Source organism: Serratia sp. NCCP-200 (assembly GCF_059697885.1).
This window is the reverse complement of the sequence record NZ_BAAKUJ010000012.1, coordinates 535-40932: the sequence shown is the minus strand read 5'-3', so window position 1 is coordinate 40932 and position 40398 is coordinate 535. Positions and strand designations below refer to the sequence as shown.

The window sequence follows — 40398 nt, the reverse complement described above, 5'->3', positions numbered from 1 at the left end:
GTCAAATGATGGGGTTATGGAAAAATATCGCGATCGCGACCTGCGGTCGCTAAAAAAGACTAACCCCACCTGAAAAAGTGGGGTTAGTCAGCAATCTGAGAGGAATGCCTAGGCATTCCTCTTTTGTTTTATACGGGTGCTTATGCCAGCGTTATGGGCACTTATACACCTGGCCGATCATTTTGCTGTCCAGCGGTGCAAAACTTGAAAGCAGGTTCTGGCTTGGGCTGGTCGCACCGTAAATCACGTTGCCGCCCATTGCTGCTGCCTTGTTGCGCAGATCGTTAGCCGCGCCGCGCATAGAGCTGCCCTCACCACCACTCCCCGACAGCCAGTTGCTCTGAGTGCCGGTGACTTCGCCTACCAACTGGCATTCTGCTGCAGGCTTGGTGTCGGTAAATTTGACCTGTTGACCTGCGGCGGTCAGTTCATTGGTGCTGCTGCACCCTGCCAGCAGCAGCGCTGCCGATAGACCCAGTAAGGCTTTAATCCGCATCTTGTTCCCCATATGATGTTGAGAATTACGCAAAAGCTTATCAGAAAGCGTTGCCATCTCTTAAGCATCCGTTGCCACCGGCCACAAGTGCCTGGTCAACGTCTTGAGCGACAGCTGATGAACTATCAGTTTACACGCTTAATAGATACGGTCTGCAAAAATATCATCAAATTCAGCACTGACGCATCGGTAGCCGCTGACGTTGAAAAAAACGGGCACCACAATCAGCCCCACACAGAAGAAAGGAATAAAAAAACCCGGCCGAAGCCGGGTTTTGTGGTTAGCTCACAGAGGTGAGGGGAATTACATCATTCCGCCCATACCACCCATGCCGCCCATACCACCAGCGCCACCCATGTCTAACTTGTCTTCTTTCGGCAAGTCAGTGACCATGCACTCGGTGGTGATCATCAGGCCAGCTACAGAGGCCGCGTACTGCAGAGCAGAACGGGTCACTTTAGTTGGATCCAGGATACCCATCGCGATCATGTCGCCGTATTCTTCGGTGTAAGCGTTGTAGCCGAAGCTGCCTTCGCCTGCTTTCACCTTGTTGGCAATCACAGAAGCTTCTTCACCGGCGTTGATCACGATCTGACGCAGTGGAGATTCCATAGCACGCAGGGCAACTTTGATACCCACGTTCTGGTCTTCGTTATCGCCTTTCAGGCCAGCAATTTTGTCTGCTACACGGATCAGCGCTACGCCACCGCCAGCAACCACGCCTTCTTCTACCGCAGCACGGGTAGCGTGCAGGGCATCTTCAACGCGGGCTTTCTTCTCTTTCATTTCAACTTCAGTTGCGGCGCCAACTTTGATAACGGCAACGCCGCCAGCCAGTTTAGCAACACGCTCTTGCAGTTTTTCACGATCGTAGTCAGAGGTCGCTTCTTCGATCTGCTGACGGATCTGGGAGACGCGACCCTGAATGGTGGTTTCGTCGCCCACGCCATCGATGATGATGGTGGTGTCTTTGTTGATGACGATGCGTTTTGCCTGACCCAGATCTTCCAGGGTAGCTTTTTCCAGCTCCAGACCGATCTCTTCAGAGATCACGGTACCGGCAGTCAGGGTAGCGATGTCTTGCAGCATGGCTTTACGACGGTCGCCGAAGCCAGGTGCTTTAACCGCAGCCACTTTCACGATGCCACGCATGGTGTTAACCACCAGGGTCGCCAACGCTTCGCCTTCAACATCTTCAGCAATGATCAGCAGTGGTTTGCCCGCTTTCGCAACGGCTTCCAGCACTGGCAGCATTTCACGGATGTTGGAGATTTTCTTGTCAGCCAGCAGGATGAACGGGCTTTCCAGCTCGATAGAACCGGTTTCTGGCTTGTTGATGAAGTACGGAGACAGGTAGCCGCGATCGAACTGCATACCTTCAACCACGTCCAGCTCGTCTTGCAGGCCGGTGCCTTCTTCAACGGTGATCACGCCTTCTTTGCCCACTTTCTCCATCGCTTCTGCAATCAGTTTACCCACGGTTTCGTCGGAGTTTGCAGAGATGGTGCCTACCTGAGCGATAGCTTTAGAGTCAGAGCAAGGTACAGATAATTTTTTAAGCTCTTCAACCGCAGCGATAACCGCTTTGTCGATACCGCGCTTCAGGTCCATCGGGTTCATGCCGGCAGCCACAGCTTTCAGGCCTTCGGTGATGATGGATTGAGCCAGTACGGTTGCAGTGGTGGTACCGTCGCCCGCAGCGTCGTTCGCTTTAGAGGCAACTTCTTTCACCATTTGTGCACCCATGTTCTCGAACTTGTCTTCCAGTTCGATTTCACGAGCAACAGATACGCCATCTTTGGTGATGGTAGGAGCGCCGAAGGATTTATCCAGCACTACGTTGCGGCCTTTCGGGCCCAGAGTTACTTTTACTGCATCAGCGAGAACATTCACACCGCGGAGCATCTTCACGCGAGCGTCATTGCCGAATTTTACGTCTTTAGCTGCCATTGGTATTTCCCTTCAACTCGTTCAGTTCAGAAGATTTATAAAGCGTTATTACGCTTCAACAATTGCCAGAATGTCGCTTTCGGACATGATCAACACTTCTTCATTGTCGATCTTCTCTGCTTTCACGCCGTAACCGTCGTTGAAAATCACGATGTCGCCTACTTTCACATCCAGCGGCTGGATGTTGCCGCTTTCCAGAACACGTCCTTTACCAACGGCTACCACTTCACCACGAGTAGATTTACCCGCTGCAGAGCCAGTCAGAACGATGCCGCCAGCAGATTTTGATTCAACTTCTTTGCGCTTGACGATAACGCGGTCATGCAATGGACGAATACTCATTGAACGCTCTCCTGTAAGAAGGTTTCTATCAGATTTAGGGTTGTGCGCCAGATTATTGATACCGGCTCCGTGGGATTTGAAATGGGGGCGTTCCATCCCCCTTCAAGGGGCAGCAGCAAAAAAATTTTCGATTTGATGGCCTGCGGTGAACGCCATTAGCAAAAACGCGGCTAATCTCCCCTCACCCCGACCCTCTCCCACTATACGGACCGGATAACACATGGGCACTTGTTTAGGGAGAGGGGGTAGTCCAGAGTCGCGGTCAGGTACCGGGGGCAAATGTAGCACGTTCAGTCCCCTCTCCCTTTGGGAGAGGGTTAGGGTGAGGGGAAATTATCAGCGATCGTCACGCTTGTCGCGATCGTCGGGTTGATGATCCAAGGTGTAGCGGTCGTCTTGCTTGCGCTGGAATTCACCGTCGAAGGTATTGCCATTGGCGGCTCCGCCATTCTGGCCCCAACCGCCTGGGCGATAAACGGCGAGATGCGGCATCAGCTTCAGCGTCAACGATTTCTGCACCGGCGGCAACAGCAGCAACAGGCCAAGGAAATCGGTGAAGAAGCCCGGTATCACCAGCAGGAAGCCCGCCAGCACCAGTGAAACGCTTTTCACCATCTCCGCTGCCGGGCTTTCGCCCGCCGCCAGCTTCTGTTGCATCTGCACAAAGGTCTTCATGCCCTGATTACGCACCAGGGAAACGCCGACGCAGGAGGTAAACACCACCAGCAGCAGCGTCATTGCCACGCCGAACACGGCGGCAACTTTGATAAACAAGGATATCTCTATGTAAGCCAGTAGAAATATCAGCAGTAACGGTAACCAGCGCACCTGGTTCTCTCCTCTAGGTAGAGTCGGCGTACCCGCCCGATGGCGCATACGTGATAAATGGGGCCACTAATCGGCCAACCTTCTTACAATGGGGGCTTCCCGCCGCCATTTCAACCGGGCGATCTTTTTTATTCTCTATGTTACAAACGTGAAGCTCTTCACAGAAATCAAAAGCTGTCATTTGCTGAAGCACCAGATAGTGATCTACGTTCATTCATTTATTACCAACCAGCATATGATCTGGGCAGCGACAATAGCTGCGGTCAATACTTCCGCAGTTGGCCCGCTCGGCAACATTATTTTGTTATCCTGCACATAATTATATTCGGCAGCAACATAGAGAAGGTTCTCATGTCAAACAACATTCGTATCGAAGAAGACCTATTAGGAACACGTGAAGTCCCTGCAGAAGCCTACTACGGTGTTCATACTCTGCGTGCGATTGAAAACTTCTATATCAGCAACAGTAAAATCAGCGACGTTCCTGAGTTTGTGCGCGGCATGGTGATGGTGAAAAAAGCCGCCGCCATGGCAAACAAAGAGCTGCAAACCATCCCACGTAAAATTGCCGACGTCATCATCCAGGCATGTGATGAAGTACTGGATAAAGGCAAATGCATGGATCAATTCCCGGTGGATGTGTTCCAGGGCGGTGCTGGCACCTCGCTGAACATGAACACCAACGAAGTACTGGCAAACATCGGCCTGGAGCTGATGGGCCACCAGAAGGGTGAATACCAATACCTGAACCCTAACGATCACCTCAACAAGTGTCAGTCTACCAACGACGCTTACCCAACCGGGTTCCGCATCGCGGTTTACGCCTCCAACCAGAAACTGATCGATGCTATCAACCAACTGCGTGAAGGGTTTGACCGTAAGGCCAAAGAGTTCGAAACCATCCTGAAAATGGGCCGTACCCAGTTGCAGGACGCGGTGCCAATGACCCTGGGCCAGGAATTCCACGCCTTCAGCGTGTTGCTGAATGAAGAAACCCGTAACCTGCACCGTACCGCAGAGTTGCTGCTGGAAGTGAACCTGGGCGCGACGGCGATCGGTACCGCGCTGAACACCCCGGAAGGTTACCAACATCTGGCGGTTAAGAAACTGGCGGAAGTCAGTGGCCTGCCGGTGGTCCCTGCCGAAGACCTGATCGAGGCCACCTCCGACTGTGGCGCCTACGTGATGGTGCACAGTGCGCACAAGCGCCTGGCGGTCAAACTGTCCAAGATCTGTAACGACCTGCGTCTGCTGTCTTCCGGCCCACGCGCTGGCCTGAACGAAATCAATCTGCCTGAACTGCAGGCCGGTTCTTCCATCATGCCAGCCAAAGTGAACCCGGTGATCCCAGAAGTGGTTAACCAGGTTTGCTTTAAGGTGATCGGCAACGACACTTGCGTTACCATGGCCGCCGAAGCAGGCCAGCTGCAGTTGAACGTGATGGAACCGGTAATTGGCCAGGCGATGTTTGAATCCATTCACATCCTGACCAATGCCTGCTATAACCTGCTGGAAAAATGCATTAACGGTATTACCGCCAACAAAGAAGTGTGCGAGTACTACGTATTTAACTCTATCGGTATCGTTACCTATCTGAACCCGTTCATTGGCCACCACAACGGTGACATTGTCGGCAAGATCTGTGCTGAAACCGGCAAGAGCGTACGTGAAGTCGTGCTGGAACGCGGTTTACTGACCGAAGCTGAGCTGGATGATATCTTCTCCGTAGAGAACCTGATGCACCCGGCATATAAGGCGAAACGCTATACAGATGAAAATGAACAATAATAGACTCATCCGGTAGCCTGAAAGGCACGCTAATCCTCTGGATAGCGTGCCTTTTTTCTTTCTGTGAATACAAGCTCGTAACGTTTGGTTTTCATAAAAATCCATTTTAAGGGGTAAACACTATGCTAGTAGTAGAATTGGTGATCGTTCTACTGGCCATCTTTTTGGGGGCCAGGCTGGGCGGTATCGGAATAGGCTTTGCAGGCGGTCTTGGGGTATTGGTGCTGGCGATGATTGGCGTTAAGCCAGGCAGCATTCCCTTCGACGTTATTTCAATCATTATGGCGGTTATCGCCGCTATCGCCGCCATGCAGGTCGCTGGCGGGATGGACTATCTGGTGCAGCAAACCGAAAAACTGCTGCGTAAAAACCCAAAATACATCACCATTCTGGCCCCAATCGTCACCTACTTCCTGACCATTTTCGCCGGTACCGGTAATATCTCCCTCTCGGCCCTGCCGGTGATTGCAGAAGTGGCAAAAGAGCAAGGCATCAAACCTTGCCGCCCACTGTCTACTGCCGTGGTTTCTGCGCAGATTGCCATTACCGCCTCGCCGATCTCGGCAGCGGTAGTGTACATGTCTTCCGTTATGGAAGGTCATGGTGTGAGTTACCTGCATTTGCTGATGGTGGTGATCCCTTCCACTTTCCTGGCCGTGATACTGATGTCGCTGCTGGTTACCTGGCTGTTTGACTCCAAGCTGTCTGACGATCCGGTGTATCAAAAACGCTTCGAAGAAGGTCTGGTAGCCCTGCGTGGTGAGAACGTAATCGTGATCAAACCGCGTGCGAAAACCTCCGTGATGCTGTTCCTAGCTGGCGTACTGAGCGTAGTGGCTTATGCCATCATCAACAGCCCAAGCATGGGTCTGGTGACGACGCCGCTGATGAACACCACCAATGCCATCCTGATCATCATGCTGAGCGTGGCCACCCTGACCACCATCCTGTGCCGTGTCGAGACCGACCTGATTTTGAACTCCAGCACCTTCAAGGCCGGGATGAGCGCCTGTATCTGTATCCTGGGCGTGGCCTGGTTGGGTGACACCTTTGTGCAGGCCAACCTTGACTGGATTAAAGAGACTGCGGGTACCGTGATCCAATCCCATCCTTGGTTGCTGGCGGTGATCTTCTTCTTCTGTTCGGCGCTGCTGTACTCTCAGGCCGCCACTGCCAAGGCGTTGATGCCGATGGCGCTGGCCCTGAACGTCACCCCGCTGACGGCGATCGCCTCCTTTGCTGCCGTTTCTGGCCTGTTCATTCTGCCAACCTACCCTACCCTAGTGGCGGCGGTACAGATGGACGATACCGGAACGACGCGCATCGGCCGCTTCGTGTTTAACCACCCGTTCCTGATCCCTGGCACCTTGGGCGTGGCGTTTGCCGTCATCTTCGGCTTCCTGATTGGTAGCGTTATTCTGTGATCCTCAAGCGGGGCTTCGGCCCCGCTTTCTCCTCCTCATTCCCCTGCTGCTGATAATCTAACCTTCTAGCCAACACCGCTTCAGGGTATAGTGCCCTGTTACCAAACCTGGTTGAGAGGGCCGAAGATGTCTGATTGCGAAGCTATCGTCATACTCTGTACCGCACCCGATGAAGCCTCAGCGCAAGAGCTGGCGGCACGCGTCCTGGGGGAGAAACTGGCGGCCTGCGCCACGCTGCTGCCTGGGGCAACGTCGCTGTATTACTGGGAAGGGAAACTGCAACAGGAATACGAAGTGCAGATGCTGTTTAAAAGCGATCGTCAGCATCAACAAGCGTTACTCACCTACCTGAAACAACATCACCCGTACCAGACACCCGAACTGTTGGTGCTGCCGGTGATGGCTGGAGATAAAGATTACCTGTCATGGATCAACGCCTCATTAAACTGATATTGCTGCTTTGCAGCCTGTTCTTTCTGCCCACTGCGGCCCAGGCTTCACTGTTCGGCCAAAACGCGGGCAACCAGTTCGTCCCCGTCGATCAGGCATTTGCCTTTGATTTTAAACAACAGGGCCCCCAGTTGACGCTAAGCTGGCAAATCCGCCCTGGTTACTACCTGTACCGCCAGCAAATCAAGCTGGTGCCACAGCAGGCAACACTAGGCCAGTTCGAGCTGCCCGCCGGGCTGAAGCATAAAGATGAATTCTTTGGTGAGGTGGCGATATTCAAGGAGCCATTGGCCCTGAGCATTCCCCTGTTGCAGGCGGGTGACAATGCCAGCCTGAGCGTCACCTACCAAGGGTGTGCTGAGGCCGGTTTCTGCTATCCACCTGAAACCCGAGTGATCCCGCTGAGCGCAGTGGCACTTGCCGCAGAGCCCGCAGCACCGGTAGCCATAGCACCAGCAGAAACAGCACCGGCCAATCTGCCCTTCTCCCCCCTGTGGGCCTTGTTGATTGGTATCGGTATTGCGTTTACTCCTTGCGTGTTGCCGATGTATCCGCTGATTTCCGGTATTATTCTGGGCCGTGAGCGGCCACACAGCAGCGGACGCATTCTGGTGCTGGCCGTGGTATATGTGCAAGGCATGGCGCTGACCTATACCCTGCTCGGCCTGGTGGTTGCCGCCGCCGGGTTGCAGTTCCAGGCCGCGCTGCAACACCCTTACGTGCTGATCGGTCTGTCGGTGCTGTTTGTCGCCTTGGCTCTGCCCATGTTCGGCTGCTACTCTTTGCAGCTCCCCTCTTCACTGCAAACGCGGCTGGCCAACTGGAGCAACACCCAGCAGGGTGGCTCACTGGTGGGCGTGTTTGTGATGGGCGCTCTGGCAGGCCTGATCTGCTCACCATGCACCACCGCCCCTCTCAGCGCCATCCTGCTGTACATAGCCCAAAGCGGGAATATGTGGGCCGGTGGCGGCACGCTGTATCTGTATGCCTTGGGGATGGGTATCCCGCTGGTGATTGTGACGCTGTTCGGCAACCGCCTGCTGCCACGCGGCGGCCCGTGGATGCAGTACGTCAAGGAAGCCTTTGGCTTTGTGATCCTGGCGCTGCCGGTGTTCCTGCTTGAGCGGGTGATCGGTGACGTCTGGGGGCTGCGCCTGTGGAGCCTGCTCGGCCTGGCATTCTTCGGTTGGGCATTCGTCCTGAGCCTGAAATCATCCCGTGGCTGGACGCGAGCCGTCCAAGTGCTGCTGTTGGCGGCGCTGGTGATTTCGGCGCGTCCATTGCAAGACTGGGCATTCGGTAACACCTCCTCTGAGCAGGCGGCCCAGCCACATCTGAATTTCACTCGTATCAGTAACGTTGAGCAGCTTAATCAGGCGCTGCAACAGGCGAAGGGCAAGCCGGTGATGCTGGACCTGTACGCGGACTGGTGTGTCGCCTGTAAAGAGTTTGAGAAGTACACCTTCAGCGATCCAGAGGTGCAGACCCAATTGGCCGATACGGTGTTGCTGCAGGCCGACGTAACGGCCAACAATGCCGAGCAGGCAGCCTTGCTCAAGCACTTGCAGGTGCTTGGCCTGCCGACCATTTTGTTCTTTGACCGAGATGGCAAAGAGTTACCCGCAGCCCGTGTGACGGGCTTTATGAACGCAGAAGCCTTCGACGCACATTTGCAGAAAACCACTCGGTAAACGACACTGAGTTTCAGAACATTTTTTGGAGGGAGCACTAGTGCAACGTGAACAGGTTTTAAATACAGCCTTGGAGCTGTTGGAAAAACAGGGCCTGGCGACCACCACCTTGGAAATGCTGGCAGAAAAACTGGGTGTGCCATACAGCGACTTCAAACCGTTCTGGCCGGACCGTGAGGCACTGCTGTATGACTGCCTGCGCTACCACGGCCAGCAGATTGATACCTGGCGCCGCCAGTTGCAGCTTGATGAGACGCTGAGCCCGCAGCAAAAGCTGCTGGCGCGTTACGACGTGCTGGCAGAACACGTGCAGAATGAACGTTACCCTGGCTGCCTGTTTATTGCCGCCTGTAGCTTCTTCCCAGAGAGCGACCACCCGATCCATCAACTGGCCGAGCAGCAGAAGATCACCTCGCTGGACTTCACCCGCGATCTGTTGCGTGAGATGGATGCCGACGACGCCGATTCGGTAGCGCAGCAAATGGAACTGGTGCAGGAAGGCTGCCTGAGTAAGCTGCTAATAAAACGCCAGTTGCAGGATGTGGCCGTCGCCAAACGGCTGGCCGAAGATATCTTGCATATTGCCCAGTGCCGTCAGTTCGGTGCGTTAAGCTAAAGCGTGATATGCAGTGACATGGTGGCAACAGAGGTAGAATTACGCGGCCTTTGCCTGAAAAGCCAGCAATCGGCGCTGTTTTCACGTTTTTCGTCACAAATCCGTTGACGCCGCACGGCCAATACGGTTTAATGCGCCCCGTTGCCCGGATAGCTCAGTCGGTAGAGCAGGGGATTGAAAATCCCCGTGTCCTTGGTTCGATTCCGAGTCCGGGCACCATAATTCAGAAAAACCCGCCTATGGCGGGTTTTTTGCTTTTGGGTTAAAACTACCCCGCTATAAACCTGCTAAACGTTCCCTCTACAAAAAGCCCTGACTGATTAAAAACTGCCACCACGGCATACCAATCATCACGTGAACAACGAACGTGAGTAAGGCAATCACAGTCCCGGTGATCCACCATGATTTGATGTCATTATAGCCAGCAGAAAAAACGATAGGCCCTGCGGCTCCACCATAGTGCGTAATGCATCCACCATAGGAGTTGGAAAATAATATGGCTAAAGCCAGGATCATCGGCGGCGCCCCTGCCACCATGCCGACAGTGGCAAAAACCGGTACCATCGCGGCAACATAAGCACCGCCGGAAGCAAACAGATAGCGGATAAAAATGCTGATCAACAGCAGTATAACCACCACATAATTGCCTGAACCGCTAAAGGTAAAGTGATGAGAAAACCAATCGGCTAACCAGGTGAAAAAACCGGTCTTGGATAAGGTACTGCTCAGGCCAATAATCCCGCCATACCAAATCAGCGTGCTCCACCCACCTTTGTTTTTTAGAATATCATCCCAACTGACCACGCCAGAAAGCAAGGCAAGCACCATCACAATAATCGCAACGGTCGCTGCATCAATCCCTAACTCACCGGAAAATATCCAGCCTAGTAATGCCAATAGAAATATAATCATCAACCCTTTTTCCCTCTTCGTCATAGGGCCTAAGGTAGCCAAGCCTTCAGCCGAGAGGGTTTTATTGTCGATACATTTCAACTCTGGGGGCGAGATTTTATAAGTGATGTAGGGAATAACCGCCAGCATAATTAACCCCGGTATCCCTCCGGCCAATGCCCATCCCAGCCAACTTATCTTGATATGAAAAATGTCGGACATCAGGCTCAATGCCAACGCATTGCCGGCAAAGCCCGTTAAGAACATATAACTGGTGGTTTTCGTCACCATATAGATATTGATCATAAGAAAACGCCCGGCCTTACGCGGACTCTTCTCTGGATCGGAGCCTAAGGCCACCGCAATACTATTGATGATAGGAAAAATTATGCCACCGGCTCGGGCGGTATTTGACGGCGTCGCCGGGGCAAGGATCAAATCCAGCAATACCGTGACATAGCCAAGCCCCAGCGTGGTACTGCCGATCCGGCCAATCAGTTTATAGGCAATTCGCTTGCCAAGCCCTGTGGTGACGAAAGCAGCACTGAGGGTAAATGCGGCAAAAACCAGCCAGGTGGTTCCTGATGCATAGCCACTTAACGCTGCACTGAATTTTAGTTTGCCGTCACCCAACATCTCGATCACCACCGCGGATGCGGCAACCGCAGTCAATAAAACCACCGGTTCAGGGTACGGCTTAATCACCAACCCGATAATCGCTGCCAAATAAATCCCCAAAAGCTTCCAGGCCATCGGAGAAAGGCCTTCGGGTGCAGGAATAGCAAACACCAGAAGAGGGATTACCAAGATCAACCCCATTTTCCATACATTGGTTTTTATCATAATCACTCACCTAGATATCATATTAATCGCTGAAGTAATTGGCTATAGAACTCACCACCCTATTTCCTCTCAAACGGATTAAGATAATATTTAATAATATTGACACGCATGCCCCTCAGGCATTGCCCGATAAAGCCCTGAGAGGCAAAACCATTTAATCAATAATGCACCGCACTCCGATTAATTTAACCGACATTCCCCCCCAGATAAAAAGGCATGGTGTTAAATGACAAATAGCGATAAGTATCCTGAGCGGTATCACTTATATTCGCCATGTAGCCAAGATATTCGTTCACCTCAGGAAGTTGCCCTGTCATGGCCGTTATCGCACTTAATTCAGCAGAGGCCAGGTAAACCTTGGCATCCACGCCTAACCGATTAGGAAAATTGCGGGTTGAGGTTGAAACGACACGGCTTCCCGGTTTAACCCTGGCCTGATTTCCCATACAGAGTGAACAACCTGAAGGCTCGATCCTGGCTCCTGACTTGATAAAATGACTGAAGTAACCTTCGTTGCTCAATTGCACCGCATCCATTTTTGTTGGCGGAGCCAGCCAGAAACGTGTTGCAACCTCACCTTTATACTGATCTAACAGCTTACCGGCGGCACGAAAGTGACCGATATTGGTCAAGCATGAGCCAATAAACACCTCGTCAATTTTTTCACCGGCCACTTCAGAAAGTAAACGCACATCATCAGGATCGTTTGGTACACACAGGATCGGTTGTGTTATTTCAGACAAATCGATATTAATAACCGCGGCATACTCGGCATCAGGGTCTGCACTCAATAGCTGAGGGTTGGCCAGCCAGTCCTCCATCTCCTTGATTCGTTGCAGCAGAGTCGGCCGGTCCTGATAACCCTGAGCCACCATCCATTTCAGTAACACCACGTTGGATCTTAAGTATTCTTCGACTTCAGGTTGCCCGAGTTTAACCGTACACGCCGCCGCGGAACGTTCAGCCGAGGCGTCGGCCAGTTCAAATGCCTGCTCAACCTTCAGCCCCGTCAATCCCTCTATTTCGAGGATACGGCCTGAGAACACATTCTTTTTATCCTGCTTGGCAATCGTCAGCAGGCCCTCTCTGATGGCGAAATACGGAATGGCGTGCACTAAATCGCGCAGTGTGATCCCCGGTTGTCTTTCACCATGAAAACGGATCAAGACCGATTCAGGCATATCCAACGGCATAATCCCGGTAGCTGCCGCAAAAGCCACCAAGCCTGAGCCGGCAGGGAATGAAATGCCTATCGGGAATCGGGTATGGGAGTCAGCCCCGGTCCCCACGGTGTCCGGCACTAGCATACGGTTTAACCATGAATGGATGATGCCGTCGCCGGGGCGCAGTGAAACCCCACCTCGTTGAGTCATAAAGTCGGGTAATGTCTGTTGCAGATTAACATCGACTGGCTTTGGATAGGCCGACGTGTGGCAAAACGATTGCATCACCAGATCGGCAGAAAACCTCAGGCAGGCAAGGTCTTTCAACTCATCTCTCGTCATGCCACCGGTGGTATCCTGCGAGCCTACCGTGCTCATTTTTGGCTCGCAATACTGCCCCGGGCGTACCCCGACGGTGCCACAGGCTTTACCCACTATTTTTTGTGCCAAGGTGTAGCCGGTATGCTTTTCTGCCGGAACAGCAGCCTGGCGAAATACCTCACTAGGCGGTAACCCCAGTGAAATACGCGCTTTAGCAGTGAGATCACGGCCAATAATCAGCGGAATGCGCCCGCCCGCCCTGACCTCATCCAAAAGTACCGGGCTTTTTAATACAAACCGGCTCACGACTTCTTCACTGTCATGGCGACGGATCTCGCCTTGGGCTGGATAAAGGTCGATCACATCGCCCATCGCCAGTGAGGTGACGTCTACTTCAATCGGCAGAGCTCCCGAGTCCTCCAACGTATTGAAGAAGATCGGCGCGATCTTACCCGCCAGCACTATACCGCCACAGCGTTTACCCGGAACAAAAGGAATATCCTGGCCGATATACCACAGGATCGAATTGGTCGCCGATTTGCGCGATGAACCTGTGCCGACAACGTCCCCCACATAGGCTAAAGGATGACCGGCCTGGCTTAACGCCGCTACCTGGCTGACTGGCCCGATGATGCCTGGCAGATCGGGCGTGATGCCCTCACGAGGAACGCTCAGCATCGCCAGCGCATGCAGTGGAATATCAGGGCGTGACCAGGCTTCTGGCGCAGGAGATAAATCGTCAGTATTGGTTTCTCCCGTCACCTTCATGACCGTTAAGGTGATTTTTTCTGCTACCGCGGGGCGGGAGGTAAACCATTGCGCGTCGGCCCAAGAAAGAAGAACCTGCTGAGCCATTACATTACCTTGCCGAGCCTTGCTTTCAACCTCGGCAAATTTGTCGAAAACCAGTAACGTCGCAGCCAGCTCTTTGGCCGCCAAAGGGGCTAACACCTCATCATCAAGCAAATCTATCAGTGGCTGTACGTTATATCCCCCCTGCATAGTACCTAAGAGGTGCACCGCTTCTTGTCGGGTTATCAACGGGGAATCGGCTTTTTGCTGCGCAATATGGTCAAGAAATTCCGCCTTGATTTTTGCGGCATCATCCACCCCGGAAGGCACGTGGTGAGTTAATAATTGCAGTAATAAATCCCCTTCCTCCGGTACCGCCGATTGCAGCAATTTAACCAGCTGGATCACTTGTTCGGCTGTTAACGGTTTGGGTGGGATGCCTTTTTCGGCGCGCTCAGCGCTATGTTGCTTATAGTCGGCTAACATTGCTTTCTCCTGAAAATCCATTAAATAATCATGTTAAAAATATTTTACTCATTGAATTTATTGATCACTTGCTTAGCAAACTGCCCCACCCGTGTCAGGCCGTAGTCCCAGGGCCCAAACCCGGATTCCGCATTGATATGCCCTGCCTCACCGACATCAACCAGCTCACTACCCCATGCCCGCGCCCAATATTCTGCGCGGGCAAAACGCATTAACGGATCGTTATGGCTGGCAAATGCCAGGCTCGGTACCGCCAAAGGCTGGTTATTGATGCGCTCTTCCAATTCAAAACGTAGCGGTTCGGCCGGTGCCACCAATACCACTCCGGCCACTCCCGAAACCCCACTCTGGACGACATAACAGGACGCCAAGGCACCAAAGCTGTGTCCGATCAAAATGGCCGGTTGCTTACAGGCCAATAGCTCCCGCCGGATGGCTAATCCCCAACTGTCCACATCTGCCTGAAACCAGTCACGTTGGCGGATCCTGCGCCACGTTGGAAAACGCCGGGACCAGTAGCTTTGCCAATGCTCCTCACCGCTGTCGCGCACCCCAGGGACCAGTATCATGGTCAGGTGTGCCGCCACCTCGGCCAGTGCGCTGTCCATTTCTGTCATTTGCATCAGGCGCGATCCTTGTTAAAACCCATCAGCATGGGTACTGAGCCAATAACCAGGTCACAGCCAGCAGATCGGCACTGCCACCGGGGCTGAGGTTATCCGCAGTCATCCGTTGATCCAGCCTAATCAACGCCCTGCGACGCTCGGCAAGCCCGGCGTCCTGCATCTCTAACAGTTGCCGGGCCTGGCGTTGTACAAAGCGCAAACCAGCAAGCCCGCCACGCGACACCAGATTGGTATCGCAGTTATGCGCCATCAGCGTCAGCAGCACATGCCATAACACCTGTTCTTCCGCGTAGCCAGCTTTGCAAGCCTGCTGCCATGCAGGTAATGCGTATTGCCGTACCGTCATGAACCCGCTGGCGGCTTCCCCCCTGGCCCCCTTCATGCCGTATTGCTGATACAACCGCTCGCCTACCGTGACACCCCGACGCCTCTGAACCAGCTCCTGTTCCACCAGATGAGCGCTCAGGGACGATACTGCCTGGCAAAGAGTGGTGCTGGTGATCGCCTGCTGCTTCCCCGCCAGGCGCCCCGCCGCCGTACACAACAAGCCCAGCGAGAAAATGCCCCCCTTATGAGTATTCACTCCGCCGGTAGCCCGAAACATATCCTGCTCACACGCCAACCCCACCGGCCTCACCTTGCTTAAGGCTACGTAGCCTTTCTCATTGGCCGACAGCTCACCTACCGTGACGAAACGACTGAACCAGGGAGCTATCGCCGCGATGCTGCGGCGGAACAACGGCAAATCCATATCACGGTGAGCGCCATTACCATCCCGGTCTACCAAGCCCGGTTTGGGAGTCAGTTCCACTTCACGTCGTAAAGCTTCGACGGCCAATTGCGCAATGGCGCCAGCAGTAATAGGCTCACACCGATGAGCTGTTGACGTAGTCATCAATCTTGTCCTCTATACTCTGTAACAACCGCGATAGCGGATGTTTGCCAGAACGGGCACAAGCATGCGCGGGTTCATCGCAAACCAGACAGGTACGGGCGGGTTGTCCGCAACTACTGCGGCTCAACAACCCGTCCTGTGGGCTAAAAACATCCATATCCCATAACCGTCCTAGAGGGTGCTGGTTTTCCAACGCAACCGTGGCACGTTTTACCGCCGCTGCGGGTGCCGCTATCGCCCAGAAAGCCTCCGCGCCTTCGTGCAACCAGAAAACCTGATGCTGGCAGATCCCCCACCCGGCTCCCTGAACCAACTCCCCAAACGCCATTAGTGCCACCTGCATGACCTGACGGGCTTGCGGGCTATCTTTAACCTCGCCAGGCCAGACCAACGTCAGTGAAACCAGGGTCTCTTGCCAGCGCTCCAACCAGAGTCTTTGCCGCTCGGCCCGTCGATCCCGGGCGGCCAGCAATGCCTCCAGCGTCACCGGGGTGACCGCAACAGCAGGTGCGCTACTCACGGCTGTTTCACCTGGCGGACAACGTCTATAACGCTACCGTCGCGGTAACGGATCACTCCGACAATGCGATCCTCAAACTCGATGGGTTTCGGTTCACCGCAAATTTCCAATGTTCGCTGATGCAGTGTTTCAATGCTCATGAGCGGCAGACCCGCGGCCAACAGGCGTTGGTATACCTCCGGGCGTGCAGGATTCACCGCAATACCATGGTCGGTGACCAAAACATCAATGCTCTCGCCAGGAGTGACGCAGGTCGTCACTTGGCGTACCACCGTAGGAATACGGCTGCGGATCAAGGGGGCAACCACGATGGTCAGATTAGCAGCGGCAGCCACATCACAATGCCCACCCGAAGCCCCGCGCATGACTCCGTCCGATCCGGTTATCACGTTAACGTTGAAATCGAGGTCAATCTCCAACGCGCTGAGGATGACGATATCCAACTGGTCACAACAGGCCGCTTTAGCCGCCGGGTTGGCGTAAACGCTGGTCGAAATTTCCACATGTCGCGGATTTTTTGCCAGTGAGGAGGCTGCGCTGTTGTCAAAGCTTTGCGTATCCAGCAGAGTTTTGATCAAGCCTTTCTCGTGCAGATCGACAAGGCTGCCGGTGATCCCCCCCAACGCAAAACTCGCCACGATGTCTTGGCGTAGCATGCGAGTCTCAAGGAAACGGGTGCAGGCCGTTGATGCGGCGCCAGAGCCGGTTTGTAGCGAGAAACCGTTGTTGAAATAGCCTGAATGCTCGATCACATCAGCAGCCATTCGGGCAATCATCAGCTCACGCGGGTTGCTGGTCACACGTGCCGCCCCTACGCTGATTTTCGCCGGGTCACCAACCTCTGTGACCTGCACTATGCTATCTACCTGAGTCTGCAAAAGACTGGCAGGCAGGTTGGGGAATGGGACGATTTCCTCAGTCAGCAGCACCACGTGGCGAGCATACTGTGCATCCACCATCGCATAACCGAGTGAGCCGCAGCGTGACTGGCCTGCTGTCCCGTTAGCATTGCCATACTCATCGCTGCAAGGCACGCCGAGGAAGGCCACATCAATGGTGATTTCACCACTTTCGATCAGCTTCACCCGCCCGCCATGAGAATGGATCTGTACCGGTTCTTTCATCAGCCCGTTAGAGATAGCCTCAGCCAACGGGCCACGCATGCCCGAGGTATAAATTTTGCGGATAACGCCGTTACGAATATGTTCAATCAATGGCGTATTGCAGGTCATCAGAGAGCTGGAGGCCAAGGTGATGTTTTTCAGTCCCTGCCTGGCCAGAGCGTCCACTACGGTATTGATGACTTTATCGCCCTCACGAAATCCATGATGAAAGGAGATGGTCATACCGTCGCGCAAACCACTGCGGGTAATGGCGTCTTCCAGGCTGGCACACAGTTTGCGCTCATGCTTTTGACGGATATCGGCCAGGTAAGGAGTATGGACGTTAGCACCACTGAATAGCGTCCAGTGATGCTCATCGGCGCAGTGCTGGCGCAATGAATCAACTACATTAATCATCGACTTTTCCCGTTGGTTCCGTTTATTCATCATTGGCGTACACCTGATGCATGGGCGCGATCGAGTACGATGCGGGCATGATTAATGATCGGGGCATCAATCATTTTCCCATTCAGTGAGATGACCCCAAGTCCTGCACGTTCACCTTCTTCGGCGGCGGCAATCACCCGCATGGCGTAATCCACTTCTTCCTGTGTCGGCGCGTAAGCGTTGTGCAGCAACTCTATCTGGCGGGGATTAATCAGGGATTTGCCGTTAAAGCCCATCCGGCGGATCAGATCCACCTCACGTAGAAAACCCGCTTCATCATTGATATCGGAATACACCACATCAAATGCATCAATTCCTGCCGCCCGTGCCGCATGCAGCACCGCGTTACGCGCATAGAACAGCTCGGTTCCATCACCCCGTTCAGTTTGCATATCCATCACATAATCAAACGCGGCCAAAGCAATCCCCATCAGACGTGGTGAAGAGCGGGCAATTGCCACCGCATTGATTACGCCAACAGCCGATTCAATCGCCGCCATCAAACGGGTTGATCCCACTGGGCGACCGCAGGACTCTTCAATGCGGGCGACTTCATTTTCCAGTTGGTAAATATCATCCGGGCTGTCGGTTTTTGGCAGACGAATGACATCAGCGCCGCCGCGAACGGCTGCCTGCAAGTCTTTCAAACCAAATGGCGTATTGAGCGGATTGATGCGTACCACCGTTTCAATGTCGCGATACATCGGGAGTTGCAGTGCGTGGAAGACCAAAATGCGGGCGCTGTCTTTTTCCCGCAGAGACACCGCATCTTCCAGGTCAAACATGATTGAATCCGGTTTATACACAAATGCAGTCGACAACATGGCCGCATTTGAACCGGGGAGAAATAACATGCTCCGACGCAACTTTTTCATCACAACACCTCCCAGTTGAGCGTTTCGTCCTGTGTGCCGCGTAACACCGCACACTGAACCCTGGCTCGGATAACACAATCCAGCGCACCTTTGTCATCAATGATCACCAGCCCATCCGTGACATCGAGCGCCTTCAGGGTTTGGTGCACGACTGTCGCTATCTGCTCACCAAACTGTTTGAACACCTCACTGTTAATCACGACGTCCAGCCCTCCCTCTGACGGGCTCACCTTGACCAACAAATCGCTGGACTCAAAGGTGCCGGCCAGAGCCGCCTTAGTTATTTTCATGGTATGAATTCCTGCCTCGAGACATTGGTAAAATGGATAACCTTATTTGACGGTTGATGAACGCATTTCAGTATGTACAGACCGGTAAGCAATAGGATTGCAGATAGGGCAACGTGGTCTTGGGCACAATGTCCTCAATAGCCTCGGCCTGATGTTGGCGTAATAGCTGGCGTACATCGGAAGCGGAAATCGCCCGGCCATTCATGGTGGTTTTACGATCGATCTCCACCACGCTTATTGCCCGTGAGATTGCGTTATCTGAGCCTTCCAGCCAGTAATGCATGGCATCGTTATATTGTGCTGTGACTGCGCAATGGGGTTCCGTGCCGACAAAACGGTGAGTGATCCCTAACGCAGGCGCGATATAGCGGCGGAAAATAAGCAGATCCATCGCTGAATAGGTTTCGTTAATCACCTTCTGTTCTTTGAGGAAATAACTGGGGAATGTTGCCCGGGAAATCAGGTAACCAGTGCCGGGGTGGACCGTCAGGCCACTGAGGTCGGCCACGCCTTGGCGTACCATTTCCAACCGTTGCGCGAACGGGAACTGTGAAACATCCTCACTTACGACAAAGATATGCAACCAATCACAGGCTTGCAGTGCCTGTTCCACCAAATAACGATGGCCAAGAGTGAAGGGGTTGGCATTCATCACGATACAGCCGATACGCTCGCCCGGTTTCCTGAACGGCTGGAGCGAGGCGCGATACCGGGCTATACCCACCGGCGTGTTTTCCAGCAACACGCTGATACCTGGAACCTCGGCTATCGGGAAAAAACCGCATCCGCGGAAGAAAACCTTATTTTCAGGGCGGGTATACAAGAAAAGGTGTATGTTGCCACGCTGTGCGGCCAGCTTAGCCACTTCTTCGACAATCCGTACGCTAAGCTTTTCCCCACGCCAGGCAATATCCACGGCCACACACTTGATGGTGTTGCCCGCCAAACCGGCACAGGCGATGATGTTTTTGCCCTTGCGGGCAATGACAAACAGCTCAATGTCCCGATCAATCCCCAGATGGCAATGCTGTAAAAACGAGTGTATCTCTCCGATCCAAACGACGTCATCGGTAACAGAAATCACTTCAAACTCAACGGGGTCAATGATATCCATCAAGGACACTCCCAGACTGTCGTCCATTACGTCACTCCCACCTTTTTGACATCTCTGCTGATGTTCTGGAGCCCGTTTTATTACGCAGGAATGTTGCATCGTGAACTGGCTTCAACAATTGAGTTGCGTAAATGGCCAATGTTTTCAATCTCTACTTCGATACAATCCCCCGGTTTCATAAACAGTGGAGGATTGCGTTTTTTCCCAACCCCACCTGGCGAACCAGTAATGATTACGTCACCTGGGCTGAGGAAGGTGAAAGTGCTGATATACTCAATTAGCTCTGCGACTTTGTAGATCATGCTGCTGGTGTGGTCGTCTTGCACCATATGACCATTCAGATAAGTGCGAATAGACAAAGCGTGGGGGTCGGGAACTTCATCGACTGTGGTGAGAAAAGGCCCAAAAGAGCCGGTTTTGCGCCAGTTTTTTCCGGCGGTATACCAACTGTGCTGCCAGTCGCGCACCGAGCCATCCATATAACAGCTGTAGCCCGCGACATACTCAAAGGCCTGCTCACGGCCAATGTTCTCACCTGATTTACCAATAATGACAGCCAACTCACCTTCGTAATCAAATTCCTTGGTTAACCTAGGTTTGATGACATCGGTATCGTGGCCGGTTTGAGAGTCGGCAAAGCGGACGAATAACGTGGGTGCAGGGTTCTGTTCATCAAACTCTTTTCGTTTCTCGGCATAATTCATGCCGACACAAAGGATTTTACCTGGCTGTTCAATGACCGGCAGGAAGGTAAGATCATCGAGAGAAACATCAGGTTGGCAACGGATAAATTCACGGGCCAACGCAAGAGCATCACCTTCCAACAAGGATTTCAAAGAGGGGTACTGCGTACCAATTCTGCCCCCCAGATCGATAATGCCGTTGGGAGTATAAATACCGTAACTTTTTTGACCACCGTGGCTATAGCTTGCGAGTTTCATAAAAGGGCCTATTGGATTTTCCTGGGCCGGCAATAAGTATGCTCATTGCCGGCAATAATAATTCACTGCTTAAAAATGGTACTACTCATTACTTTTTGCGGGGACAAGTTGGATGTTACCCACCGCCCCTAAATAATTGGCCACTACGATCCCAACCCCCAGCAAGGCGATAATGAACCCGGTCATCCCAGGCCAGCCGAAGGTGGCAAAAACCAGTCCATTGCAATAACCGATTACCGAGCCACCCATATAGTAGAAGAACAGGTATAACCCCGTTGCTTGCCCACGAGAATGGGTCGCATTTTTACTCACCCAACTTAAGCCGATAGAGTGACAACCGAAGAAGCATCCGGTAAAAATGACTGCGCCAACAATGAATACGGCGGTATTTTGTGTCAACGTCAGCAACATCCCGACAATCATCATCACAAAAAGGCCAGCCAATACTTTCATTCCACCAAACTTCGCTGATAAACGCCCTGCCTGTGGTGCGGTGAAAAAACTCAAAGCAAAACTGAATGAAATCAATCCAGCTTGCGCGTGTGACACATTAAACGGCTCTTGAGCCAAGAAGAAAGCAAGATAGTTATATAAAGAGGTAAACACACCGAAAATAATAAAACTGACTACAAACATTAGCGCCAATTTTTTATTTTTAAAGTGCTGTGCACCTTCTTTCAGAACACGGGTAAAATTAATACTTTTTGATGGCTGGAACTTTTTCGATTCAGGCAAGACAAAATAAACCATCAACGAGACCAGCATCAAAAGCACGGCAAAACCGTAGAAGATGATGTCGATGGAGACATAGTCAATGAGTTGGCTGGCCAGAACACGCCCTGACATACCGCCTATCGAGTTACCAAATACAAAGTATCCGGTGACCACCCCTGCCACGACGGGTGCCACTTCCTCACTGATATAAGCAGTCGCCGCTGCCGCTATACCGCTGAGCGACAGCCCAATAACACCGCGTAGCATCACCAACAACGCCCAGGATTCAACCAGGGGACATAGGAGAGTCAGTACGCCCCCGGTAAACAGCGATATTATAATTAACCGTTTCCGTCCAAATCGGTCTGAGAGCGTGCCGGTAAATAGCAAGCCTATTGCCAATAACGCGGTCTCCGCGGAAAGAATAATACTGACATGGCTAACGGCAACGTCATACTCAATGGCTAAACGAGGTAGGAGGGGTTGTATAAAAAATAAAGAGGCTAGTTCAGCCAACCCCGAGATAGCCAGGGCCAGTATTACGCGATAATAATTTCTGGCGCTAACACCACTGCCTTTTCCTGGCAGATCAGTTGATTTGGACACAGTCATTATGACCTCATTGTTATATTAAGTGTAGGTACAGAGAGATAAATCACCGTTAAATAAAACATGTCTGCTCATTGAGGCAGCACGAAATCAACAAGCGTCTTCCGTTTCTAAATATCCTTCAGCCACACACACATTGCCAACAAACAGTTTCCGGGCAGTCCTTATTACTGAAGCACGGACACTTTCCATTTCCCTCCCTGTTTTAACCAAAGAGATATCAATCTTTCCGCTGGGATGCTCAATGACGACGTGTTCGAGAAAGTCACCCGCCGGTTGATCAACGAATTGATTAGCTATACTCCCAGGCATCAGGCAAGCGGTAGCAATGCCTACTGAGCCCGTAATGGCTAATGATTTGTGACAATTATGGGGCATAAAATAACGGACTTTTAGGGTACCACCCGCGCTGGCTTCGCTTAGTAATACCGGTTTCGGTATCACCTTGTTACTGACATCACCTAAGCCCATGGCCAACCCGGCTTTTAATCTGATGTTTTCGAGCGCCTGAAGAAAATTTTTATCCGCGTCTAATGCCTGTGGCGATTCGTCACCGCGTTTACCTAAATCGCGGGCATTGATTAACACCATGGGCATCGCCATATCAATGCAAGTCACATCGATACCCTCAATAACATCGATGACCTTACCTGTCGGGAGTAATTTACCCGTTTTGGAACCAGCAGAATTCAAGAAAGTCAGCCCAACCGGAGCCGCGCTACCCGGTACGCCATCGATCGTGGTATCGCCTTCGTAGGTCACAATTTTATCCGGTGTCTGAATATCAGCATCGATCAGGGTTCCGGTATTGAGATTACGAATTCGTACCCGGGTTACGGGATCGGTCGCAGCCACCAACCCCTTTTCAATAGCAAAAGGCCCAACGGCACACAGCATATTGCCGCAGTTTGGCGTGGTATCCACATGCCGCTCTTTTACCATCACCTGTGCAAACAGATAATCGATATCAGCATCCGCGCTGGTCGATGGGCTCACTATTGCTACCTTACTGGTTTGCGGGCTTCCACCACCGATACCATCGATTTCAAGTTCATGACCGGCACCCATCAGGGACAAGAGTATTTCATCTCTTGCTTCCCGCTCCTGAGGTAAGTCGCTGGCCAATAATACGGGACCTTTCGAGGTCCCTCCACGCATGAGCACACAAGGGATCTGCAACATAATTAATCATCTCGGCAATGAACAACTTTTGATGACACAAGATTCCCATAAGGCGATCAATTACTCTAATGCCTAAAATCGGGAGATTGATTCGATTTTGACATTAATACCGATGCTATCATTGTGGTTAAACAGGCCTATTTCTTCATTTGGGATTACGCTATGCAGCATGAGCTACAAGGGATCCAAGCTTTTGTAAAAGTTGCAGAATTTTGTTGTTTTACCAAGGCGGCAGAGGTGCTGAACGTCACTCAACCCGCGCTGACGCGCAGAATTAAAAAGCTGGAAGAGAGCCTGGGGACGCCGCTGTTTGAACGTTCGACTCGCCGAGTCAGTCTGACCGCTGTCGGCAAGAGTTTTTTACCTAATGCACGGAATTTACTCAATTTATTTGAAAATTCAGTGTTGAATATTAAAGAGATGGCTTCGCACCAGGTTGGGAAAGTCACGTTATCTTGTTTGCCTACTGCCGCATTCTATTTCCTGCCCACCGTTATCCGTGACTACAATGCCTCTTATCCAAATATTCGTGTGCGGATCCTTGAGCACGGTACAAATAATTGCCTGGAAGCGGTGCTAAATGGCGATGCTGATTTCGGCATTAACATGATCAATGTCACACATCCAAACGTTGAATTTATGCCGCTAGTTAACGAACCCTTTGTGCTGGCTTGTCGACGGGACCATCCTTTGGCCCAAAAGCCATTGGTGATGTGGGAGGAATTGGATGGGTACCCACTTATTGGTGTGAGACGCTCCAGCGGTAATCGCCTTCTCATTGAGAAAGCCCTGGAAAATACCAAGTGGGATCCGAATTGGTTTTACGAAGTTCGCCATCTTTCTACCTCGTTGGGGCTGGTTGAGGCGGGCTTGGGCATTGCGGCACTTCCCAGCCTGGCCATGCCCAAAGATGACCACCCTACCTTGGTGAGCCGCCCCTTGATTGAACCGGTGGTGAGAAGAACGCTCGGTTTGATTCAACGCCGTGAAACCTCACTTAGCCCGGCAGCAGAACGATTCAAGGAGATGCTGTTACAGCTGTGGTCGAACGACCGGAATAGCCCTTGGGTCGGGAAATTTAACCTGTGACCCTAGTTTTGGACCTCATTAGAGCCCTGCCGACTGCGCCAGCCTCGAAACCTCCGCCCCAGGAGGCCTGTCTGTGGCTCTCACTGACACAAAAAATCCATGCAGCCAAACGTCTATAAGCTCGCAGACGACGGCAACATCCTTTTGCTCGTTCATCCCAACCGCTTTTCTGAGAGGCGACAGGAATGACATCAGGCGATCCGGGTTACGAGTACCTCATTAAAACAGCATAAAAAAACACCTGATTGTTCCCCGGTCATCAAGGAAGCAACTATTGTTAAGGTACGGGCTGTTTGTCTGCTCAAGGCTCTCACCACAGATGTTAGCGGAAAGACCCCAAAGAAGCCGTACCACCTAAATAATCTTGTCATTTTGCGAGGTGCACATGCTTTATGTTGATATCCCTAGCCGTGAAGAATATGCCTATTTAGCTGATATTCATGCGGATGCTTGTATCTCGATTTATCTTGAAACCTCGCCTCTACGCCAGCACTTAGAGGCCAGTAAAATTCAACTTGGTAACTTCATCAAGGAAGCGCTGCTGCAGGTTGCAGACAGCGGCCTGGATAAACGCCGTGTTGCCTTGTTGGAAGAACAGCTTCGTTCTGTGTTGGAAGATGAGTCATTTTGGGACCTGCATGCACGCAGCCTGGCGGTGCTTGCAACACCAGACAGTATCCGAACTTACCGGCTGGCCAATGAGCTATCCAATCGACTTGAAGTGGGCAAACGTTTCTACCTTAAACCATTACTACGTGCGTTAACCTTCCCACATTCGGCCTACATCCTTGCACTCTCTGAAAACCAGACGCGCCTGATCGAATTTTTTGCTGATGCTCCCGCAGAAGAGATGACAGTGCCAGAGATGCCCACCGCCATGAAGGATGCCATGGGGGATGCAGCATTGAATGATCACCACCATGGCGCGACACATCACAAAGTGCGACTGGCGCAATATACTCGCAAAATTGACCAGGCATTACGTCCACTGTTTGCCAGACATGATTCTCCGCTTATCCTTGTCAGTACCGAGCCGCTGGCCTCGATCTACCGTTCAACAAACTCATTGGCTAACCTGGCAGAGGAAACGCTTTTCAAAAATGCTGAGCACCTTGGTACTTCTGAATTAGTAACGTTGGTGCGGCCATTAATGGATAACTATTATCAGGAGCAATTGAACGCGTTAGCCTCGCGCTTTGAAACACGCTTAGGAGAACGCCGGGTCACTCAGGATCTTTCAGATGCGGCAAGAGCAGCCACGTTCGGCGCCATTGATTTGCTGCTGATTAACCTCGACTGCAAGCTGAAAGGCATCATTGATGAGCAAGGATTAATCACTTTCAGTGACAACGATGAGGATGACGCCTACGATTTAATTGATGAGATTGCCAAAAGAGCGATGGCTACCGGAGCAAGAGTTTTAGCAGTACGCAGCGACGATTTACCTTCCGGTGCCGATCTTAACGCCATATTACGTTTCCCACTATAAAAGACTCTGTCTGGTCAAGGAAGGTGCGATTAAATTAGGTCGCATCTTCTTGGATAGCCAGCACCGAGGAACAAACTTCCGTAGAATCAATTCTCATCAGAGAGAAGTTTTAAACACTCTGCTTTGACTTCTTCCATCAGTTGTTTAGCCAGTGGGGTCACGCCAACCTGTTCGTTTACGGCTGGTAAAAATATGTTGGTAGCAACAGTGCCTCTGCAAGCTCACAATATTACCGTTGGGCTGGATACACCGAATGGAACCTTGTTGTTTTCCCATCATATTTGCGGCTGATTTAGCTGCTGTTCTGGGTTAATTGGCCTTCAGAGATTTGGGGGCCTCACGGGTTCAGGTTCCCCAAACAAACTCCTCGGTAATATGTGTGTAATGACATTAACGTTACACACCTGTATACTTAGCATCCAGTAATACATTGAGGATTTCACCATGTCGGCAGCTAACAGTGTTCCCGTAAGGCGTGAAACATTAAATCTGCGGATCAAGACCGCTGAGCGTGAGCTTATCGATCGTGCCGCGAAAGCCAGAGGAAAAAACCGCACCGATTTCGTGCTGGATGCCGCTCGCGCTGCCGCTGAAGAGGCACTGATTGAACAGCGTATTATCATGGTCGATCCCGAAGCCTACCAAGAGTTCCTGACACGTTTGGATCAGGCTCCTGCACCCAATGATGCATTACGCAAGACCATGCGTTCTGTTGCACCGTGGGATCAAAAAAAGTGATCTCCTTTCCTCAACCTCTCCGTGCCGAGCACGTCAGAACAGCTTTCTGCTGTGGCGTGGAAAGCATGGATAATTGGCTGAAGCAGAGGGCAATAAAAAACCAGCTAACGGGTGCGTCTCGTACTTTCGTTTGCTGTGATGACATGAAAATAATGGCCTATTACTCGCTGGCATCCAGCGCCATCATGACTAATGCAGCCCCTGGCCGTTTTCGCCGCAATATGCCCGACCCTATACCGGTGGTGATATTGGGACGGCTAGCGGTGGACCAAGCGTTACATGGGCAGGGGGTTGGGCGTGCATTAGTGCGTGATGCTGGATTACGGGTTATCCAGGTTGCGGAAACCATTGGCATTCGCGGAATGCTGGTGCATGCGCTATCCGTTGAGGCCAGAGAGTTCTATCTACGAGTGGGATTTGAACCTTCCCCCCTCGATCCGATGATGTTGATGATAACGTTGGGTAATTTGATAGAGAGCCTTTAATGGGGAAGAGTATCGTTACACCAAGCGGGCATCCTCTGCCCGCTTGAGTACGTCCCTTCAACCTTTCCGGTTAACCACCTGCCCGAATCCCTCACCCTCCAGTTCCACATCTGGCGCAGCAAAGAAATCCAGATTGAAGTAGGTATCAGACGTTAATAACTCAATGCGGTGCCAATATTCAGGCGGGCTGATGCCAAACTGCCCGGCCGAAATTATCACTTCAATTTCCGCTTCAGTGGCATGCTCGTGGTTAAAGCCGATATATTTCACTGCGCCCTGCATCACGGAAAGCCGGCCATAAACGCCCTTTTTGGTGTTGTGATGGGTCAGTAAGGCACCCGGAACCGTGTCTCGATCCCAGAACGGTGTTGAACGTGTATGTCGGTAATCAGCTGGTATACGGTATTTCATGACTAACCCCCTGGGGATGAATAGTGTCGCAATATTCTGGCAATGGCCTTCAGGCAGTCAGCACTTTCAACAGGCCAAACGCCTGCTTCATATGATCTTCACTGACGATAAATGCCCGTAGTTGCTGCTGTTGATCCATACCTTTGGCAATCATGCCCTGAGGATCGACGGTGATCGACCAACTCAAATCCTGGCGCTGGGTTTCGCCCGCTAGATGTAGAGGCAGGTCGGGCGTCTTCACCTTGACCAACATAGCGGGGAATTTCACAGCCTCAGCCTCCCCCAACAGATTTTTGGCCAGAGCCTTGGCGCTGAACTGGATGGGCAGCAGGAAAGGCATTAGCTGGCCATCGATTTCTGCACAATCACCGAGCGCATAAACGTCTTTCGCCGACGTCTGCAAGCACCGGTCAACCAAGATGCCCCGGTTAACCTGCAAATTAGCCTGCTGTGCCAAGGCAATATTCGGCTGTAGCCCAATGGCAGAGACCACCGCATCCACCAGCAACTCACGCTGATTGCTCAGCGTGACTCGTAGGCCATTTTCCCATTGCTCAACAGCCGTTAATTGTTGGTTGAATACCAGCTCGACGCCCATCTGCTGCAAACGCTGCTGTAAGCCACTGCTGGCCTCAACCGGCATCAGCGTCGACATCAAACTACAGGCCTTGTCGACTAGCGTGACCCGCTTGCCCGCCCGGCACATATCCATGGCCAGCTCACAGCCAATCAGCCCTCCGCCCAGGATCAACACCTGTTGCGCCTGTAACAACGCCGTTTCACCGCGGCGGTATTCCTGCTGGCTGTTCAACGTCAGCATATGTTGATGGCCCGGCACTGACGGCACGATGGCCGAGGCCCCCACGGCCAGCACCAACTTATCGTAGGGCCAGCACTGCTCATCGCTACTTACCGTTTTTTGCTGGGTATCCACCGCGGTGATGCGGATGTTCGGATGCAGCGTAACGCAGTACTGTTCCGCAAAGCTGCCCGCCGTTTGCCGCGTCAAGGCATCCGCTGATTGATTCTGGCTGACAACGTGGCTCAGTTCCGGTTTGTTGTACTCATCACAGCTGTCCGCAGCAATCAGGCTAATCGGCACGTTAGCGTCTTGCTTGCGCAGGCTTTTAACCAACTGGCGGGCCGCAAATCCGGAGCCAACGATCAGGATACCGTGGTTCATTTGGCCTCCGGCTTCAATGCGTCAAAGACCTCTTTCCCCATCGCACATTCCGGGCAGAGGAAATCGTCCGGCACGTTTTGCCAGGCCGTTCCTGGAGCGACATCCTGCATCGGCTCACCTTGCTGCGGATCGTAAACCCACAGGCATACGCTGCACTGCATGCTTGGCCCCAAATCGGCGCTTTCAGTACTTAGGGGGGCCGGAGTGGTTGATGCAACGGTCGGGGTATCTGTGGAAATTGTTTTCCCTGCTGGCAGAGGAGCAATGGCCCATTGGCGGGCGATATCGCGGCCATGCTGGCGGCAAATTTCCAACGTATCGCTATCGGGCCGCCATTTGGCCTTTAACGCCAGCGTAGTTTCAAAACCACCGTCCATTAACCGGGTCTGGATGCGATCGACGGCCCCACCATTCCAACCATAGCTGCCAAAAGCCGAGGCTTTTTTGTTGCGAAAGCGCAGGCCGGTAAGCTCTTCCAATAGCCCGGCAACCTTTGGCATCATCACGTTATTCATGGTCGATGAGCCGACCAGGATCCCTTTGGAGCGGAAGACGTTAGTCAGGATCTCGTTTTTATCATGGCGCGCCACGTTAAAGATTTTCACCGCGACACGCGCATCAATTTCGTTGATCCCCTGAGCAATGGCATCCGCCATCATGCGCGTATTATTCGACATGGTGTCGTAGAAAATGGTGATGCGGTCTTCCTGATAATCGGCCGCCCATTCCAGATAGCGTTGCACAATTTGCGTTGGGTTATCGCGCCACACCACGCCATGCGAAGTGGCAATCATATCCACCGGCAGATTAAACCCGAGAATTTCGGTGATTTTTGGCGTGACCAAGCGGCTAAAGGGGGTCAGGATATTGGCGTAATAGCGTTGGCATTGCTCAAACAGTTCATTCTGATCGACCTCGTCGTTAAACAGATGCTCATCGCAATAGTGCTGGCCAAAAGCGTCGTTGCTGAACAGCACCGCATCACCGGTGATATAGGTCATCATGCTGTCTGGCCAATGCAACATCGGGGTTTCGACAAAGACGAGCTGTTTGCCATTGCCGATATCCAGGCTGTCACCGGTATGCACCACGTGGAAATTCCACTCGGGATGGTGATGATGGCCATTTATTGAATCAATGCCATTTGCGGTGCAGTAAATCGGCGTATTGGGGATCTGTGCCATGAGTTCGCTGAGCGCACCGGCATGGTCTTCTTCCGCATGGTTGATAATGATGTAGTCCAGCGTTTGCAGATCGATCTCCGCCGACAGATTTTGGACAAACTCTCGGCTGAACTTGTGATCCACCGTATCAATCAATACCGTTTTTTCCTCACGGATCAGATAGCTGTTGTAACTGCTGCCCTTCAGGGTCTTATATTCCGTGCCGTGAAAATCACGCACTTCCCAATCACGCTGTCCGACCCACTGGATGTTGTTTTTTACCTGGATTGCCATGCTCGCTACCTTTTGATTAATCATTACCTTGAGATAATGGTATTGAGCAAAGGGCGTGCCAGTTATTATCTGATTGTTTTTAGTGAATTTTTAAATTATTGATGTCAAATTGACATCAGGATAAGATTGTCTTTATGACAACTCAGTGTCGGAATGACAATCATGGCTCTCTCGATCCAGTCGCTCGCCACCATCGCAATAGACTTACAAAATGGCCTCACGCAGCGCGATCGCTTCCAATTTTTAATCAATAGCTTAAGAACGCTGTTACGTTGCGATGCCTCCGCTTTGCTGCGCTTTGAAGGGCAACAGTTCCGCCCCTTAGCCATTGATGGCCTGGCGCCAGATGTATTGGGCCGCCGTTTCTCCCTTGACGCCCATCCTAGGCTGGAAGCCATCGCTCGTGCCGGCAACCTGGTACGTTTCCCGTCAGACAGCGATTTGCCCGATCCCTACGACGGCCTGATCCCCGGCCATGGCCAATTGAAAGTGCATGCCTGCATCGGATTACCCCTGTTCGCAGGGCAGGATTTAATCGGTGCCTTAACCTTCGATAGCATGGACCCGCAGCAGTTCGATCGCTTCAGTGACGAAGAGCTCCGGTTGATTGGCGCACTGGCCGCAGGTGCACTCAATAACGCCCTGCTGGTTGAGATGTTGGAAAAACAGTCGCTGTCACCGTTGGCAGAACAACACATCAACAGCGCCAAGCACAGCGATGAGATGATTGGGCTTTCGCCGCTCGTCCGCCAACTGCAGCAAGAAATCAGTATCGTGGCCAATTCCGATCTCAACGTGTTGATTACGGGTGAAACCGGGGTAGGGAAGGAACTGGTGGCGCAAGCCATTCATCGAAAATCATCGCGCACCGCCAAGCCAATGGTGTATCTCAACTGCGCAGCACTGCCGGAAAACGTCGCAGAGAGTGAGCTATTCGGCCACGTCAAAGGCGCGTTTACCGGAGCTATCCAACATCGTATCGGTAAGTTTGAGTTGGCCGATGAGGGAACCTTGTTCCTCGACGAGATTGGAGAACTCTCTCTTTCCCTGCAAGCCAAGTTGCTGCGGGTGATCCAATATGGCGACCTGCAACGCGTGGGGGATGACCGGGTGAAACGCGTCAACGTGCGTATTCTGGCCGCGACCAACCGCGACCTTAAACAAGCGGCGGTTGACGGGGTGTTCCGGGTTGATTTGTATCATCGGCTGAGCGTCTTCCCTATCGCCGTGCCCCCCTTGCGAGAGCGCACTGGCGATATAGCCCTGCTTGCTGGTTTCTTCTGCGAGCGTTGCCGTATCAAGCTGGGTCTGGCGCGATTAACTCTGACCTCAGCGGCGTTATCTACGCTGGAGCTGTATCCATGGCCAGGTAACGTTCGCGAACTGGAGCACGCCATTTACCGGGCTGCAATAGTGGCTCGCGCAACGCAAAACCATGCCGAGCTGGAGCTGCTGCCTACGCACTTTAACTTAAACGTGGAACTCATGGCAGAAAGGATTAATGACAGTCCCTACGAGCCAGTATTAGCAGCCGATCTGGCCACGATGACCCAACAGTTTCAACGCGATGTGATTCAGAAAACGCTGGAAAGCTGCGATAAAAATTGGGCGGCCACGGCGCGTAAACTTAGTCTGGATAGTGGAAATCTGCACCGCCTGGCAAAACGGTTAGGGATTAAATGATCGCTGCCAAGTTTGGCCCTCGATAGTTTGAGGGCCAGCTAGTTCCATTATGCTGGCCGGAAAATGCCGTTGCCAACGTTACACGCTGCATCGAGGTAAGCCTTTGGCTCCCCCAGTTCTGGCAGCAGTAGCATTTCAGATGTGTAAACCGAAGCGCCACAATAATCAAAAATACCGTGCGTTATCTGTGCGTTAAAGGCATCGGTAAAGCCGTGACGGTCATAAACGCCCTTGCTTGCCGCCCCAAGAGCAACCAAATGCACCGGTAAATGCCCCAATTTCTTGACCACCGCCCCATCTGCCGTCTCTTCATAAGCCCAGCCATTGGAAAATACGCGGTCTATCCACCCCTTGAGTAAGGCAGGCATACTCCACCAGTAGATTGGGAACACCAGAACCAGGGCATCCGCGCTATCGATACGCTTCTGTTCTGCCAGAATATCCGCGGGAACGGTGGCCGTTTTTAAAAATGCGGCGATATCAGCAGCACCGTACACAGGATCGAAACCTTCCTGAGTGAGATCGGCAATTTCAAACGTATTGGCAGGATCGGCGGCCGCTATCCCTTCGGCAATGGCTGCTGCAACACCATGGGTTAATGACGTATCGAGAGGATGGGAAACAACGATGAGTGCGTGCATTGGGGTGGCTCCTATTGTCAGGGCGAGGTATAAAACGTACTCTATATACCAACAGTAAGTTACCATCGGTAAGTTACCTTTAGTATATAACACTGTCAACGGGTAAATATGGCTATGGTCTCCAAACCACATTCGCGAGTTCGGCTATCGAGAGAAGAGCGTTATCAGCAGTTGCTGGCAACCGCATGGGAAATCATTCATGAAGAAGGCACCGAAGCACTGACGCTCGGCCATCTGGCAGAACGCTCGGGCGTCACCAAGCCGGTCGTGTATGACCATTTCACCAACCGTTCGGGCCTGTTTGCCGCGCTATATCAAGAATTTGATTATCGTCAAACCGCGCGGATGGATGAAGCCATCCAAAATACCCAACCGGAGCTGGAGGCCTTAGCCTCGGTGATTGCCACTTCCTACATTGAGTGCGTGCTGCTGCAAGGCCGTGAAATGCCTAGCGTCATGGCTGCACTAGCCGGTACGCCCGAGCTTGAGAAAATCAGGAATGATTACGCCGTGGTGTTCATCGAGAAATGCCGCCAACTCTTTGCCCCCTTCTGCTGCGATAATCAGCTTCAGGACGCCGCACTATGGGGTATGCTCGGCTCTGCGGAAGGGTTGTCCTACGCCACCAGTTGTGGCGCGATTACGGCAGCCCAGGCTAAGGAAGAGTTATTCGGCATCATTATTTCGATGGTGCAGCGAAGTGGCGATCGGCCCGATATGGCTATGCCATAATTAGCACAGTGTTGCCCCTCATCATGGAAGAGAGTTATGCCGACGATCGTTACCCACGCCGCAGTGCCGTTATGCCTTGGTTTAGGGCTGGGCCGAAAAATCATACCGCCCCGCTTGCTGTTCGCGGGCGTGGTACTGTCTATGCTGCCGGATGCCGACGTATTAGCGTTTAAGTTCGGCGTGGCTTACGGCAATCAGTTTGGCCATCGCGGTTTCACGCATTCACTGCTGTTTGCGTTCCTGATGCCTAGCTTGGCAATGCTGTTCTACCGCTGGTTCAAGGCCAACCCCGTCAAGACCTGGTTATTCCTGTTTATCTCGCTGTTATCCCACAGTTTGCTGGATTCGGTGACCACCGGTGGCAAAGGCGTCGGCTGGCTGTGGCCATGGAGTGATGAGCGTTTCTTTGCGCCTTGGCAGGTGATCCGCGTAGCGCCGTTTAGCCTCGAAAAATACCTGACTCCTGCAGGGCATGCGGTGATCATGTCGGAATTACTGTGGGTTTGGTTGCCAGGTGCCATCTTGATGATCGGCATGATAGCGATGCGTAAGGCCATGCAGCGCCAGTGAGAGATTGATTAGGCAAATCTCATCCTGAGTAGACCATCAATATTGGAACAATTTGGCCATCATTCAATTAAAAAAACCCGCCAACGGCGGGTTTTGAGAGAAAGAAATGGAGCGCCTTACGCCTGATTGGCAGGGGTCACTTTACTGGCCAGGAACTCCTGTTCGTAGGCCAGCGACTTTTTACGGTCGAACTGATGTTCCCATTTGGAAATCACCAACACCGCCAGCGCATTGCCCACCACGTTCAGAGCCGTACGCGCCATATCGAGGATACGGTCAACGCCGGCGATAAACGCCAAACCTTCCAACGGAATGCCCACGCTGCCCAAGGTCGCCAACAGCACGACAAAGGAGACACCCGGCACACCGGCAATCCCTTTTGAGGTCACCATCAGCGTCAGCACCAGAATGATCTCTTGCCCCAGCGACAGCTCAATACCGTACAGCTGTGCAATAAAGATGGCGGCAATACTCTGGTACAACGTAGAACCGTCCAGATTGAAAGAGTAGCCGGTAGGTACCACGAAGCTGGTGATGGACTTTGGCGCGCCGTAGGCCTCCATCTTTTCGATAATACGCGGCAACACGGTTTCCGAACTGGCCGTTGAGTAAGCCAGGATCAGCTCTTCTTTCAAGATGCGGATCAGCGTCCAGATACGCAGGTTACACAGCCGTGCAACGGCCCCCAGAACCACCAAACCAAAAAAGGCGATGGCGAAGTAAACCAGCACTACCAGTTTGGCCAACGGCAAGAGCGAAGCGAAACCGAAGTTGGCAACCGTAACCGAGATCAGACCAAACACCCCAATAGGAGCGTAACGCATGATCATGTGGGTCACCTTGAACATGCTCTCGGCTACCGCTTTGAACACCTTCAGCAACGGCTCTTTGGTCTCTTTCGGCAAGGAAGACAGCCCCAGCCCAAACAGCACCGAGAAGAAGATGATCGGCAGCATGTCGCCTTTGACCATCGACGAGAACACGTTAGAAGGAATTAACGAAAGGATGGTGGCCACCAGGCTATGTGAGCCGCTTTGCACCTGTTCCGTCGTTTTTTCATACTGTGAGATATCGACCGCGGTCAGCGCCGACATGTCGATGCCGTGCCCGGGTTGAAAAACATTAGCCAATGTCACACCCACGATGATGGCGATGGTGGTGATCACTTCAAAATAGATAATGGTTTTCAATCCAATACGGCCCAGCTTTTTGGTATCACCAATACCGGCAATACCGACGATCAGCGTGGAAATAACAATAGGCACCACGATCATCTTGATCAAACGAATAAAGATATCACCGGCGGGGCTCAATATATTACTGACCATCCACTCACGCGATTCCGTTTGATTATGCAGCACTGCGCCCAAGATAATACCCAATACCAACGCGATCAGGATTTGCCAGGCCAGGCTGATTTTTACATTTTTCATACCCAAAAAGTCCTCAAAGACTCCGTACCAACGTGTTAAACACGCCTAGGCTCCGGAAGGAATACTTAATCATTTATTACAGGCTTATGTTTGTGAACCTCTGCGCCAACTGCCCTTGGTGTAACGCAGTATAAATCTGTACCATCTGAAGGCGGGCTTCTGCAAGCCTTGTTTCATATCGCTTTTGTCATTTTCGCCAGCAAAAAACCAACAAACAAAAAACGAATTGCAACATAATTACTTGTTCTAAAAAACATAATTTTAGCTTGAGCAGAACAACAGCCCATTGGATAGGACGATTTTTAATCCAAATAAAAGTGCGTGATTTGTCAGTGCATTTGCATATTTAGTCCAAATGTATGTATCCATATTGTTAATGAAAAGTTTTGAAAAAGAAAATAAAACCCTCAAACGAATACCTTCAACCGGCTAAGATAAGTCTCAATATGATTCATGAAACTAATAAATAACTACAAAATCATTCACCAGGTATCTGGTTTGGATTTTCAAAAAACCAACATAATAAAGGCAGAAGAAAATAAGCCTTTGACGGGTTGCGGCTAACAATGACGTTGAGTATTTATAGCAGCCCTTAATAAGATCAGATCCGCTGTAAAATATAACCTCGGCCTTATTGTTTCCGGCACCATCAAGCCGATGCCTCACGCTTAATATTTTTAGTTATCTAAAAACTTTTTTAACAGAAATACGCCCATTCCCGTCTTTTCACCGTCAACCAAACAGTTACACAACACAATTACGACAGTAACTATTACAAATCAACATCTTCGTTGCGTGATCTGCCGCCCAAAAAAGAAACAAACCGTCATGGCAAACTATACTTAACCATCAGTTGACATATCATTAACAATTCTAAGGAGAAAAACCATGAGCCAACTGCACAAACACGCCATTCCTTCTGCAATTGCAGATCGTGCCCTGATCAATCCGGAGCAATACCAGCAGTATTATCAACAATCTGTACAAGACCCAGCGGCATTCTGGGGTGAGCACGGCAAGATCCTCGATTGGATCAAGCCCTATACCTCAGTGAAGAATACCTCTTTCGATCCCGGCCATATCAGCATCCGCTGGTTTGAAGACGGTACCCTTAACCTGTCAGCGAACTGTCTGGACCGCCACTTGGCCGAACGCGGCGACCAAACCGCCATCATCTGGGAAGGTGACGATCCTACCCAATCAGCCAAAGTGACTTACAAACAGCTGCATCACGATGTCTGCCAGTTCGCCAACGTGCTGAAAAAGCTCGGGGTGAAAAAAGGCGATGTGGTGGCCATCTATATGCCAATGGTGCCTGAAGCCGCCGTCGCCATGCTGGCCTGTGCGCGCATTGGCGCCGTGCACTCGGTGATCTTTGGGGGCTTTTCCCCAGAGGCCGTAGCGGGCCGTATTATCGACTCCAACTCCAAACTGGTGATCACCGCTGATGAAGGGCTGCGTGCTGGCCGCGCGGTACCGCTGAAAAAGAACGTCGATGATGCGCTGAAGAACCCAGGGGTGAAAAGCGTCAACAACGTGGTGGTCTTCCAACGCACCGGCAAGCCGGGCTACTGGCAAGAAGGGCGCGATCTCTGGTGGCATGAGCTGACCGAAGGCGTATCTGCCGACTGCCCAGCGGAAGAGATGAACGCGGAAGATCCGCTGTTTATCCTCTATACCTCAGGCTCAACCGGCAAACCGAAAGGCGTGGTGCATACCACCGGGGGCTATCTGGTTTACGCCGCACTGACCTTCAAATACGTCTTTGATTACCATGATGGCGACGTCTATTGGTGCACCGCCGACGTGGGCTGGGTTACCGGCCATAGCTACCTGTTATATGGCCCACTGGCCTGCGGTGCCATTACGCTGATGTTTGAAGGCGTGCCGAACTATCCAGGGGTAAACCGTCTGTCGCAGGTAGTGGATAAGCATCAGGTCAATATCCTGTATACCGCACCAACGGCAATCCGCGCCCTAATGGCCGAAGGCGATAAAGCAATCGAAGGCACCAAACGCGATTCGCTGCGCATTATGGGTTCCGTGGGTGAGCCGATCAACCCAGAGGCCTGGGAGTGGTATTACAACAAGATTGGTAACGCAAAATGCCCGATCGTTGATACCTGGTGGCAGACCGAAACCGGTGGCTTCATGATCACCCCGCTACCAGGTGCTACAGAGCTGAAGGCTGGCTCTGCCACTCGCCCATTCTTTGGCGTGCAACCTGCATTGGTCGACAATATGGGTACCCCGCAGGAAGGCGCCTGTGAAGGCAACCTGGTGATCACCGATTCTTGGCCGGGTCAGGCTCGAACTCTGTACGGTGACCATGACCGCTTCGAGCAAACCTACTTCTCAACCTTTAAAGGCATGTACTTCAGCGGTGACGGCGCACGCCGTGACGAAGATGGCTATTACTGGATAACCGGCCGTGTCGATGACGTGCTGAACGTTTCCGGCCACCGTCTGGGCACCGCCGAAATTGAATCCGCATTGGTATCCCATCCCAAAATTGCCGAGGCCGCGGTAGTGGGCATTCCGCATAACATCAAGGGCCAGGCGATTTATGCCTATATCACCCTGAATCATGGGGAAGAGCCAACGCCGGAGCTGTATGCCGAAGTACGTAACTGGGTACGTAAGGAAATCGGGCCGATTGCCACGCCTGACATTCTCCATTGGACCGACTCTTTGCCAAAAACGCGGTCTGGCAAAATCATGCGGCGTATTCTGCGCAAAATTGCCGCCGGTGATACCAGCAACCTGGGGGATACCTCAACGCTGGCGGATCCGGCTGTAGTCGAAAAACTGTTGGAAGAGAAACAATTAATGAAAGTTCCATCCTAATCCGCGCTGCCTCCGGCCGTTCGTCTGCCATGCGCAGCTGAACGGCCTGTATACCTGAAAGCTTTCAACTGCAGTAAAGCCGATCCCAGACATTTGGCTGGGATGGGTCAAGGCGGCCCGCAGAGCGCCAATTTGCCAGCTGGAAGGGTATCGCGTGGCGTACTTGTTCAATACCTATTGGAGAAACTCGGATGAATGAAGATATTTATCAAAGGATTGAAGAAAACCCGCGCTTTCAGGAGCTGGTGCAAAAGCGCAGCCGTTTCGCCTGGCTCCTGTCACTGATCACACTCGCGCTGTACGTCGGCTTTATCTTGCTGATCGCCTTCGATCCTCAGTGGTTGGGGACTCCACTCGGTCCCGGATTAACCATTACCCGTGGGATCCCGGTTGGCGTGGGATTGATCGTGATTTCTTTCGTGTTAACCGGGATCTATGTTTATCGTGCCAACGGTGAATTCGATCGCTTGAATGCTGAAATCCTACGCGAGGTGAAGCAATGAAGCGCCTACTTTCAGCTGCCGCACTGTTGGCCCTGCCAGGCCTAAGCCATGCCGATGCCATTGGTGGTGCAGTACAGCGCCAACCTCTGAACATCCAGGCCATCATCATGTTCCTGCTGTTCGTCGGTGCCACTCTTTACATCACCTACTGGGCTTCCAAACGTACCCGCTCTCGTCAGGATTACTATACCGCTGGCGGGCGCATCACCGGGTTGCAAAACGGCCTGGCTATCGCCGGCGACTTTATGTCTGCGGCATCGTTCCTCGGTATCTCCGCGCTGGTTTATACCTCCGGCTATGATGGGCTGATTTATTCCATCGGCTTCCTGATTGGCTGGCCAATCATTTTGTTCCTGATTGCCGAGCGGCTGCGCAACCTTGGCCGATATACCTTCGCCGACGTGGCCTCTTACCGCCTGCAACAGAAGCCTATCCGCTCACTATCAGCCTGTGGTTCCCTGGTGGTGGTGGCGCTGTACCTGATCGCCCAGATGGTGGGCGCGGGTAAATTGATCCAGCTGTTATTCGGCCTCAATTACCACGTCGCCGTTATCTTGGTCGGCATATTGATGGTGCTGTATGTCCTGTTCGGTGGCATGCTGGCGACCACCTGGGTGCAAATCATCAAGGCCGTGCTGCTGTTGGCCGGTGCCAGCTTTATGGCGCTGATGGTGATGAAATCCGTCAACTTTGACTTCAATACCCTGTTTGCCGAAGCCGTGAAGGTGCATCCTAAAGGGCTTGCCATCATGAGCCCGGGTGGACTGGTCTCCGACCCTATATCCGCCCTCTCCCTGGGTCTGGCATTGATGTTCGGTACCGCCGGTTTGCCACATATCCTGATGCGTTTCTTCACCGTTAGCGATGCCAAAGAAGCGCGTAAGAGCGTGTTCTATGCCACCGGTTTTATCGGTTACTTCTATATCCTGACCTTTATTATCGGTTTCGGTGCGATCCTGCTGGTCAGTGCCAACCCGGCCTTCAAGGATGCCAGTGGCGCATTGCTTGGCGGTAACAACATGGCGGCGGTGCATTTGGCTAACGCGGTGGGGGGGAACTTCTTCCTTGGCTTTATCTCTGCGGTGGCATTTGCCACGATCCTGGCCGTGGTTGCCGGGCTAACCTTGGCAGGGGCTTCTGCGGTTTCTCACGATCTCTATGCCTGCGTCATCAAAAATGGCAAAGCAACCGAGCGTGATGAGCTGAAAGTTTCCAAAATCACCGTGGTGTTGCTCGGGGTGGTGGCTATTGCGCTGGGGATCCTGTTTGAGAAGCAGAACATTGCCTTTATGGTGGGGCTGGCATTCTCCATTGCGGCCAGCTGTAACTTCCCAATCATCATTCTTTCCATGTACTGGTCACGCCTGACCACGCGGGGAGCAATGATCGGCGGATGGCTTGGTCTGTTAACCGCAGTGATCCTGATGATCCTGGGCCCGACTATCTGGGTACAGATCCTCGGCCATGCCAAACCGATTTATCCTTACGAATATCCTGCGCTGTTCTCTATGCTGGTCGCGTTTATCGGCACCTGGTTCTTCTCTGTGACCGACAATTCGTTGGTTGGGCAGCAAGAGCGCGTGAAATTCCGCGCCCAGTTTGTACGTTCACAAACCGGGCTGGGGATTTCGCAGGGAAGTGCACACTAAGGCGTTCATTTGGGCTGAGGTTGACTCGGCCCTGCTTTAAAGAGTTAGCCTGCTGGGTCTTCTGGCAGGTTAATTTGCAGATCGAGTATTA

The 40398-nt window shown here is 52.3% G+C and carries 36 protein-coding genes and 1 tRNA gene; 16 read left to right on the top strand and 21 right to left on the bottom strand.

Translation table 11 applies throughout. The features are described from left to right. Positions 1-151: 151 nt before the first annotated feature. The 4 genes from AC6HVW_RS24755 to AC6HVW_RS24740 form a co-directional block, all read right to left on the bottom strand. Positions 152-496 (bottom strand): DUF4156 domain-containing protein, encoded by a 345-nt coding sequence (locus AC6HVW_RS24755; RefSeq protein ID WP_024484770.1) that lies wholly within the window; start codon positions 494-496, stop codon positions 152-154. A gap of 303 nt (positions 497-799) precedes the next feature. Continuing rightward, positions 800-2446 (bottom strand): chaperonin GroEL, encoded by a 1647-nt coding sequence (groL, locus tag AC6HVW_RS24750; protein WP_021807582.1) that lies wholly within the window; start codon positions 2444-2446, stop codon positions 800-802. A 48-nt stretch (positions 2447-2494) separates the two neighbouring features. Further along, positions 2495-2788, bottom strand: coding sequence for a co-chaperone GroES (locus AC6HVW_RS24745; RefSeq protein WP_004952634.1), 294 nt, complete (start codon positions 2786-2788; stop codon positions 2495-2497). A 336-nt stretch (positions 2789-3124) separates the two neighbouring features. Beyond that, a complete protein-coding gene (locus AC6HVW_RS24740; protein WP_024484768.1) occupies positions 3125-3616 on the bottom strand; it encodes an FxsA family protein in 492 nt (163 codons plus the stop codon). A 351-nt stretch (positions 3617-3967) separates the two neighbouring features. Between AC6HVW_RS24740 and aspA the strand changes: the two genes are divergently transcribed. The 6 genes from aspA (at position 3968) to AC6HVW_RS24710 (ending at position 9804) form a co-directional block, all read left to right on the top strand. Beyond that, positions 3968-5404, top strand: coding sequence for an aspartate ammonia-lyase (aspA, locus tag AC6HVW_RS24735; protein ID WP_021807586.1), 1437 nt, complete (start codon positions 3968-3970; stop codon positions 5402-5404). A gap of 122 nt (positions 5405-5526) precedes the next feature. Continuing rightward, positions 5527-6828, top strand: coding sequence for an anaerobic C4-dicarboxylate transporter (locus AC6HVW_RS24730; RefSeq protein ID WP_021807587.1), 1302 nt, complete (start codon positions 5527-5529; stop codon positions 6826-6828). A 126-nt stretch (positions 6829-6954) separates the two neighbouring features. Next, on the top strand, positions 6955-7278 hold the full coding sequence (gene cutA, locus AC6HVW_RS24725) for a divalent cation tolerance protein CutA (RefSeq protein ID WP_025123794.1): 324 nt from the start codon (positions 6955-6957) through the stop codon (positions 7276-7278). Continuing rightward, complete coding sequence (locus AC6HVW_RS24720) at positions 7254-8969, top strand: protein-disulfide reductase DsbD (protein WP_497569724.1); 1716 nt, start codon at positions 7254-7256, stop codon at positions 8967-8969. Before cutA ends, AC6HVW_RS24720 begins: the two co-directional genes overlap by 25 nt. Positions 8970-9009: 40 nt before the next feature. After that, entirely contained in the window at positions 9010-9585 is a 576-nt protein-coding gene (locus AC6HVW_RS24715) for a transcriptional regulator (RefSeq protein WP_021807590.1), read from the top strand. A gap of 143 nt (positions 9586-9728) precedes the next feature. Continuing rightward, positions 9729-9804 (top strand) — tRNA-Phe (locus AC6HVW_RS24710). 81 nt (positions 9805-9885) lie between these two features. On the opposite strand, the gene AC6HVW_RS24705 is transcribed toward AC6HVW_RS24710, so the two are convergent. From AC6HVW_RS24705 to AC6HVW_RS24650, 12 genes are all read right to left on the bottom strand, one after another. Then, complete coding sequence (locus AC6HVW_RS24705) at positions 9886-11319, bottom strand: anion permease (protein ID WP_141130993.1); 1434 nt, start codon at positions 11317-11319, stop codon at positions 9886-9888. 185 nt (positions 11320-11504) lie between these two features. Next, positions 11505-14081, bottom strand: a complete 2577-nt coding sequence (gene acnB / locus AC6HVW_RS24700; protein WP_186487126.1) for a bifunctional aconitate hydratase 2/2-methylisocitrate dehydratase — start codon at positions 14079-14081, stop codon at positions 11505-11507. 44 nt (positions 14082-14125) lie between these two features. Continuing rightward, positions 14126-14704, bottom strand: coding sequence for an RBBP9/YdeN family alpha/beta hydrolase (locus AC6HVW_RS24695; protein WP_071682933.1), 579 nt, complete (start codon positions 14702-14704; stop codon positions 14126-14128). Between the two features lie 25 nt (positions 14705-14729). After that, complete coding sequence (citG, locus tag AC6HVW_RS24690; RefSeq protein WP_071682934.1) at positions 14730-15602, bottom strand: triphosphoribosyl-dephospho-CoA synthase CitG; 873 nt, start codon at positions 15600-15602, stop codon at positions 14730-14732. Beyond that, positions 15574-16122: a citrate lyase holo-[acyl-carrier protein] synthase gene (gene citX, locus AC6HVW_RS24685; RefSeq protein WP_186487128.1), complete on the bottom strand. Its 549-nt coding sequence runs from the start codon at positions 16120-16122 to the stop codon at positions 15574-15576. The genes citG and citX overlap by 29 nt, the downstream gene beginning before the upstream one ends. Then, positions 16119-17642, bottom strand: coding sequence for a citrate lyase subunit alpha (gene citF / locus AC6HVW_RS24680; RefSeq protein ID WP_071682953.1), 1524 nt, complete (start codon positions 17640-17642; stop codon positions 16119-16121). The genes citX and citF overlap by 4 nt, the downstream gene beginning before the upstream one ends. Before the next feature lie 29 nt (positions 17643-17671). Beyond that, positions 17672-18547, bottom strand: a complete 876-nt coding sequence (gene citE, locus AC6HVW_RS24675) for a citrate (pro-3S)-lyase subunit beta (RefSeq protein ID WP_071682936.1) — start codon at positions 18545-18547, stop codon at positions 17672-17674. After that, entirely contained in the window at positions 18547-18837 is a 291-nt protein-coding gene (citD, locus tag AC6HVW_RS24670; RefSeq protein ID WP_071682937.1) for a citrate lyase acyl carrier protein, read from the bottom strand. Before citD ends, citE begins: the two co-directional genes overlap by 1 nt. 67 nt (positions 18838-18904) lie before the next feature. Further along, positions 18905-19951 carry a [citrate (pro-3S)-lyase] ligase gene (gene citC, locus AC6HVW_RS24665; RefSeq protein ID WP_071682954.1) on the bottom strand — a complete coding sequence of 349 codons (1047 nt, stop codon included), beginning with the start codon at positions 19949-19951 and terminating at the stop codon, positions 18905-18907. 80 nt (positions 19952-20031) lie between these two features. Beyond that, a complete protein-coding gene (locus AC6HVW_RS24660) occupies positions 20032-20892 on the bottom strand; it encodes a fumarylacetoacetate hydrolase family protein (RefSeq protein WP_071682938.1) in 861 nt (286 codons plus the stop codon). Positions 20893-20973: 81 nt separating this feature from the next. Beyond that, positions 20974-22218: an MFS transporter gene (locus AC6HVW_RS24655; protein WP_071682939.1), complete on the bottom strand. Its 1245-nt coding sequence runs from the start codon at positions 22216-22218 to the stop codon at positions 20974-20976. 87 nt (positions 22219-22305) lie between these two features. Then, positions 22306-23397, bottom strand: coding sequence for a 4-oxalomesaconate tautomerase (locus AC6HVW_RS24650; protein WP_071682940.1), 1092 nt, complete (start codon positions 23395-23397; stop codon positions 22306-22308). A gap of 162 nt (positions 23398-23559) precedes the next feature. Between AC6HVW_RS24650 and AC6HVW_RS24645 the strand changes: the two genes are divergently transcribed. The 4 genes from AC6HVW_RS24645 to AC6HVW_RS24630 all read left to right on the top strand — a co-directional run bounded on the left by AC6HVW_RS24645 (position 23560) and on the right by AC6HVW_RS24630 (position 27198). Further along, positions 23560-24486: a LysR family transcriptional regulator gene (locus tag AC6HVW_RS24645; protein WP_071682941.1), complete on the top strand. Its 927-nt coding sequence runs from the start codon at positions 23560-23562 to the stop codon at positions 24484-24486. A gap of 385 nt (positions 24487-24871) precedes the next feature. Continuing rightward, positions 24872-25975, top strand: a complete 1104-nt coding sequence (locus tag AC6HVW_RS24640; protein WP_071682942.1) for a baeRF11 domain-containing protein — start codon at positions 24872-24874, stop codon at positions 25973-25975. Between the two features lie 444 nt (positions 25976-26419). Further along, entirely contained in the window at positions 26420-26713 is a 294-nt protein-coding gene (locus AC6HVW_RS24635) for a type II toxin-antitoxin system TacA family antitoxin (RefSeq protein WP_071682943.1), read from the top strand. Next, a complete protein-coding gene (locus AC6HVW_RS24630) occupies positions 26710-27198 on the top strand; it encodes a GNAT family N-acetyltransferase (protein ID WP_071682944.1) in 489 nt (162 codons plus the stop codon). Before AC6HVW_RS24635 ends, AC6HVW_RS24630 begins: the two co-directional genes overlap by 4 nt. Before the next feature lie 57 nt (positions 27199-27255). On the opposite strand, the gene AC6HVW_RS24625 is transcribed toward AC6HVW_RS24630, so the two are convergent. Genes AC6HVW_RS24625 through norV form a run of 3 tightly spaced genes read right to left on the bottom strand, consistent with a single transcriptional unit; the run spans position 27256 to position 30249 of the window. Then, complete coding sequence (locus tag AC6HVW_RS24625; RefSeq protein ID WP_186487130.1) at positions 27256-27609, bottom strand: TehB family protein; 354 nt, start codon at positions 27607-27609, stop codon at positions 27256-27258. A gap of 49 nt (positions 27610-27658) precedes the next feature. Beyond that, positions 27659-28792: an NADH:flavorubredoxin reductase NorW gene (gene norW, locus AC6HVW_RS24620; RefSeq protein ID WP_186487132.1), complete on the bottom strand. Its 1134-nt coding sequence runs from the start codon at positions 28790-28792 to the stop codon at positions 27659-27661. Next, complete coding sequence (gene norV / locus AC6HVW_RS24615; protein ID WP_071682947.1) at positions 28789-30249, bottom strand: anaerobic nitric oxide reductase flavorubredoxin; 1461 nt, start codon at positions 30247-30249, stop codon at positions 28789-28791. The genes norW and norV overlap by 4 nt, the downstream gene beginning before the upstream one ends. Before the next feature lie 162 nt (positions 30250-30411). Here norV and norR point away from each other — a divergent pair, with 162 nt between their 5' ends. Next, positions 30412-31932 carry a nitric oxide reductase transcriptional regulator NorR gene (gene norR, locus AC6HVW_RS24610; RefSeq protein WP_071682948.1) on the top strand — a complete coding sequence of 507 codons (1521 nt, stop codon included), beginning with the start codon at positions 30412-30414 and terminating at the stop codon, positions 31930-31932. A gap of 47 nt (positions 31933-31979) precedes the next feature. Here the strand turns inward: norR and AC6HVW_RS24605 are convergent, their stop codons facing one another. Then, positions 31980-32573, bottom strand: a complete 594-nt coding sequence (locus AC6HVW_RS24605; RefSeq protein ID WP_071682949.1) for an NAD(P)H-dependent oxidoreductase — start codon at positions 32571-32573, stop codon at positions 31980-31982. 114 nt (positions 32574-32687) lie between these two features. Here AC6HVW_RS24605 and AC6HVW_RS24600 point away from each other — a divergent pair, with 114 nt between their 5' ends. Together AC6HVW_RS24600 and AC6HVW_RS24595 are read left to right on the top strand one after the other, a co-directional pair. After that, positions 32688-33305 (top strand): TetR/AcrR family transcriptional regulator, encoded by a 618-nt coding sequence (locus AC6HVW_RS24600; protein WP_071682955.1) that lies wholly within the window; start codon positions 32688-32690, stop codon positions 33303-33305. A gap of 36 nt (positions 33306-33341) precedes the next feature. After that, positions 33342-33875 (top strand): metal-dependent hydrolase, encoded by a 534-nt coding sequence (locus AC6HVW_RS24595; protein ID WP_071682950.1) that lies wholly within the window; start codon positions 33342-33344, stop codon positions 33873-33875. 116 nt (positions 33876-33991) lie between these two features. On the opposite strand, the gene gltP is transcribed toward AC6HVW_RS24595, so the two are convergent. Next, entirely contained in the window at positions 33992-35308 is a 1317-nt protein-coding gene (gene gltP / locus AC6HVW_RS24590; RefSeq protein WP_071682951.1) for a glutamate/aspartate:proton symporter GltP, read from the bottom strand. A gap of 888 nt (positions 35309-36196) precedes the next feature. Here gltP and acs point away from each other — a divergent pair. The 3 genes from acs (at position 36197) to actP (ending at position 40307) form a co-directional block, all read left to right on the top strand. After that, positions 36197-38155: an acetate--CoA ligase gene (gene acs, locus AC6HVW_RS24585; protein ID WP_071682952.1), complete on the top strand. Its 1959-nt coding sequence runs from the start codon at positions 36197-36199 to the stop codon at positions 38153-38155. Positions 38156-38346: 191 nt separating this feature from the next. After that, on the top strand, positions 38347-38658 hold the full coding sequence (locus AC6HVW_RS24580) for a DUF485 domain-containing protein (RefSeq protein WP_021182245.1): 312 nt from the start codon (positions 38347-38349) through the stop codon (positions 38656-38658). Then, positions 38655-40307, top strand: coding sequence for a cation/acetate symporter ActP (gene actP, locus AC6HVW_RS24575; protein ID WP_021182246.1), 1653 nt, complete (start codon positions 38655-38657; stop codon positions 40305-40307). The genes AC6HVW_RS24580 and actP overlap by 4 nt, the downstream gene beginning before the upstream one ends. Positions 40308-40398 lie beyond the last annotated feature (91 nt).

What these genes read in the sequence shown, in the direction of transcription:
- AC6HVW_RS24755 (WP_024484770.1), bottom strand. Translation starts at nt 496, where the DNA reads ATGCGGATTAAAGCCTTACTGGGTCTATCGGCAGCGCTGCTGCTGGCA.
- groL (WP_021807582.1), bottom strand. Translation starts at nt 2,446, where the DNA reads ATGGCAGCTAAAGACGTAAAATTCGGCAATGACGCTCGCGTGAAGATG.
- AC6HVW_RS24745 (WP_004952634.1), bottom strand. Translation starts at nt 2,788, where the DNA reads ATGAGTATTCGTCCATTGCATGACCGCGTTATCGTCAAGCGCAAAGAA.
- aspA (WP_021807586.1), top strand. Translation starts at nt 3,968, where the DNA reads ATGTCAAACAACATTCGTATCGAAGAAGACCTATTAGGAACACGTGAA.
- AC6HVW_RS24730 (WP_021807587.1), top strand. Translation starts at nt 5,527, where the DNA reads ATGCTAGTAGTAGAATTGGTGATCGTTCTACTGGCCATCTTTTTGGGG.
- cutA (WP_025123794.1), top strand. Translation starts at nt 6,955, where the DNA reads ATGTCTGATTGCGAAGCTATCGTCATACTCTGTACCGCACCCGATGAA.
- AC6HVW_RS24720 (WP_497569724.1), top strand. Translation starts at nt 7,254, where the DNA reads ATGGATCAACGCCTCATTAAACTGATATTGCTGCTTTGCAGCCTGTTC.
- AC6HVW_RS24705 (WP_141130993.1), bottom strand. Translation starts at nt 11,319, where the DNA reads ATGATAAAAACCAATGTATGGAAAATGGGGTTGATCTTGGTAATCCCT.
- acnB (WP_186487126.1), bottom strand. Translation starts at nt 14,081, where the DNA reads ATGTTAGCCGACTATAAGCAACATAGCGCTGAGCGCGCCGAAAAAGGC.
- AC6HVW_RS24695 (WP_071682933.1), bottom strand. Translation starts at nt 14,704, where the DNA reads ATGCAAATGACAGAAATGGACAGCGCACTGGCCGAGGTGGCGGCACAC.
- citG (WP_071682934.1), bottom strand. Translation starts at nt 15,602, where the DNA reads ATGACTACGTCAACAGCTCATCGGTGTGAGCCTATTACTGCTGGCGCC.
- citF (WP_071682953.1), bottom strand. Translation starts at nt 17,642, where the DNA reads ATGATTAATGTAGTTGATTCATTGCGCCAGCACTGCGCCGATGAGCAT.
- citE (WP_071682936.1), bottom strand. Translation starts at nt 18,547, where the DNA reads ATGAAAAAGTTGCGTCGGAGCATGTTATTTCTCCCCGGTTCAAATGCG.
- citD (WP_071682937.1), bottom strand. Translation starts at nt 18,837, where the DNA reads ATGAAAATAACTAAGGCGGCTCTGGCCGGCACCTTTGAGTCCAGCGAT.
- citC (WP_071682954.1), bottom strand. Translation starts at nt 19,951, where the DNA reads ATGGATATCATTGACCCCGTTGAGTTTGAAGTGATTTCTGTTACCGAT.
- AC6HVW_RS24660 (WP_071682938.1), bottom strand. Translation starts at nt 20,892, where the DNA reads ATGAAACTCGCAAGCTATAGCCACGGTGGTCAAAAAAGTTACGGTATT.
- AC6HVW_RS24655 (WP_071682939.1), bottom strand. Translation starts at nt 22,218, where the DNA reads ATGACTGTGTCCAAATCAACTGATCTGCCAGGAAAAGGCAGTGGTGTT.
- AC6HVW_RS24650 (WP_071682940.1), bottom strand. Translation starts at nt 23,397, where the DNA reads ATGTTGCAGATCCCTTGTGTGCTCATGCGTGGAGGGACCTCGAAAGGT.
- AC6HVW_RS24645 (WP_071682941.1), top strand. Translation starts at nt 23,560, where the DNA reads ATGCAGCATGAGCTACAAGGGATCCAAGCTTTTGTAAAAGTTGCAGAA.
- AC6HVW_RS24640 (WP_071682942.1), top strand. Translation starts at nt 24,872, where the DNA reads ATGCTTTATGTTGATATCCCTAGCCGTGAAGAATATGCCTATTTAGCT.
- AC6HVW_RS24635 (WP_071682943.1), top strand. Translation starts at nt 26,420, where the DNA reads ATGTCGGCAGCTAACAGTGTTCCCGTAAGGCGTGAAACATTAAATCTG.
- AC6HVW_RS24625 (WP_186487130.1), bottom strand. Translation starts at nt 27,609, where the DNA reads ATGAAATACCGTATACCAGCTGATTACCGACATACACGTTCAACACCG.
- norW (WP_186487132.1), bottom strand. Translation starts at nt 28,792, where the DNA reads ATGAACCACGGTATCCTGATCGTTGGCTCCGGATTTGCGGCCCGCCAG.
- norV (WP_071682947.1), bottom strand. Translation starts at nt 30,249, where the DNA reads ATGGCAATCCAGGTAAAAAACAACATCCAGTGGGTCGGACAGCGTGAT.
- norR (WP_071682948.1), top strand. Translation starts at nt 30,412, where the DNA reads ATGGCTCTCTCGATCCAGTCGCTCGCCACCATCGCAATAGACTTACAA.
- AC6HVW_RS24605 (WP_071682949.1), bottom strand. Translation starts at nt 32,573, where the DNA reads ATGCACGCACTCATCGTTGTTTCCCATCCTCTCGATACGTCATTAACC.
- AC6HVW_RS24600 (WP_071682955.1), top strand. Translation starts at nt 32,688, where the DNA reads ATGGTCTCCAAACCACATTCGCGAGTTCGGCTATCGAGAGAAGAGCGT.
- AC6HVW_RS24595 (WP_071682950.1), top strand. Translation starts at nt 33,342, where the DNA reads ATGCCGACGATCGTTACCCACGCCGCAGTGCCGTTATGCCTTGGTTTA.
- gltP (WP_071682951.1), bottom strand. Translation starts at nt 35,308, where the DNA reads ATGAAAAATGTAAAAATCAGCCTGGCCTGGCAAATCCTGATCGCGTTG.
- acs (WP_071682952.1), top strand. Translation starts at nt 36,197, where the DNA reads ATGAGCCAACTGCACAAACACGCCATTCCTTCTGCAATTGCAGATCGT.
- AC6HVW_RS24580 (WP_021182245.1), top strand. Translation starts at nt 38,347, where the DNA reads ATGAATGAAGATATTTATCAAAGGATTGAAGAAAACCCGCGCTTTCAG.
- actP (WP_021182246.1), top strand. Translation starts at nt 38,655, where the DNA reads ATGAAGCGCCTACTTTCAGCTGCCGCACTGTTGGCCCTGCCAGGCCTA.